At 50.3% G+C, this 48,282-nt stretch carries 45 protein-coding genes and 1 pseudogene; 35 read left to right on the top strand and 11 right to left on the bottom strand.

Going from position 1 to position 48,282, the window contains the following annotated elements; genetic code table 11:
* The first annotated feature begins 66 nt into the window (after positions 1 to 66).
* Together NLX71_RS21200 and NLX71_RS21195 are read left to right on the top strand one after the other, a co-directional pair.
* On the top strand, positions 67 to 744 hold the full coding sequence (locus NLX71_RS21200; protein ID WP_254365759.1) for a TatD family hydrolase: 678 nt from the start codon (positions 67 to 69) through the stop codon (positions 742 to 744).
* Positions 741 to 2,273 (top strand): 4-hydroxyphenylacetate 3-hydroxylase N-terminal domain-containing protein, encoded by a 1,533-nt coding sequence (locus NLX71_RS21195; protein ID WP_254365758.1) that lies wholly within the window; start codon positions 741 to 743, stop codon positions 2,271 to 2,273. Before NLX71_RS21200 ends, NLX71_RS21195 begins: the two co-directional genes overlap by 4 nt.
* An 89-nt stretch (positions 2,274 to 2,362) precedes the next feature.
* Here the strand turns inward: NLX71_RS21195 and NLX71_RS21190 are convergent, their stop codons facing one another.
* The 5 genes from NLX71_RS21190 to NLX71_RS21170 form a co-directional block, all read right to left on the bottom strand.
* Positions 2,363 to 2,881 (bottom strand): DUF3231 family protein, encoded by a 519-nt coding sequence (locus NLX71_RS21190; protein ID WP_254365757.1) that lies wholly within the window; start codon positions 2,879 to 2,881, stop codon positions 2,363 to 2,365.
* Between the two features lie 73 nt (positions 2,882 to 2,954).
* Entirely contained in the window at positions 2,955 to 3,299 is a 345-nt protein-coding gene (locus NLX71_RS21185; protein ID WP_254365756.1) for a DUF2512 family protein, read from the bottom strand.
* A gap of 38 nt (positions 3,300 to 3,337) precedes the next feature.
* Positions 3,338 to 3,910, bottom strand: coding sequence for a spore coat protein (locus NLX71_RS21180; protein ID WP_254365755.1), 573 nt, complete (start codon positions 3,908 to 3,910; stop codon positions 3,338 to 3,340).
* A gap of 80 nt (positions 3,911 to 3,990) precedes the next feature.
* Positions 3,991 to 4,170, bottom strand: coding sequence for a hypothetical protein (locus NLX71_RS21175; protein WP_254365754.1), 180 nt, complete (start codon positions 4,168 to 4,170; stop codon positions 3,991 to 3,993).
* A gap of 7 nt (positions 4,171 to 4,177) precedes the next feature.
* Positions 4,178 to 5,257, bottom strand: a complete 1,080-nt coding sequence (locus tag NLX71_RS21170; RefSeq protein WP_254365753.1) for a tyrosine-type recombinase/integrase — start codon at positions 5,255 to 5,257, stop codon at positions 4,178 to 4,180.
* A gap of 212 nt (positions 5,258 to 5,469) precedes the next feature.
* On the opposite strand from NLX71_RS21170, the gene NLX71_RS26890 reads away from it, so the two are divergent.
* Complete coding sequence (locus NLX71_RS26890; RefSeq protein ID WP_309248973.1) at positions 5,470 to 5,694, top strand: ATP-binding protein; 225 nt, start codon at positions 5,470 to 5,472, stop codon at positions 5,692 to 5,694.
* 155 nt (positions 5,695 to 5,849) lie between these two features.
* Here the strand turns inward: NLX71_RS26890 and NLX71_RS21160 are convergent, their stop codons facing one another.
* Complete coding sequence (locus NLX71_RS21160; RefSeq protein WP_254365752.1) at positions 5,850 to 6,413, bottom strand: GNAT family N-acetyltransferase; 564 nt, start codon at positions 6,411 to 6,413, stop codon at positions 5,850 to 5,852.
* A gap of 55 nt (positions 6,414 to 6,468) precedes the next feature.
* Positions 6,469 to 7,017, bottom strand: coding sequence for a TetR/AcrR family transcriptional regulator (locus NLX71_RS21155; protein ID WP_302058382.1), 549 nt, complete (start codon positions 7,015 to 7,017; stop codon positions 6,469 to 6,471).
* A gap of 739 nt (positions 7,018 to 7,756) precedes the next feature.
* On the opposite strand from NLX71_RS21155, the gene NLX71_RS21150 reads away from it, so the two are divergent.
* From NLX71_RS21150 to NLX71_RS21125, 6 genes are all read left to right on the top strand, one after another.
* Complete coding sequence (locus NLX71_RS21150) at positions 7,757 to 8,905, top strand: ABC transporter substrate-binding protein (protein ID WP_375377946.1); 1,149 nt, start codon at positions 7,757 to 7,759, stop codon at positions 8,903 to 8,905.
* Between the two features lie 99 nt (positions 8,906 to 9,004).
* The gene (locus NLX71_RS21145; RefSeq protein WP_254365750.1) at positions 9,005 to 9,880 is read left to right on the top strand and encodes a branched-chain amino acid ABC transporter permease; all 876 of its coding nucleotides are present in this window, start codon (positions 9,005 to 9,007) and stop codon (positions 9,878 to 9,880) included.
* A gap of 13 nt (positions 9,881 to 9,893) precedes the next feature.
* A complete protein-coding gene (locus tag NLX71_RS21140) occupies positions 9,894 to 10,844 on the top strand; it encodes a branched-chain amino acid ABC transporter permease (RefSeq protein ID WP_254365749.1) in 951 nt (316 codons plus the stop codon).
* Entirely contained in the window at positions 10,834 to 11,637 is an 804-nt protein-coding gene (locus NLX71_RS21135) for an ABC transporter ATP-binding protein (RefSeq protein ID WP_254365748.1), read from the top strand. The genes NLX71_RS21140 and NLX71_RS21135 overlap by 11 nt, the downstream gene beginning before the upstream one ends.
* Positions 11,615 to 12,319 (top strand): ABC transporter ATP-binding protein, encoded by a 705-nt coding sequence (locus tag NLX71_RS21130; RefSeq protein ID WP_254365747.1) that lies wholly within the window; start codon positions 11,615 to 11,617, stop codon positions 12,317 to 12,319. The genes NLX71_RS21135 and NLX71_RS21130 overlap by 23 nt, the downstream gene beginning before the upstream one ends.
* A gap of 26 nt (positions 12,320 to 12,345) precedes the next feature.
* Positions 12,346 to 12,900: a hypothetical protein gene (locus tag NLX71_RS21125; protein ID WP_254365746.1), complete on the top strand. Its 555-nt coding sequence runs from the start codon at positions 12,346 to 12,348 to the stop codon at positions 12,898 to 12,900.
* A gap of 196 nt (positions 12,901 to 13,096) precedes the next feature.
* Here NLX71_RS21125 and tnpC read toward each other — a convergent pair whose 3' ends face one another.
* Complete coding sequence (gene tnpC / locus NLX71_RS21120) at positions 13,097 to 14,581, bottom strand: IS66 family transposase (protein WP_254365745.1); 1,485 nt, start codon at positions 14,579 to 14,581, stop codon at positions 13,097 to 13,099.
* 156 nt (positions 14,582 to 14,737) lie between these two features.
* Here tnpC and NLX71_RS21115 point away from each other — a divergent pair, with 156 nt between their 5' ends.
* The 7 genes and pseudogenes from NLX71_RS21115 (at position 14,738) to yqeK (ending at position 20,791) form a co-directional block, all read left to right on the top strand.
* On the top strand, positions 14,738 to 15,235 hold the full coding sequence (locus tag NLX71_RS21115) for a suppressor of fused domain protein (protein ID WP_254365744.1): 498 nt from the start codon (positions 14,738 to 14,740) through the stop codon (positions 15,233 to 15,235).
* A gap of 396 nt (positions 15,236 to 15,631) precedes the next feature.
* Positions 15,632 to 16,498 carry a DUF4085 family protein gene (locus tag NLX71_RS21110; RefSeq protein WP_254365743.1) on the top strand — a complete coding sequence of 289 codons (867 nt, stop codon included), beginning with the start codon at positions 15,632 to 15,634 and terminating at the stop codon, positions 16,496 to 16,498.
* A gap of 251 nt (positions 16,499 to 16,749) precedes the next feature.
* Entirely contained in the window at positions 16,750 to 17,193 is a 444-nt protein-coding gene (locus NLX71_RS21105; RefSeq protein ID WP_254365742.1) for a cell wall hydrolase, read from the top strand.
* A 251-nt stretch (positions 17,194 to 17,444) separates the two neighbouring features.
* Positions 17,445 to 18,143, top strand: coding sequence for a DUF4386 domain-containing protein (locus tag NLX71_RS21100; protein ID WP_254365741.1), 699 nt, complete (start codon positions 17,445 to 17,447; stop codon positions 18,141 to 18,143).
* Positions 18,144 to 18,547: 404 nt separating this feature from the next.
* Positions 18,548 to 19,078, top strand: a pseudogene (locus NLX71_RS21095) (aminoglycoside phosphotransferase family protein); the annotation flags it as partial.
* A 9-nt stretch (positions 19,079 to 19,087) separates the two neighbouring features.
* Positions 19,088 to 19,990 carry a thermonuclease family protein gene (locus tag NLX71_RS26885; protein ID WP_309248975.1) on the top strand — a complete coding sequence of 301 codons (903 nt, stop codon included), beginning with the start codon at positions 19,088 to 19,090 and terminating at the stop codon, positions 19,988 to 19,990.
* Positions 19,991 to 20,134: 144 nt separating this feature from the next.
* Complete coding sequence (yqeK, locus tag NLX71_RS21085) at positions 20,135 to 20,791, top strand: bis(5'-nucleosyl)-tetraphosphatase (symmetrical) YqeK (protein WP_254365740.1); 657 nt, start codon at positions 20,135 to 20,137, stop codon at positions 20,789 to 20,791.
* 240 nt (positions 20,792 to 21,031) lie between these two features.
* Here the strand turns inward: yqeK and NLX71_RS21080 are convergent, their stop codons facing one another.
* On the bottom strand, positions 21,032 to 21,493 hold the full coding sequence (locus NLX71_RS21080) for a hypothetical protein (RefSeq protein ID WP_254365739.1): 462 nt from the start codon (positions 21,491 to 21,493) through the stop codon (positions 21,032 to 21,034).
* Between the two features lie 423 nt (positions 21,494 to 21,916).
* Here NLX71_RS21080 and NLX71_RS21075 point away from each other — a divergent pair, with 423 nt between their 5' ends.
* Positions 21,917 to 22,114 carry a hypothetical protein gene (locus NLX71_RS21075; RefSeq protein WP_254365738.1) on the top strand — a complete coding sequence of 66 codons (198 nt, stop codon included), beginning with the start codon at positions 21,917 to 21,919 and terminating at the stop codon, positions 22,112 to 22,114.
* 169 nt (positions 22,115 to 22,283) lie between these two features.
* Here NLX71_RS21075 and NLX71_RS21070 read toward each other — a convergent pair whose 3' ends face one another.
* Positions 22,284 to 23,396, bottom strand: coding sequence for a GntR family transcriptional regulator (locus NLX71_RS21070; RefSeq protein ID WP_254365737.1), 1,113 nt, complete (start codon positions 23,394 to 23,396; stop codon positions 22,284 to 22,286).
* Between the two features lie 316 nt (positions 23,397 to 23,712).
* Here NLX71_RS21070 and NLX71_RS21065 point away from each other — a divergent pair, with 316 nt between their 5' ends.
* The 18 genes from NLX71_RS21065 (at position 23,713) to NLX71_RS20980 (ending at position 47,284) form a co-directional block, all read left to right on the top strand.
* Positions 23,713 to 24,375: a cyclase family protein gene (locus tag NLX71_RS21065; RefSeq protein ID WP_254365736.1), complete on the top strand. Its 663-nt coding sequence runs from the start codon at positions 23,713 to 23,715 to the stop codon at positions 24,373 to 24,375.
* Positions 24,375 to 25,343 carry a C-terminal binding protein gene (locus NLX71_RS21060; RefSeq protein ID WP_254365735.1) on the top strand — a complete coding sequence of 323 codons (969 nt, stop codon included), beginning with the start codon at positions 24,375 to 24,377 and terminating at the stop codon, positions 25,341 to 25,343. Before NLX71_RS21065 ends, NLX71_RS21060 begins: the two co-directional genes overlap by 1 nt.
* Positions 25,344 to 25,387: 44 nt before the next feature.
* Complete coding sequence (locus NLX71_RS21055) at positions 25,388 to 26,416, top strand: zinc-dependent alcohol dehydrogenase (RefSeq protein WP_254365734.1); 1,029 nt, start codon at positions 25,388 to 25,390, stop codon at positions 26,414 to 26,416.
* Entirely contained in the window at positions 26,409 to 27,164 is a 756-nt protein-coding gene (locus tag NLX71_RS21050; protein WP_254365733.1) for an SDR family NAD(P)-dependent oxidoreductase, read from the top strand. The genes NLX71_RS21055 and NLX71_RS21050 overlap by 8 nt, the downstream gene beginning before the upstream one ends.
* A 97-nt stretch (positions 27,165 to 27,261) precedes the next feature.
* A complete protein-coding gene (locus NLX71_RS21045; protein ID WP_254365732.1) occupies positions 27,262 to 28,605 on the top strand; it encodes an ABC transporter substrate-binding protein in 1,344 nt (447 codons plus the stop codon).
* 64 nt (positions 28,606 to 28,669) lie between these two features.
* Positions 28,670 to 29,542: a carbohydrate ABC transporter permease gene (locus NLX71_RS21040; RefSeq protein ID WP_254365731.1), complete on the top strand. Its 873-nt coding sequence runs from the start codon at positions 28,670 to 28,672 to the stop codon at positions 29,540 to 29,542.
* Positions 29,542 to 30,369 (top strand): carbohydrate ABC transporter permease, encoded by an 828-nt coding sequence (locus NLX71_RS21035; RefSeq protein WP_254365730.1) that lies wholly within the window; start codon positions 29,542 to 29,544, stop codon positions 30,367 to 30,369. The genes NLX71_RS21040 and NLX71_RS21035 overlap by 1 nt, the downstream gene beginning before the upstream one ends.
* A gap of 28 nt (positions 30,370 to 30,397) precedes the next feature.
* Positions 30,398 to 33,109, top strand: coding sequence for an alpha-L-rhamnosidase (locus NLX71_RS21030; RefSeq protein WP_254365729.1), 2,712 nt, complete (start codon positions 30,398 to 30,400; stop codon positions 33,107 to 33,109).
* A gap of 249 nt (positions 33,110 to 33,358) precedes the next feature.
* Positions 33,359 to 34,126 carry an enoyl-CoA hydratase/isomerase family protein gene (locus tag NLX71_RS21025; protein WP_254365728.1) on the top strand — a complete coding sequence of 256 codons (768 nt, stop codon included), beginning with the start codon at positions 33,359 to 33,361 and terminating at the stop codon, positions 34,124 to 34,126.
* An 18-nt stretch (positions 34,127 to 34,144) separates the two neighbouring features.
* Positions 34,145 to 35,323, top strand: coding sequence for a thiolase family protein (locus NLX71_RS21020; protein WP_254365727.1), 1,179 nt, complete (start codon positions 34,145 to 34,147; stop codon positions 35,321 to 35,323).
* A gap of 17 nt (positions 35,324 to 35,340) precedes the next feature.
* A complete protein-coding gene (locus NLX71_RS21015; RefSeq protein WP_254365726.1) occupies positions 35,341 to 36,186 on the top strand; it encodes a 3-hydroxyacyl-CoA dehydrogenase family protein in 846 nt (281 codons plus the stop codon).
* A 35-nt stretch (positions 36,187 to 36,221) separates the two neighbouring features.
* Positions 36,222 to 39,428 carry a winged helix-turn-helix domain-containing protein gene (locus NLX71_RS21010; protein WP_254365725.1) on the top strand — a complete coding sequence of 1,069 codons (3,207 nt, stop codon included), beginning with the start codon at positions 36,222 to 36,224 and terminating at the stop codon, positions 39,426 to 39,428.
* Positions 39,429 to 39,629: 201 nt separating this feature from the next.
* Positions 39,630 to 40,526: a methylisocitrate lyase gene (gene prpB, locus NLX71_RS21005; protein WP_254365724.1), complete on the top strand. Its 897-nt coding sequence runs from the start codon at positions 39,630 to 39,632 to the stop codon at positions 40,524 to 40,526.
* Positions 40,523 to 41,647, top strand: a complete 1,125-nt coding sequence (gene prpC / locus NLX71_RS21000) for a bifunctional 2-methylcitrate synthase/citrate synthase (protein ID WP_254365723.1) — start codon at positions 40,523 to 40,525, stop codon at positions 41,645 to 41,647. The genes prpB and prpC overlap by 4 nt, the downstream gene beginning before the upstream one ends.
* A gap of 27 nt (positions 41,648 to 41,674) precedes the next feature.
* Complete coding sequence (locus NLX71_RS20995) at positions 41,675 to 43,117, top strand: bifunctional 2-methylcitrate dehydratase/aconitate hydratase (RefSeq protein WP_254365722.1); 1,443 nt, start codon at positions 41,675 to 41,677, stop codon at positions 43,115 to 43,117.
* Positions 43,118 to 43,164: 47 nt separating this feature from the next.
* Positions 43,165 to 44,787, top strand: coding sequence for a class I adenylate-forming enzyme family protein (locus NLX71_RS20990; protein WP_254365721.1), 1,623 nt, complete (start codon positions 43,165 to 43,167; stop codon positions 44,785 to 44,787).
* 15 nt (positions 44,788 to 44,802) lie between these two features.
* Positions 44,803 to 46,236 carry a 4-hydroxyphenylacetate 3-hydroxylase family protein gene (locus NLX71_RS20985; RefSeq protein WP_254365720.1) on the top strand — a complete coding sequence of 478 codons (1,434 nt, stop codon included), beginning with the start codon at positions 44,803 to 44,805 and terminating at the stop codon, positions 46,234 to 46,236.
* A 793-nt stretch (positions 46,237 to 47,029) separates the two neighbouring features.
* The gene (locus NLX71_RS20980; RefSeq protein WP_254365719.1) at positions 47,030 to 47,284 is read left to right on the top strand and encodes a hypothetical protein; all 255 of its coding nucleotides are present in this window, start codon (positions 47,030 to 47,032) and stop codon (positions 47,282 to 47,284) included.
* A gap of 275 nt (positions 47,285 to 47,559) precedes the next feature.
* On the opposite strand, the gene NLX71_RS20975 is transcribed toward NLX71_RS20980, so the two are convergent.
* Positions 47,560 to 48,096 (bottom strand): TetR/AcrR family transcriptional regulator, encoded by a 537-nt coding sequence (locus NLX71_RS20975; protein WP_309248974.1) that lies wholly within the window; start codon positions 48,094 to 48,096, stop codon positions 47,560 to 47,562.
* Between the last annotated feature and the right edge of the window lie 186 nt (positions 48,097 to 48,282).

The following is a 48,282-nucleotide window of genomic DNA, read 5'->3' as shown; positions in this document are numbered from 1 at the left end:
GCAACCTCCCGTTCAAGATGCCTTCATTTTCTCATGAGCTTGAGGTTCTTGAAAGGTGGGGAGTATTTGACGCTCACGCATATCCTCGAATTTGAACCGAAACGGGCGAAGGAGTACGGGATTGATCATTTCAGCTGCGTGTCGATGAATCCGAAAGAGGCGAACAACCTGGAACTCGCCCATCGGGTGATTGACGGCCTGCCGGAGTATTGTCGGCATGAACGCTGTCTGGCCATAGGCGAGGTCGGGTTCGATTTGATCACAGATGCGGAAGAAGAAATTATGCGGCGCCAGCTCCTCATAGCAAAAGAAATGAATATGCTTGTCATGGTGCATACCCCCCATCGCAATAAAAGAGAAGGCACCGAGCGTACAATCCAAGTGCTAAAGGAAGTCAAACTCGATCCCGATCAAGTTTTGATCGACCATAATAACCTCGAGACGATCGACCTCTCGATGGCTTACGGAGGATGGAGCGGGATGACGATTTATCCGACCAAGGTTTCCCCCGAAACCGCGATCGAAATATTCGATCGGTACGGGACGGAGCGTATGCTGATTAATTCCGCGGCCGATTGGGGTCCGGCCAACCCGCTTAGTATCGTGAAAACAGCCCTTGAAATGAGAAAGAAAGCGTATGGGGAAGACGTGATCCAACAATTGGTATGGGATAATCCGATCCGCTTTTACAGCCAGTCGGGTAAGCTGCGATTGGGACAATGGATCAAGGAGAAGCAGGGATGAGCGACGTTAGGAAACCGATGACCGGCAAAGAGTATTTGGACAGTCTGCGCGATGACAGGGAAATTTGGCTAAACGGGCAGCGTGTACAGAATATTGTGAACCATCCGGCTTTCCGAAATTCCGCGCGTTCCGTTGCACGGCTTTACGATGCTTTGCATGACCCCAAGGATCACGATGTATTAACCACGCCTGTCGATATCCCGGGAGGCAGCTACACCCATCGCTTTTTTAAAGTTAGCCGAAACGCGGAGGAATTGTTAGCGTCACGCGAGGCCATAGCCGCTTGGGCGCGCCTTACCTACGGCTGGATGGGGCGGACCCCGGATTACAAGGGCGCTTTTCTTGGAACTCTCGGCGGCAACCCGGAGTTTTATGCCCCTTTTGAGAATAACGCCCGCCGGTGGTACGGGGAAGCGCAGAGGAGGGTATTGTTTATCAACCACGCCCTCATCAATCCGCCGGTGGATCGAAACAAACCGGTGCATGCCGTGTCCGATGTTTTTATCAACGTCGAAAAGGAAACCGATGCCGGGATCATTGTCAGCGGTGCTAAAATGGTAGCAACAGGCTCCGCGCTGACCAATTGCCATTTTGTCGCTCATAACGGGACGCTGCCCATTCAAAAAGAGGAATTTGCGCTCGCTTTCTTCGCCACCCACGATACGCCCGGAGTGAAGATGATTTGCCGCCCTTCCTATGAACTCCATTCCGCCGTATTAGGCAGCCCGTTCGATAACCCGCTTTCAAGCCGTCTGGATGAGAATGATGCTGTTCTTATTTTGGATAAAGCCTTGATTCCGTGGGAAAATATTCTGGTTTATCGAGATATTGAAAAGGCAAATGCTTTCTTCCCGCGTTCCGGGTTCATCAATCTGTTTATATTTCACGGATGCACCCGTCTGGCAGTCAAGCTTGACTTTATCGCCGGCCTGCTGTTAAAAGTCGTTGAATCTTCGGGAACCGGCGATTTCCGCGGGGTCAAAGCAAAAGTCGGAGAAATGATTGCCTGGCGAAATATGTTCTGGGCACTAAGTACCGCAATGGCTAAAGATCCGAATCCGGGTCCGAATGGAACGGTTTTGCCGAATGTCGAGCACGGAACGGCTTACAGGGTGTTTTCTCCCATGGCTTGGACGCGTATCAAAGAAATTATCGAAGACGTGGTGGGAGGAGGGCTCATCGTACAGCCTTCCAGTTCGGCGGATTTTAAAAATCCGGAGCTTCGTCCTTATTTGGAGAGATTTTACCGCGGCTCGGGCGGGTATGACAGTATGGAGAAGATTAAGCTAAATAAATTGCTCTGGGACGCCATCGGGAGCGAATTTGGCGGCCGGCATGGGCTATACGAACGAAATTATACCGGCAATTTTGAAGAAATCCGCATTCACGCACTGATGGAAGCTGTAAACAGCGGGTCTGCCGAGGCGTTCAAAAGCATGGTGGAGCAGTGCATGAGCGATTATGACCTCGATGGTTGGACGGACTCGACCTGGATCGATCCGCACGATGTCAATCTGGTGCAAAGATAAGAAGGGTCCCAAACCAAAAGAACGCTAACCGTCATCGGATCAGCGTTCTTTTTTCCATTTCGTTGCTCAAAAAATGAGGTGCCTTACATTCAGACTTCTACAAGTTCAGGTTTTTGTACTTGAAGCGGTGGCGGGATGAGCCAGCCTTTTTCTTTACTCATTCTTAGAATATTAAGACCAAGAGCGGCTTTAGTAACGTGGTACTTTGCAAACAAGATACCAATATCCTCACGAATGCACTTGCCCATAATCTGACTGCAAGCGACCAGACCGGCGGAGGAGTCGACAGCTATTAAAGATGCAATCTCCGGATCGGATAGTCTAGCTCCGATTGGAATATCTTCGAGCTTGGCCTCCGGCCTTTGCGGTAATGCCGGGGAAGGGGCTATTCCGTTATTTGTAAGGATAGTATCACATTCGCTAATTTCCAATTCCGCTTGATCGATGAAGTCGCCCAATAGGTTTTTGAGATCACGATCTCCTGCGTGAAACTGATAAGCGCGGTAAAGCGAAACGCAGCCTTTGGCTTTCATGGAGAATTGCCACACATCATAGATTTCCCCGTAATGCATCGGCTCATTTTTGGGGTTTCCGCTTAAAATTCCCATTTCAACAACTCCTCCAAAAAATTAATGTTCCATTACACACAGATATTGTAACCAATGTACCGCAGAGTATTCGTCACTGTTTAGCTGCAGTTCTGTCGTCAACCGTTCCGAGAAACCGGTGAAAGAATACTTCAACGACGCCCAAGACCAAACTAATGATGATCATTTCCATAAAGCTTAAGTCCCAATTCATCCATCTGGCGGCCATCCACAGAACGGCAAAAGAGAGGACTGCGTCAGCTGCCGTTGCCACCGTATTATTACTGACTTTTAGTATCCATTGATCCCCCACTAAATAAGCTATGATGCTTAGAACCAGAGCCGTGATGACGGCTTGCAACAGCGTCGCTTCAGAAAACCACATCAACAGCGGAACGACAACAATTCCATTTAGCAGTAATTTGACAATGAACTTCATTCGTTACCAGCCCCTTGAATTGTCATGTCATGAACGAATCACTGATACACTGCAGCCGGCTGTTGGTAAGGAACCGGTTGAAATGTTTGACCCATAGCTTGCATAACGTTCCGTTGAGCGATCGCAACAGGGTACCAGCCTTTACGCGCCATGTAATTCCATACTTCGAATGCTTGATGAGAACACATTTTAAAAGCATCTTCTAGAAACAATCTTAACTGTGGAGTGGAACATTCAAATGCGGCCCATGCGTATTCACGGCCTGCCCGTTTCAAAGTTAACAAATAAGAGGTGGCTATAGATCTGTCATCCAATTGGGAAAGCTTTACTTGTGGCTGAACTGCCGGGTATTGCTGTTGGAAATTCGGTACATTTCCTTGGATTTGTTGCAGTTCTGGGACGTTAAGCTTGTCCGCAGACCCCGTCGCTTGTTTTGCGAATTCAACTTTCATGTTGTAATCTTGAATATGGGCGGGGTATTGACGCGCTATCATATCGCGAAGCTCGGGGTCCGTGGCTTGATTGAGGAATAGCGCCATACATTGTATTGAATTTGTACAGCTAAGAAGCAGCTCGTTTAACTCATGTGCCTCATGCGAAGCAAGTCTCATTGAATATCAGCTCCTTCATGTTGTGGGATCTGAAGGTATTATTCCATCCAAAGGCTTGTTTATTCAGATCATGCATCTATTCAATGTGCTAAGCCCCCCCCAACTAAAATTTTATAGTTCATTGCGGTAACGATCGGCGCCGTTTCGTTTGAGCAGAGCATGGCCGCATTCATTGTTAACATAAAATTTATTATGTAAACAAATTCTTCCGAAAATTCGGAAGCAAGGCGACCGACTTTTTTACCAGCTGTATCCAGCATGCTCCTGCTATACAAAAATATCTTTCATATATTCTCCCGGCCCGGTATCATTTTCCCTTTCGATATCGTGAAGATATATTTGGGTCGTTCTGATATCGGCATGGCCTAACCAATCTTTCACCTTGATGATGTTTGCGCCCCCCAATAAGGAGTAGCTTGCCGCGCTATGTCTAAACCAGTGTGGGCTAATTTGCTTGCTTACACCTGCTCGAACGGAGGCTCGCTCAATCATTTTTCGGACCACGCGATCGTTTAATTGATTGCGCTTAGAATTGGTAACAAGCCACTGGTCCGGTTCTTTCCCAATGATAATGCAATCCCCACGTTCGCTTCGGTAGCGAAGGAGTAATTGAAACACCGTTAGATCTATTCTCAGATGACGTTCTTTGTTCCCCTTCCCGATCACTTTCATAAAGATTTGCCCATTGTTCCCCTCGTAGAGATCCCCCCATTTGGCAAAGCAAAGTTCAGATATCCGTAGGCCCATCATAAGTAGAAAAGCACCTATCAATCGATTCATTGGTTTTTTACGAAGCTCTTCGAGGATCAAAGCCATTTCTTTCTTAATTAGTTTTCGTTCTTGGCGAATCATACGAACCTTTGGCGGACGCAAATATACACTCAGATCCCTATCAAAGAATTGAAATTCAAGCCCGTATCTTAATAAAGCGCGAATAATCGTTATTTTCCTACGGGCTGTAGCAGGGGCATATTCACTGGCATCCATTTTTCCCTTTATAAATTTTTGGTAACCTTCGAGTTGAATAAACCCAACTTCTGCCAAAGAGCAAGGGGGGAGACCAGCCGCAGAATGCGACCGGCCATAAATAAAATCTAAAAACTCAAAAATAGCTTGTTTGTAGATGTTCAAAGAACCACCAGTCAAAACTTCTGACTTACGTACAGTATTCTTGAACAGAAAAAAATAGATAAAGGATAGGTCTGTGAGAGTCGGGTCCTGATCTTGGCTTTTTAACTTGGCGAAACTGAGATATTTTCCATCCTCCAAAAACATATCCCAATTCGGCTCAAAATTACTGAATTCCGAAAATGATGGAGCAGAAGAGGTTGCTATTCTTTCTAACAAACCGTATCACTTCTTTCGTTTAGACTTTCAAGTAGGGGAGAGGCTTTCAAGAATTTACAATATTATCGGCCATACTTTTGCGGGCTGTTCACGCCATACATTTATCCAATTACTGAAATTTTCGTTCCCTTTTTTGTTCGTATCCGAAAATAACTAGTTTTCGGATACTTTAATTTGAGCACTATATTACACCATAATTTTCTATTTCGTCAATGTTTTTTCTTGCTTTTTTAAACTTGAAAGGAATGAATGATCAATCATTAAGAAAATTATCCTTTGAATCCCCCTCAAGCCTGGAGTTCTCCAAATGGGGCTCAATCTTTACCGATGACCAGATGGCTGCCGCGATGATTGACCGACTCGCCCACCATGGACAATTGATTGTCTTTGAAGGAGAGTGCTACCGCCTCAAGCATACCCTGATGCGCCAAAAGTGACTGTAGCAACTGGAAATTCACCAAGGATTTTTGATGATCCGACCAGGAAATTCCACTTGACAAAACACAGGCCACCCCATAAGCCATGAAATAGCTGCCTGGGACGGCCCTGTTTGAGTTTAACTAGAGTTTTTACTTGAAGGGGATGATACCTGCTATATTTCGTATCCGTGTTCTTTTAAATACAACTCACCAGCTTCGCATAGCTCCTCAAGCTCTCGAATGCCCATATATCTATTGTTCCAGGGCGTTACCTTTTCTTCCGTTAGTGAATAGGAGTAGACCAAAGCAGTCCGTTCAAATGTCTCATCATCAGGATTTTCATACCGCTCGCATAGGTTCATAACAGAATCGTACAACTCCAATGCACTCGCATTGTACTTTTCGGATGTATATAGTCTTAAATATTTGAATTGTTTCAGTGATGTAGCTCTTTCGATGGATTCAAGTAGAATTTTTCTTCCAAAGCCTTTGCTCCGCCATTTAGGCAAAACACCGTACCAACTGAGCCAAACGGAATCTCTGTCAGCTTCTACAGTATAAATGCCCGAAATCCCTATGGCAGTTTCATTCTCGTACACAATCCAATAAGCATAACCCGGATCATTGTTATCAATAGAATTTTTGATGTGCAGAATATCAGGCGAATCCGAAAAAATTTCCTTTTGAATGGTATAGGCCAGTTTTAAATTCTGTTGAGTAACTTCTATAAAATTCATGATTGTAGCACCTCGATTAATTTCATTATAGTTGTTGAAAATATTTGCTCTCTTCTTACTTGGAAATTCCTCGCCAAAAGACTGTCCAAGTCGACTCCAGCTTCTCGTTAATTCGCTCTGGACTTGAATCATAGAGTAACTCCAGCATCAAGGTATCAACAATCCCAGTAAATGCACTTGCCGGAATAGAGGGTTGTTCCTTATAGATCTCTTCTTCCTTCATCCACTCAGCGAACTTCGCTTCAAGCATCTCCATGACCTGGTCTTCAATGGCAAAGACTTCATTTACTATCACATGATAAAGATGTTCGGGCGGAAAGAAGGAGATACGCAGCCAGAATTTCATGCGCTCGTCTAACTGAAATAGTTCTTTAACCATCACTAGATATGCATGTAATGATTTCTCCGGCGAATCATTTTTATGATTATTAAAGAACGTAAGCTTTGTGTTCAACTCAACCTCACCGGCATCACGTATAGCCTGAAGAAATAAATCATCTTTGCCTTTGAAATGGGAGTATAAGGATTGCTTCTTCAATCCAACTTCTTCGGCTATTTTCGAAAGAGAAGCCCCTTCATATCCGTGAATGGCAAAGTATTTCAGTGCTGCCCGTTTAATCTCATCACTTTTAATTGAATACCACTCCTTATTTACTTACGAACGTTCGTAAGTAACCATAGCAGATCAAATAACAGAAATCAATATAATTAACAGAAAAATAACATGTATAAAGCCCTATAGCCCTCACCTGTATCCAGTCGAAGGATTGGTCCGTCGCCTCCTTCTGCCGCACCTTCATATATTATTAATCTGAATAAAATTATTTGACCACTATAACATTTAAGAACGTTTTATTTGAGAAGGAAATAAGTTATGGAATCAGTAAAACGAGTAAACATTGTATCAGTAAGTCCGAGACTTGATTCGGATGCGACAAGGGTCGGCAGCGCTGACAGGACGGCGAGGATTCTATTGGTCAGAAGATAGAGACAAAGCATTATGAACGTTATTGGAAGGACACTCTAGAGGAGGTTAAACAAGCTCATCTGCACATAGAGGAAAATTGTAATATAGGAAAGATTATACTCAAAGTAAAAGAGTAACAGCAGTAAAAGGAATCATGCTTAATTATTTGACATCGCCGAGCTTCCAAGGCGATGTTTTTTTATACCTCGTGAAATAAACATTGGATGTAATACTGGTTGTTCGCGCTGAATAATAGTATTAAGAACAACTGCATGCGCTTGCACCAATAGGGAATGGAACGCCAAGAGGAGGGTATTTTTTTATGAAACAGCAACGTAGGGGAAAAGGAACCAGGAAAAAAGCGCTGCATCTGCTAATGGGGTTCGCGCTAGCGGGACTCGTAGCGGGATGCGGAGGGGCGGGAAAGTCGGGCGATGCGGCAGCAGGGGACGTTATTAAAATCGGAGCCAACTTAGAGCTTTCCGGTCAGGTAGCTTCATACGGTCAGTCGATTGCCGAGGGTATCGATCTGGCTGTCGAAAACTTGAACAAAAGCGGCGGCATTAACGGTAAGAAATTGGCAGTCATCAAAGTGGACAATAAGTCGGATGCGGCTGAAGCAACCAATGCGGCGATCAAATTGACCAGCCAAGATAAGGTGGCAGCGATTATCGGCGCAGCCACGACCGGCAATACGATTGCGCAGGCGCAAGTCGCAACCAATAACAAAACCGTGCTTCTGACGCCTACAGGCACCAGTCTGAATATCACGCGGAAAGCGGACGGGAGCGTCAACGATTATATGTTCCGGACCTGCTTTATCGATCCGTTTCAAGGTCGCGTTGCCGCCAACTTTGTGTCCGACGAACTGAAGGTGAAGTCGGCGGCTATCTTTGCAGACAGCGCCAGTGAGTATGCGAAAGGGCTGGCGGATTCTTTCAAAGAAACGTTCACGAAGGCCGGAGGGACGATCGTTGCCCAAGAAGCGTATGTCGCGAAGGACACCGATTTCCGCGCGACATTGACTCGCATTAAATCGCTGAACCCGGATTCGATCTTTATCCCCGGCTATTATGAAGAAGTGGGCTTGATCGTGAAGCAAGCACGCGAATTGGGAATGACCATACCGCTTATCGGAGCTGACGGATGGGATTCTCCCAAATTAGTGGATTTGGCTGGCGCCGCTGCTTTGAATAATACATATATAGCCAATCATTATTCGTCCGAAGACCCGGATAAGATGATTCAGGATTTTGTCCAAGCGTACAAAGGCAAGTACAGCGGCAAAGCTCCGGATGGGTTTAGCGCCTTGGGCTACGATTCGGTCTATTTGTTGGCGGACGGCATCAAGCGCGCGGGCTCGACCGACGGAAGCAAAATTAAGGACGCTTTAGCGCAAACGAAAGATTTGCTGTTGGTTTCCGGCAAAATTACGGTCGATAAGCAGCACAATCCGATCAAGACGGCAACTATACTGGAATATAAAGAGGGGAAGCAAACGTTTAGAACGAAAGTGAATCCATAAAGCATTCGACAGGGCCGTGGGGGGGGGGGGGGCCTCCTCCCATTGCGCTTTTTGAAGATCAATCCAATTCGAGTCTGAGCGGTTCGGAGGTTGAATGTGATGGACTGGGCACAGCAAATTGTCAACGGCATTTCGCTCGGGAGCATTTATGCGTTAATTGCGCTGGGATACACGATGGTTTATGGCATTATCAAACTGATTAATTTCGCGCATGGCGATGTCTTCATGATTGGCGCGTTTGTTGGCTTCTATGCCATTAAGGGATGGGGCTTGGGCATCATCCCCGCTTTGCTGCTCTCGATGGTGGTGTGCGCAATTCTTGGCGTGCTGATTGAAACGGTCGCCTACAAGCGGCTGCGGAACGCGACGAGAATCGCTGCTCTGATTACGGCAATCGGCGTATCGCTTCTTATTGAATACGGCACGATTTATGTTCGTGGCGCTCAACCTGAAGCTTACCCGAGCACATTCCCGAATCAGTTTTTTACTATTTTTGGCGCCTCGATCAGCAGCCAATCGCTGTATATTTTGCTGATTTCTATCGTCTTAATGATCATTTTGCAATGGGTGGTGTATCGGACCCGAATTGGCAAGGCGATGCGCGCCGTATCTCATGATGCGGAAGCAGCGCGCTTGATGGGCGTCCATGTAGACCGGACGATATCGGCTACTTTCGCCATCGGTTCTGCACTGGCAGGGGCAGCAGGCGTTATCTTCGGGATGTATTATACGAAAATAGAACCGTTGATGGGCGTCATCCCCGGACTCAAAGCTTTCGTTGCCGCTGTTCTGGGCGGCATCGGCATTATTCCCGGTGCTGTCATCGGCGGCCTCGTGCTGGGAACGGTAGAAACTTTTGTAAGCGCTTTGGGTTATTCTCCGTGGAGGGATGCCGCAGCTTTTATTATTCTTATTTTGATCCTGATTTTCAGACCGTCCGGCGTGCTGGGGAAAAATATGCGAGAGAAAGTTTAGGTGACGCATAGTGATGAAAAATAAGGCAGCATTTTGGTTATTTCTCATACTATCTGCAGTCATTTATGGCAGCGTTCAATTGCTGATCAGCGTGGAATGGTTAACCCCTTTTTATACGAATGCCTTGATTTTTATCGCGATCAATATGATCTTAGCCGTCAGCCTGCATCTGGTCATTGGGATAACGGGGCAGTTTTCTATCGGACATGCCGGTTTTTTAGCTGTTGGCGCTTATGTCGCTGCTATGGTGACCATGAAATTTCAGCTTCCGTTTCCTGTCGCATTGCTGGCCGGAGGAGCCGTGGCTGCCTGCTCAGGCTTGCTGGTCGGCATACCGAGCTTGCGCCTGAAGGGCGATTATTTGGCGATTGCCACGCTGGGCTTCGGCGAGATTATTCGGGTCGTATTCATTAACATGGAATATGTCGGGGGCGCGGCCGGTATGCAGGTGGCGCATTTAACAACTTGGACAACGGCGTTTATATGTCTCTTTATGACCATGCTGGTCATTATGAACTTTACGAATTCAACACATGGACGGGCATGCCTATCGATCCGTGAAAATGAAATTGCCGCCGATGCGATGGGGATCAACACCACGTACTACAAAGTGGTCGCCTTCACGATCGGTTCTTTTTTCGCAGGAATTGCCGGCGGGCTGTATGCCCATAACTTTTATATGATTCAACCGACAAATTTCGGGTTTTTGAAGTCGTTTGACATCTTAACCTTTGTCGTTCTGGGAGGGCTGGGCAGTATGTCGGGCGCCGTCTTGGCGGCGATATTGCTGACCATTGTGTCTACCTTCCTGCAAGGCTACCCGGAAACGCGAATGATTATTTACAGCGTCATCCTGATCGTTGTCATGCTGTATCGGCCGCAGGGATTGATGGGGACCACGGAAATGACCTCATACTTGCGCAAGTGGACGGCGATGAAACGGAGGGATGCGTATGGAAAATAACCCCTTGCTCCACGTTCGCGGTGTCGGTATGCAATTTGGCGGATTGAAAGCCGTTTCCGGTCTTCATATGGAAATCCGCAAAGGCGAGCTGGTAGGGCTTATAGGACCGAATGGGGCCGGAAAAACGACCAGTTTTAATTTGTTGACCGGTGTGTACGTACCGACAGAAGGAGAAATCTTACTTGAAGGAAAGCGGCTGAACGGTCTTGCTCCTTATCAAATTACCCGCATGGGCATTAGCCGGACTTTCCAAAATATTCGCCTTTTTAATGAGATTTCCGTATTGGACAATGTGAAAATCGCCTATCATTCCTTGGCCAAGCATTCGATGGTGAGCTCTATTTTGCGGCTTCCATCCCATTTTGCCGGGGAGAAAGAAATGGAAGAGAAGGCGATTGAGTTTCTGCGGATATTCCAATTGGAAACTTCCATGCAGGAAACGGCTAAGAACTTGCCTTACGGACAACAGCGCCGTCTGGAAATCGTCAGGGCGTTGGCCGCCGGGCCCAAGCTGCTCTTGCTGGACGAACCCGCGGCAGGCATGAATCAACAAGAGACGCGCCAGCTCATGGAATTGATCGCATTTATCCGCCATGAACTGGATTTGACGATTTTGCTGATTGAGCACGATATGAAGCTGGTCATGGGCATCTGCGAGCGGATTTACGTACTGGATCACGGACAGCTTATTGCGCAAGGAACGCCGGAGGACATCCGCAACCATGTCAAGGTAATCGAGGCCTACTTGGGAGAGGAGGTCGCAAGCAACCATGTTGAACGTGGAGCAAATTGATGTGTACTACGGGCATATTCAAGCTCTGAAAGGGGTCACGCTGGAAGTTCGTCATGGAGAAATTGTTACCTTGATTGGAGCCAACGGGGCAGGCAAAAGTACGCTTTTGAAAACGATTTCCGGTCTGTTAAAGCCTAACCGAGGTTCCATCCATTATACCGGCGTTTCGATGAACGGGAAAACAGCGCAAGATATTGTCAAAGCGGGAATTTCCCATGTACCGGAAGGCCGCCGTGTGTTTGCGAATATGTCCGTGCTGGAAAATTTGGAATTGGGTGCCTACGTCAGAAGAGATACAATGGGTATTCGTCATGATTTGCAAAAAGTATTCGAACTCTTCCCGCGTCTGCATGAGCGTCGCAAGCAGCTATCCGGGACGCTGTCCGGCGGTGAACAGCAAATGTTAGCTATGGGACGGGCGCTGATGGCGCGCCCCAAGCTCTTGCTGCTTGACGAGCCTTCTATGGGGCTTGCGCCGCTGCTTGTGAAAACGATTTTTGCCATTATCGAAGAAATCAATCGCAACGGCACGACTGTTCTGCTGGTGGAACAAAACGCCAATCTGGCGTTATCCATCGCCACCCGCGTTTATGTCATGGAAACAGGCAGCGTCGTCCTTTCCGGCACGCCGGAGGAGTTAGCCTCCAGTGAGCAGGTCAAGATGGCTTATCTTGGCAGTTAGCTGTTGCTGTCACCGAGGCTATTTGCATGTGGATGGTTTTCCCGGTTATCATAGGAATGACACGCAGCGTATTTACTCCTGCGGAGGTAGCCGAGTTTACGAACGTCTCTATAAATTATGCCAACAGAATGACTGATGGAACAAGCGAGGTGTATGCGGCCCCCATCTGGTGGGATGCACCGGCTATGCGCGCGGCAGGATTCCTCAAGTCAACAATCCGGGATATGCTACGCTACACGGAGATATTCCGAACCGGGGGTATGACTCTTTGCACCTACGATGATTATGATGTCCCTGCCGATCGTCTGCCTGATTATGCAGGGACATATATGGCGTTCGCTGGTTTGGGTGTGTCGGTTGCACAGGAAAACGGCAACCTGGTTGTACGGTTCATGGATGGCGAGCCTCTTCCGATGAGGGCCATTGCTAGAGATCATTTTTTGACAATATCTCAAGGCTCGGAACCGGAGGAGGTGCGATTTTTCCGAGATTCGGCAGGACAAATGAATGCAGTTAGCGTAGGTGGGTTACTTACGGTGAGGAAGTGGAAGGGGGACCGTGCTGAACAGGGACAACTTTAGCAGGTTCACTATGACATATTGGTAGGTGATGGATGTGCAAATCAATAGAGAGTCAAGCCAAGAAAAAATTCTGGACTTCGACATCAGAAGAACAATTATTCTTAATTTGTAACTACTCAGAGGTAGCCTGAGAGCAGAACCAAATAGGGGTACCGAGTATTACGGAGTACCCCTAAATGAGATGGTTAAACGCATCTTAGACGGTTCGAAACGAGGGCATGAAAGGCTGGCCTTCCAGAGCGCGCCGAATATATTCGAGAATCGGCAACTTCTGTCTTTGAAGGGTGGCGACATAACTTCGAATTCGGCAAAACACGCCCGCCCCTTTCTCGCTGCGAAAGGTGCCAGATATTTTCTGCTGCAGCTTCACCATCCGGACGATCCGTTCGGCTTCGTTATTCGTGAACGGGATTCGGAAGTCGTACATGAACGCTAGTACAGCATTCCGGTTCTCTATGCGATCCAGCAGATTTTTCGCTTTACTCTGCTTGACCCGCCCTTTTTTCTTCGGCGCATCTGGCGGAGGTGGAGGCGGCGGCGGATTTTCCGAGTGGCCCAACCGGATGACCTGTTCATACCGGTTTTCGAAGTACGCGATGTGCTCCGGCATCAAAGAGTTCCACCCATCGGCCTTGGCTTGCTCCACGGCTCCCTTGATCTCATACAGGAGCCCGATCATCTTTTCAGGCCATTGTTGCTGGTCGTTCTCGATGATGCCGTTCAATTCCCGGTGATGATGGGTGTTGCAAAGTGCATGTCCACATTCCGCATACGAGAAGTAGGACATCCAGCCGTCATGGACGAGATTTCCGCGATATCCCGGCAAAATACCCGCAGCATCCATGCCTTCCTTACCGCGCTTCACATGCACGGCATAATGGACTGTTTGACCGTCGGTACATCCGTGAACCCAGTGGTTTTTTCCGTTCACGCGCATGCTGGTTTCGTCGCTATGAAGAACCGGGACTGACCTGAGCACGGCCTTGGCTTGTGTCTCGAAAGCTTCCAGTTTCTCGTACAGAGCCTGATTCATGTTCACTATGGTGCCTTCGCTGATTCGATGCCCGGTCAGGGCTTCTACGAAATCCCCCAATCGTTCCAAGGGGAGAAGTTGTTGAACGTTCAAGTAACTGACGACGGCTTTCAGGTTATTCCCATACTGGATACGGTAAGACGGGGCCTCATCCGGAAAATCTGCTTGGTTGATATGGCTACAATCCGGGCAGCAAACCGTTTCCGCCCGGAATTCGGTTGTCTCCATTCGGACAATCAGGTCAATCATTTGTCTGCGCTGGGCACCGATAGCTGGAATGTCCGCAAGCGGACGATGGCAACAGGCACAAGAGGAAACGGAGGAAATGAACGTATGGTCCGGATGATCGGTCAATTCAAAATAATGGCCTGTATGACCGGGTTGTCCACCGCTAGATTTGCCGCTTTTGCCCCGCAAACTTTTAGGAGCCGGTTTGTCGAACCCGCCGCTGGAGGGCGGCTTACTGCTATTGTTGCTGTTCTGTCCGAGTTTACGTTCTAATTCCTTGACACGGATTTCCAACCGTGCGATTTGTTCGGCTTGTTGACGATTTTGCACGAGCAAAGCGGTGATGAAAGCCGCAATCTCTGGATCGCCCTTGCTGATTTTCAAGATTTGTTCTGGCGTCGGGTTCAGATTCATCACCATCACGCAAGCCCTCCCCAAAAGTCGTTATGGGGATATATTCGACTAAAGTTCTTGAAATCCTATCCAGTATAAAAAAAGGACCCTAAACTTGGGGTACTGAGTAGTTACCTTAATTTATATATTAAAGAATGGTCTATGCCAGAATATAGAGTCATAATGACAAAACCGGAGATTGGCGTATATATTGAGATATATTATTTCCCATCAATTAACGATAAAATTCCTGCAAGATTCGCAACAGTCGGCCTATCTAATTCCATTCGAAAAACTGGAAAACCTACTGAGACTGAATGGATGCTAGCTTTAAAACCCGATTTGGGACAAGAAAGCATTGATCGCATATTCTCATATTTCTGCGACCTCATTGCCCATAATATTGAAAATATAAAATCTTCGGAAATACCACGAGTAATGACTGAGAGCGCACTCGCACCAGAGAACTGGACTACAAAAGCCCTCTTGATTGATGAACTAAGAGGAGAAAGTGAGGATTTAGAAGAAATAAAAATAGGTGAAGAAATAATTAGTGTCTTGTGGGTTATACCAATTACTCATAAAGAAGCACGTATAATTTTACAAGAAGGCATAGATGCTTTTGATGCTTACATAGAAAAGCTTCAGCATTCAATAATAGATCCCACTCGTCCTTATTAATAAGCAGTTCAATATCATTCGAACTCGCTATTAACCACCAAAAATAACATTGCAACTATGTTAAAGATGATGAACAGTTGTTAACGAAAGGGTTGGAGTTAATCAAACGGGAGTAGCAGATGAATTACCTACAAACAGGCCGCGAGTACTTCCACGGCTTTTTCGTATGTTATAAGCCACAGAGGGAAATGGTTATTTATCAGTGCAGGCGCAGAAGGGATCTTGGCGTATGGGGGCTCGTAAAATGCTTTTGGAGGCAACATCCTGCTACCTAAGCATGAAATTAGGAATGGATCGAGCAGGCAATGCAGAATAATCGCTATGAGAAGGCAGAGTAACAGGAAGCAGTCTCGCTAAAGGGATCGGGCCGATGGAGGCCAATGAAGGAGTGTTTCTGTGAAATATTTGACAAAAGAATGGTATGAATTATGCCAGCGGACAGGACTTCATTTTGGCATGAGGGCGCACAAGAGTGCCTACGAACATTACGAAGCACTTTATTTGCGGCTCTATAAAAAGAAGGAAAAGGAATTTATTAGTCAGAGGCGGAAAGTTTACGACGTCGATCCCCGGTTTATGCTGGAGCAGGATGGCGCGCAATTTGTGGCTCTCGATAAATTTTTGAATGGGGATCAGATCAGTGAAGAGGATACAATGGTCTATCACATGACTTCTGAAGAAATGGATCGGATACAGCAATTAATTGCCGCTTACGATGTCCGGCCTCCTTTTGATAAAATGAAATGTAAGGAAGAATTCAGCGAGATTCAGGAGTGGGCATATAAGGAAGCGTTTCATAAACTTCCGGGAGAGCTGTCCTCACGCATTGCGGATATGCGGGTGTTTGTACTGGGTTACTGTACGAGAGAGGTATTGCACGAACTGAAGCAACTGAGCAAAGAAAATAAAAAGCACATGATGCTGGTCTTGGATGAATATAGGCAGGCACAACAAGCGGAGAACATTCCCGAACATATCCGCAGCCAATTCGGTTTTCACGATTGCACAGTGACGGAGCTTACGTCCGGCAAGCAGATGGTTATGAGACTGGACACGCGAGGCGGATTTACCAACAACAACAAGGTTACATTTGATGCAGTCGACAAAATCATCAGACAAGACGAGCACATTGTGGGCAGCTATTGGATTTATAATGAGCTGTATCGTACGGATTGCGGCTATGAAGTCCATATCCTGTTTTCGGGCGAAGGAATGTCTGAACTCATTATTCACTGCGCAGACATTGTTGTAGAACAAGAATGACTTGAATATAGTAACTAAACGCCCATGACCCGGTGGGTCACAAATTGGGATGAAAATTTTACCGTCCAGTAACATCCAGCGGTCACGGCCAAAAGCATCAAGCATAAAGGATGTAGGGGCAGGGGGATGGTAAGTCGAATTCTTTATGGAGTGTGGTGGAACGGCTATTTATTATCGTTCTCTATTTTGCCAGAGTAACACATTCGCTTCACCTACATATGATGAGTCTAGAAATCTAAAGAGGTGAGCCAATGGCAGTCGTAAAAGCCAGGAAGCAGGATATTGATATGTTGGCAAGGTTGCTTCGGGCCGAAGCTGAGACCGAAGGCGAAATGGGCATGCTCCTTGTTGGAAATGTTGGCATTAACCGAATAAGAGCGAATTGCTCCGATTTTAAAGGAATCCGGACAATTCCCCAAATGATCAACCAGCCGCATGCGTTCGAAGCGTTGCAACATGGTTTGTACTATCAAAACGCAAGAGAGAGAGAACGCCGTCTGGCGCAACGGACTGTGAATGGGGTGCGGAATTGGCCAGCCAAATTCTCCCTATGGTATTTCCGTCCAGGAACGTTTGAAGATCCCGGACCATGTCCGCCAACTTGGTATAATCAGCCGCTCGCAGGACGATGGAAGAAGCACTGTTTTTATGAACCGACCGCGAAAGAATGTGAAAATGTATATAGTACGTTTTAATATTATAAACGAAAAGAGGCTCTTCGCCGTTAGCGATGCTACTCCCCGAAAAGCACCCTATGAATTTCCAGTGACTCTTTGAAAACCGGACAAGGGAATTGGTCAGAGATGTGAGCGAAGCGTGGCTCCGTGCTGTTGACCAGTTCTTTTCTCATTTCAGCGAAAAATTGAGCTTGCCTGCCAATACGTACACAATGGCGATGCAAAAATTCCTGTAATATTATTATAAAAGGTAGGTAGGGAGGTTAAATATGTTGAGGAAGAGTGCAAATTCAGGTAGAAGGTCTGCAGTAATTACTGGGGTGTTGTTAATAACCGGGTTGGTTACAGGTATATTTAGTGTTGTTCCTGTTATAGATGGAGCAGACTACCTTGTCAAGGCTTCTACAAATGAAAATCAGGTACTTGTAGGAGCGTTTTTCCAGTTGTTAATGGTTGTTGCATATGTTGGTATTCCTATTTTGATGTATCCGATTTTAAGTAAGCATAATAATGGTTTAGCTCTTGGATCTGTTGCTTTCGGCATCATTTCGGGTGTGTTCATTATTTTTGGTGTAATCATTCTTCTGTTGCTATTGACATTAAGCCACGAATTTGCAAAAGTTGGAACTCTGAATGTATCGTATTTTCAGACCCTGGGTGGATTGTTACGGGAAGGACGTGATTTGGTGAACCATGTGGCAACGACACTGGCATTTGTTTTGGCTATGCTCTTGTTTAACTGCATATTTTACCAAATAAAATTAGTTCCACGTTGGTTGTCAGCTTCGGGTCTTATTGGGTCTACACTGTCCATATTGGCAAGCTTATTATTTATGATTCGCTTCATCGGTCTGGATGCAACCTACATGATGTTGAACAGTTTGATAGCCTTTCAACAATTGGTTTTGGCTATATGGCTAATCATTAAAGGATTCAACCGGGCGGAACAGGATTCTGTATCCAATTGATTACTCACGCAGGTTCGTGTATTCGCAGGATAACTACCCTTTAGGGATCAGCGCGACATAAGTGTGCTTAATTATTGATGGCGCGACACAATTAAACTTGAATAATTCTCAGGTCTAATCTCTCACTCTCTAATGGGTGGAGGGGGAACTATTGCGGGAACTTTAATGCAGGAGCTGCTTATGCCGCAGCTTCTTTTTGGTTTGTTCAAATCGGGCAGGAAAGTTTAACAATAATTGTCTTTTACCAGCCTTCACCTAAATTATTTGTTATCATGTTTGGTAGTGGACTTTATTTTGGTGGAGTTTGGGGGACTGACATGATACTAGCTCATCGACAAGAGGGCTCGAAACAAAACGATCGCCATGTGGAGCAATCAAACGAAGAGAAACGGAGGATGGAAGAAATAAATATTAAATTCGAAACGCTGATCTATGCCTTAAGCCGAAGGTTCAAGAAGGATATCATCTCGGCCGACTGCCAAACCATGCCGTTACAGGGCGGAACTGTAGGAAATGTGTACCTGGTAACGGGGATCGCCGAAACCGCGGATGGAGAAAAATTGCCATACCGAATCGTTCTGAAAATCCAGAAGAAATGGGAGCGTTACGGCGATCCGGGTTCATGGCGCCGGGAATATGATCTCTATGCGTCTGACTTGGGAGCGACGTTCTCGGATGCCTTCCGCTGGCCGACATGTTATCACGCCGAGATCAATGCCGAAGAAAATAAATTCCAGCTGTGGCTGGAATTTATCGATGGCGTAACCGGTTTAGACTTGACCGGTGACATGTATGAACAGGCTGCGCTGGAGTTAGGACGCTATCAAGGCAAGCTGTATGCGGAGCAGCCCGCTGTGCTACAGAGCCTGCCCAACCTGAGCCATGCGGATTTCATGAAGAATACGTATCTGCATTACCGGTCATGGCCAGCGCTTTCCGGTCAAATGGTTACGATTCAAGGCGTCGTAACGGCGGACAACTCGGCAATCGGCGGCGGCAAGCTGTCTACGTTCGTACAGGATGCAACGAGCGGAATCAACGTGTTTGCGGTTGACGCTTCTGCTTTTCCAGCGTTAACGGAAGGCAAGCTCGTTGAAATTAAAGGAATGATCACTGCTTATAAGGGATTGACCGAAATTACGCCGGATACCATTACGGTGAAGGCGGAGGGCCAAACGGTTCCTGCACCGCTTACGCTTTCTCTTCAGCAAGCAAGCGACGCAACGACGGCAGAACCGAACAAAGGCCGTATCGTATCGGTTCGCGGCTTCGTGACCGACGTACCGACGACCGTTTCGGGCGGAGGATACAATGTTCCAACCATTGATGAGCAATTCAACGGCATGACCCTTCGCGTCATGGCGGAAACGAACGCGATCGGGCAGCTGAAAGCAAAGACATGGTACGACTTTACGGGTATTCTAGGCCAATATGACAGTTATCAGCTGATGCCTAGGAAAGCGGCAGACGTGACGGAATTGAATCCTCAATTACCGGCTCCGACTCCTGCTGCAAACTATACTTCTACGGTTGCTTCCGTCGTGGACGGCGATACGATTCATTTGACGACTCCGGTGCTGGGCGTGACCAAATTGCGCTTCCTTTCGATCGATACGCCAGAGAAAAATTACGAGGGTCAATCCCAAGGCTATTACGCGGAAGCAGCGTCGGCTAAGCTTGCGGGATTGCTTCCTGTCGGGACGGAAGTCGTGATCGAGACGGGTCAAGATCCGATCGACGGATACGGCCGTTTGCTTGCGCATGTTTATGTGAAAAGTACAGGACTTGACGTTAACAAGGAAATGGTTCGTACCGGAAACGCGGTCAATTACTTTATTTGGCCATGACGAAGAAATATGTAAGTCAAATATCGCCCACAGCCTCGTTTAGCTATCAGGCAGGATTCCATTTTTGCACGAACCAATCTGAAACCTTTTTCCATCTTACCCGTTTTTTATTATGTGCTTTGATATAGAATGGGAGGGGACTATGTGAGTACAGTATACCGAGAATACATAAATGGTACTGTTTTTACAGGGGAAATAAAACAAGACATTGAGATATTCTTGATAAACCACAACGAGGAAAGTACATATCATCATACCCTTTCAGTACTTAATGAATCGGTTCGAGTTGCAAACATATTTGGTGTCGACATCGAATTAGCAACACAAGCTGCTTTACTGCATGATGTAAGCAAAGTAATTCCTAAAACAGATATGATGAGGATAGCTCAGGAATCAAATATTAAAATATTGGAGGACGAATGCCACTATCATCGTATTATTCATCAGAAGCTTTCAAAAGATATGGCAAGCAAAATATTTGGGTGCACGAACACTGACGTATTAGAGGCAATTGAATGCCACACCACTTTAAAAGCGGGGGCAAACATATTAGCTAAGGTACTATTTGTATCTGATAAAATCTCATGGGATCTACCTGGAGACCACCCCTATCAAGAAGCAATGAGATCTAAACTTGAAAATTTAGACTTGGATGGAGCCGCTTTGGTCTATTTAGATCATGTTTGGGGACAGAGGGACAAATTAAAATTAGTACACCCGTGGCTGATTGAAGCAAGGGACGAGCTGATGTTATCTTTAAACGACGGGTACGAGAGCTCAATAAAGACTAGCATTGCATAGCAGAATCGTACATTCGAAATAAACAATATTTATTGAAATGTGAGGAACAATGAAATAGGAAGTGTGAAGTCCACAGGCGGGTACATTCAACTCGGCGAACTTAATCCTCAATGCAAAATAAAAAAGGATCAACCAGAAAGAACTGGTTAACCCTTAATACTAACGTCCAGCTTAGATGTGGGAACTTGATCAAAAGATAAACAATCACTTTTGAGGGCTCAATAAATGATGGTGAACATTCTAGTTGGCCTTCTCCTGATTAACCACAACTGTCCCCCGCACTTTAACATTTAGCCACCGGTCTCCTGGTTTCCGTATGTACTTTGCAAAGAAGTAGGACCAAGGCATAGCAATTGGAATAACGATCCCAAAGGAGCATGCAAAAACATTCGCCGTGGTTGAATCGTCCATATGGCCGGATAACCACAGTGGGAGCGCGACGATCAGCAACCAAATCGATTTCCAAATCATTTCCCATAGAAGCATAGGCAACATCTGCAATGGATAGCGGATTCCCAAAATCAAAAGCAGCCCAAAAGTCACCTGCATGCAAGCAACTACGCCTTGCATAAACTCCCAATTCTGATCCTGATAAATGGCTTGATGGATGACTGCTGGAAATTGGAAAATAATGAGCCCAGTGGCGAGGAAGAGGTACACGGCTCTTAGTAAATATAGGCGAAACAACGATACTTCGTTCATTTAACATCTCCTTTTGGTTGGTTGTTTTTTGATTCGCTTTTGTTCGTACAAGCCGACTATCCGTTATTCGACTTCCTTTAAAACCTTCTCGATCACTGTCAAGCGATTATTGACGTCCACAAGTGTGGCGTCGAGGGAAGAGAGCGCGTTCGCTGCCTGGGTTTGGGCGGCAACTGCTTTTTCCGCGATCTGTCGGTAGGCCTCATCGCACGGGGAAGTGGAATTTGTGGAGATTAGCGAGCTCGAGTCGTCGGCAAAGGTGTACTTGCAATTGATTGCTAACTTCATGTCTGGCGAGGCAAGGATAGGAGATTCCTGAAATACGACCGTTATCATTTACGAAATAATCTGGCATTCTGGCTGGCATTAGGGGCAGTGACGTTCGATGCACTGTTGTGTATTAGGAACTAACGGGGAGCGGCTGTGAAACGGATAGAGGCTGTACCGGAAGGGAGTCTCTCTCTTGATTGGGTAAGCCGCGAAGCGGGAAGCGGATTCGATCAACTGCAATTCGATTTTGCCCACTACTTATCGTGTCATGAAGGAGATAGCGACCGTAAGTCGACTTTGCCCATTTCCAACGCCCATTTTGCACAACCGTTCGATTATACCCTTCTGTAAGTTGGCTAAATCGGATTCCAGCTGTTTGGAGAGGCGTTTTGACTTTGTAATTCGATGTTTTCGGACTATAATAGCGGCTCGGCGATTGCCTGGAAAACAAAGAGCCGCCCCAAAGTCCTTTTCAGACCTTGTGGGACAGCCCTCCCTTTCAAAAAGACGGCGCAGCCGTTTATCCTTGCGATATTTCAATCAAGCGGGGATTGATCATATGTTTTCTGGCTTCGGTCTGATTTTCGATGGAGTCAACGATCATCCGGGCCGCAATGGTACCCATCTCAAACGGGGATTGGTCAATATAAGCGACAGGGAATAGGCAATCGGAATGAAACAGCGGTTGGTCGCAGCAAATGATTTTGATGTGCTTCAGATTCAGTTTAGCGCAAGCCATGCCTACATATTGCGCAAGCAAGGCGTCGACGGCCGCAATGGCATCGAGCTCCTTATTATCCTGTAAAAAAGTCATAATCTCCGGCGGAACTACATCCCGGTTCAATTCCTCGAGAATGGAAGGGGAAATCGAGAGGATGCTCTGCTCGGATAAGGGTTCTCTCCCCATTCGGACGAGCGCCGACTGGAACCCATTAATACGATCGCTCACCCCGATTGTATACAGGGAAGGATAAGTGATCAGTCCGATATGCTTCGCCTCCTGCTTGCACAAGTATTCGACCATCAGCGTGCCGATTTCCTTCGTATTGCAGTAGACTCCGTTCGTACGGATATCGCGCATCGTCCTTTCCACCAGCACGACATGATGCTTGTTTAGAATCAATTTTACAATGTCGTCGTTGAAGTGCTGCTCTCCTTGACAGGCCACAATAATAATCCCATCGACAGGAATGTCCAAAAACGCTTGAATCGCTTTCGATTCCTCCTCGCGGCCTTTGATGCGCTTAAATAATAAATGATAGGAAAGCTGACTGAGCGCAGCCTCCACACCGGAAATCAAGAGAGAGGAGTATTGGAATTCCATCCACGGCATAATGAAGCCGATCATTTTTTTGGACGGCTGCATGGCCGTAAACAGCGGCGCTGTCGTTTCTTTGGCTTGCTTGTTATGGTTTCTTGCCGCGACAAACGTTCCCTTGCCCCGGTGCCTATATAAAAATCCGTCGTTAACCAGCCCCATCATGGCATTCTTCGCCGTAATGCGGCTCACCTGGAATTGTTCGGCGATTTCTCGTTCAGGAGGAATTTGATGGTGAGCCGGCCAATGTCCCTTTTCAATCTGCTGCAAAATATAATCTTGTATTTGCGAGTATAGAGGTATCTTTGTGTTCATCGTTAGCGGCCACCCCGATTTGAGTTTTCACGTTTTCATAATAATGATTAAAGTATATATTATTATCTCCAACATATCAATATCTGCCTTGTTGCCATGAAAAATCGGAATCGTAAAGCGTCGCGCTGCGAATGCCAAGGAAGATCAAACACTGGCAGTTCCAATTTAAATGTAAAGTATAAAATGATGTATTGACATATCAACTTCAAGGTGCTACTCTTTTTATGAAAACGCTTCCCGCTTTATCTTGTTTGCTGTTTAATCGCATGTTGGGTTTGTAAATTGGATATATCTTTTATTTGGAGGTATCATGCCAATGACGAGAAAACTGATCGATTTATCGATGGACATTTATCATGCCGCCCCGACCTTTGCGTTCGACCCGAAATGCGCCGTAATCGTCCATAACACCATTGATAGCATTGGATATAACATTACCCAGCTATCGATGAGCACGCACCAAGGGACGCATCTGGACGCTCCATTTCATTTTCTGGACGATGGCAAAACCGTAGAACAGCTTGATTTGACCAAATGCGTCGGAGACGCTTTGCTCGTCGATTTATCCCACAAGAAGCCCAAGGAACCGATTACGCCCGAAGATTTCGCACGATACGCGGATCGTATCGGCGAAGGAACGCGGTTGATTTATCGGACCGAATGGCACAACCAATTTCCGCAGAAGCATTATTTTTCCGATTTTCCGTACATGACGATCGAATTGGCAGAATGGCTGGCTACACGCAAAATCGCTTTGATCGGCATGGACGTGCCGACGCCGAATCCTACCGATTACGACCCGGTTCACAAAATATTGTTGGGCGCGGAAATCGTCATTGTGGAAGGTTTGGCTAATTTGGGGGACGTCGGAACGGATACGTTTTTCTTTATGGCCGCTCCTTTGCGTATTCGAGGCCGGGACGGGTCGCCTGTGCGGGCGCTGGCGATGTTAAATAACGATACAGCGGGAGGATACTGATGAACGCCTATCAGGTTGCCGTTACCGATTACGGATTTCCCGATTTAAAACAAGAAAAGGCGATTTTGGAGCCGCTCGGCTTTCATTTTGTGACCGGGCAGTGTAAAACCGCTGCGGAAGTCGCGGCGCTCTGCCAAGACGCCGATGCCGTGTTGACCCAGTGGGCCCCGGTAACCGCCGAGGCGATCGAAGCGTTCCGCAAATGCCAAATCATTGTCCGGTACGGCATCGGCGTCGACAACGTCGACCTTGAGGCGGCAAAGCGCAAGAACATTCCCGTCGTCAACGTTCCCGACTACGCCGTTCACGAGGTTGCCGATCACACGCTGTCGCTGATGCTTGGCATCGTGCGCAAAATACCGCAGATCGTACAGCGCGTTCGCAGCGGCGTATGGGAAATCGCTCCGTGCCGGCCAATCATCGGGCTGCAGGATAAAATAATCGGCGTTGCCGGTTTCGGCAATATTGCCAAAGCGGTTGTTCGAAGGGCGCAAGCTTTCGGTTTAACCGCGATCGGCTACGACCCGTTTGTAAGCGAATCGGTGTTTGCCGGGCTCGGCGTAGAGAAGGTCGATTGGCAGACGCTGCTCACGCGAAGCGACATCATCTCCGTACACATGCCGCTCACGAAAGAAACGAGGCACATCTTCAATGAGGAAGCTTTTCGCGGGATGAAGCAAACGAGCTTTCTCGTGAACACCTCCAGAGGCGGAACGATTGATACCGCAGCATTGATCTCCGCACTGCAGAGCGACGAAATCGCCGGCGCGGCGCTAGACGTTCTGGAGCACGAGCCGATCCCGCCGGACAGCCCATTGCTTCAAATGGAGCAATGCATCGTGACGAGCCACTGCGCTTGGTATTCCGAAAACGCTCTTTTACGTCTGCAAGAGTATGCCGCGCTCGAAATAAAACGGCTTTTCAGCGGTGAGACTCCACAGCACATCATGAACGGCGTTGGTAAATAAGACGCCATTCGAATGGCGAATCGAAGGAACGGGGGAGCGCAGCAATGAAAGCTCTGGTTTATAACGGACCGAAACGATTGAGTCTGGAAGAATGTGAAATTCCCGAACTGAAGCGGGGCGAGGCGATTATTCGCGTCGAGGCTGTGGGCATATGCGGCAGCGAGTTGGAAGGCTACTTGGGACATAGCAGTGTGAGAACGCCCCCGCTCGTCATGGGACATGAGTTTTGCGGGGTGATCGAGCGGCTTGACCCGGATGTAAGCGCTTTTCGGGCGGGCGACAAAGTGATCGTCAATCCGCTCGTTTCCTGCGGAGCATGCGATCGTTGCGCGGCGGGCAGATCAAACATTTGCCGCAACCGGCAAATTATCGGCATCCATCGGCCGGGTGCGTTCGCCGAATTCGTAGCCGTTCCGGCTGCAAATATGTACCGGGTGCCGGATGAGCTGGATTCGAATCTGGCTTCTTTGGCAGAGCCGCTCGCGGTTTGCATTCATGCGGTCAAGCTCGGTTTGCGGCCGTTTGAGGATGTGGTCGTTTACGGGGCGGGTCCGATCGGTCTGTTGACGCTTCAGGCCGCTCTTCATATGGGTGCGCGGCGCGTACTGGTCGTTGACCGGCAGCAAGAGAGGCTTGAATTCGCCAGTCAGTTGGGAGCGGAGACGGCCGTTCCGGAGCAGGTGAAGGAAACGTTCGCTCATCTTTTCTCCGCGCGCGGCGTCGATACGATTATCGACTGCGTAGGCGTGCAGGCGACGCGCGAACAGGCGATCGAGCTCGTGAACCCCGGCGGAAGCGTTATCATCGTGGGATTGGGACAGGATCAAACGACATTGTCGATGAATCACGTCGTTCGTCAAGAAATCTCTCTTATCGGCTCTTATACTTACTCGAATGCCGATTTTGAACAAGCGGTTTATTTGCTCACGAACGGCAATATCACAAACGAGCACTGGTCGACAACGTGCAGCTTGGCGGAAGCTCCAGCCGCTTTCGCCGCTTTAACCGATGGCAGCGCCAAATTCAGCAAAGTTATCATCAATCCGTATGGAAGGGGTCAGGCAAATGTCTAGCTTAGCGGGGAAAACGGCCATTGTGACAGGAAGCACGCGGGGGATCGGCAAAGGAATTGCCGTCCGCTACGGAAGGGAAGGCGCCAATGTCGTAGTCTCCGGGACGAATGCCGAACTGTGTGAAGAAGTGGCCGCATCGATCCGGCAGGAAGGCGGCTCGGCGATCGGGATTCCGTGCGACATTTCCAAGCTGGAGGATATCAATCGTTTGTATGATAAAACGCTCGATACATTCGGCGAAATCAACATCGTCGTGAACAACGCAGGGATCGCCGTGTTCAAGCCGTTTGTCGAGGTCGATCCAGAGACGGTCAGAAGCATATGGAACGTCAACTTGTTCGGCACCTTCTTCAGCGGCCAACGCGCGGCGAAAGAAATGATCCGGCAAGGAAAAGGCGGCAAAATCATCAACATGTCCTCGATCTCCGAGGAAGTCGGCACCGAGGACTTGACGCAGTACGCCATGACCAAGGGCGCGATCAAAATTATGACAAAATGCATGGCGCTGGAGCTGGCCAAACATCGGATCAACGTGAATGCCATCGGCGCCGGCGTGATCGATACCGATATCAGCGCGGACGAATTCGCCAAACCGGGGATGCGGGAAGCGACGATCCAACGCATTCCGTGGGGGAGAATGGGATCGCCGGAAGATATCGCCGGCACGGCCGTCTTTTTGGCCGGCAGCGATTCCGAATATTTGACGGGGACGACCGTCTTCGTGGACGGCGGACTGATCGCCATGTAGCGGCAGCAATGCCACCGAAAGGAGGTGGGACCGGACAAGCATGACCGGCTAATCGCATTCGATTCAAGCAAGCTGAAAACAGGGAGGTTGCGAAAAGATGAAAAAAGGATTACGAACGGCATTATCATTGCTTTTCGTTTCAAGTTTGACCGTTGTCGCCGCTTGCGGGGGGACGAAGACGCCTTCCGGGTCGTCGTCACCGGCCCCATCGGGCAATTCCTCGTCAAGTCCGTCGGATAAGCCGGCGGGCAAAACGGTAACGTTGACGCACGTCGTGACCGGCGACAGCCCGAGCCGGGACAAATGGCTCAAGGCGCTCGCCGAAAAAGCTGGCGCCAACATCGATATTCAATTGCTGCCGCTCGACAAATTCGAGGAAATCTACAAAGTAAAGGCCGCAACCAAAGACCTCCCGGATATTATCAGCTATCATCCCGGCGCCAGAATGAGGGACGACTTGCAGGCGTCGAAAGCGCTTGCCGACTTGTCCGACCTGCCCGGTGTGAAAAACATCAACGAAGGTTTGCTTCCTTTTTACAAAGATAACGGAAAAGTTTACGGCATTCCGGCCCAAGGTGTCAAATTCGGCGGCATCCTATACAACAAGAAAGTGTTCAAAGAAGTGGGCGTCGACATTCCCCAATCGCTGGACGAGCTGATCAAAGCAAGCGAAAAAATTAAAAAAGCCGGGAAAATTCCGTTCTACCTGTCGGCTAAAGATTCGTGGACGCTGCAAATTCCGGGGCTGACCGCCTTCTCCTACGATCAATTGCAGAACAAGGGCCTGCTCGATAAGATCAACGCGAATCAGGCGTCGTTCAAGGATGCGAAAAACTTTATCGACGCTTACAAGACGCTGAAAACGCTCATTTCTTCCGGTTACGTAAACAGCGATTTCCTGTCGGCGAGCTATGCCAACGCGCAGCAGGCGATGACCGAAGGCAAAGCGGCGATGTACCCGGTACTCAGTAGCATTGTCGGGACGCTGGCCGATACGGCTCCGGATAAAGTGGACGATTTGGGCTTCTTCTTGTGGCCGGTTGCCGGCGAGAAGGTGGCCACCTCTTGGCCGCCGATGATTTTCGGGATCCCGGCGGACAGCAAGAACAAGGAAAAAGCCAAAGAGTTTATCAATTATTTCATGACCAACGACGGACAGAAGCAGTATTTTGAATACCAGCCTTCCGCCGGCGTCCCTGCGCTCAAAGGGGTCCAGCTGGACGAGTCCAAGCTGAAGGAACCGGTGCGGGACATGATCAAAATTTCGAATACGACCAAGCAGTTCGCAACGTTCGACTTCAGCGTCATTACGAACATCGGCGCTTTCGGCGACCAGGTGCAAGCGATGCTGATGGATCAAAAAACGCCGGAGCAGCTGGCTGAAACGTTGACGGACACGCTGAAGAAAAATGCCAAAGCAAAAGGCATACCCGGATTCTAGACAGATTGGCGCAAAACGATTGGAGTCCCGCAAGGGACTCCAATAACGGATTGGAGAGATTCGATTGGATAACCTGCAGCGCAAAACTTACTCATTCAGTTTCGCCATTCCCTGGTTGCTGATTTATGCGGTATTTTTCATTTTACCGACTTTGTTCAGTTTTTATTATGCTTTTACCGATTGGGACATCCATACGGTGAAATATGCCGGCGTCCGGAACTTTGTGGAATTGTTCGAGAATCCGGCCTTTTCCATGGCACTCAAAAACACGGCGTTATTCACGATTACTACAATTATTTTGAAAACGGGATGCTCGCTTCTGCTTGCCGTAGCGCTCTATCACGCTGCCGTTACGCGCAATTTTTTCCGCACCGTCTTTTTCTCGCCTTATGTCATGAGCTACATTGCCATCGGTGTGCTGTTCACCGCGATTCTGCATCCGGAAATCGGCATCCTGAATCGCACGCTGCGTGCGGCAGGACTCGATTTTATGGCGATGAATTGGCTCGTGGACAAAAGTCTCGTCATTTTCTCCTTATCGTTTATTGACGTATGGCGTTCGATCGGTTTTCATTTGGCCATCTTTATCGCGGCGATGCAGACGATTCCTTCCGATCTGATGGAATCCGCCTCCGTGGACGGTGCCGGTCCGTGGAAAAAATTTTGGCATATTACGTTCCCGATGCTTGCCCCCGCCTTTAACGCGAACATTATTTTTGCGCTGATCGTGGGATTGACCAAATTCGATTTGATTTATGCGACCACAGGCGGAGGCCCCGGCTACTATTCGGAAGTATTAAGAACGATGGTGTACAAACAGTTTTCCATGGGGCGCTACGGATTGGCGACTGCGGGCGAGCTCGTCATCTTCGTCGTCGTGATCATCCTTACCGTCTTCTTACGGAAATCGCTGGAGAAAAGGGAGGTCGAAATGTAATGAGACTGAACTCGATCCGGCTGCCGCAAATTTTGCTGCAAATCGCCCTGCTTATTGCGGGAGTCGTTTTCCTTGTTCCTTTTTACTTGCTGATCGTCAACTCGCTCAAGCCTCCGGCGGAAGCCGCCGTTTTAGGGCTAGGTCTTCCTACCAAACTGGAATGGGCCAATTACGCCAAAGTGTTCAAGATGGGCAACTTGCTGCTGGCGTTCAAAAATAGCATGTTTATCACATCTGCAAGCGTTATCATTATCGTGATTACCGCTGCGGCGACTGCCTTTTTTTTGCAAAGAAGGAAGGACGCGCTCAGCAAATACACGAATCATCTCGTGATGCTCGGACTCGTCGTTCCTCCGGCCATCGTCCCCTTATATAAAATATTGAACTTTTTCCATTTGAATGGCACGCTGACGGGAGTCATACTGGTAAATGTCGCCATACGGTCGCCTCTAAGCGTCTATTTATGCTATCAGTTTCTTAAAAGCATTAGCAAAGAGATTGACGAAGCGGCGATCATCGACGGGAGCGGAAAATATCGGCTGTTTTTCAGGATCATTTTTCCGCTTCTCGGTCCGATTCTTGTGACGATCGTTATATTTAATGCGATTTATGTGTGGAACGACTTTGTGTACGTGCTGTTTTTCTTGTCCAGCGGCACGAAAATTACGCTTCCGCTTACGCTCTATTTGTTTACCGGGCAGTACAGCACGCAATGGAACTACGTGTTTGCCGACATTATCATTATTTCCTTGCCACTGCTTGCGATTTACTTTGCCGCACAACGTTTCATTATCGCGGGTTTGACGGCGGGGGCAACCAAAGGTTGAACATATCAAGTGGAAATGGGGATGACAGATGGGCGCCAGTGCGACTTCGCTGCGAATCGAATATTTGGAAAATCCGCTCGGCATCGACGAATTGAAGCCCCGTTTCAGCTGGGCGATACACGCGGCGGGCAGGGGCGCCAGGCAGACGGCGTATCGGATTATCGTGTCGTCGGATGCGGCGAACCTGGACGAAGATATGGGGGACATGTGGGATACGGGAAAAGTCGTCTCGGGTCAATCCGCGAATGTGGCCTACATGGGGAGCGAGCTTCAGTCGGGAACACCGTATTATTGGAAGGTGCAGATATGGGATCATAACGACGAGGCGTCAGCTTGGTCGTCCGGCCATTGGTCCATGGGCCTGCTGCGCCGCGACGAGTGGAAAGGGAAGTGGATCGGCCTCAATTCGGATGTCGTCCCGACGATGGACCGGCAGAAGCCGTCGGTTTATTTGCGCAAGACATTCGCCGCGGACAAACCCGTCAAACGGGCAACGCTGTATGTGACGGCGCTAGGTTTGTATGTCTGCCACCTCAATGGCGTCAAGGCGGGCGACTACGTGCTTGCGCCGGAATGGACGGATTACAAGACAAGGGTGTATTACCAGACATTCGACGTTACCGGACAAATCATGCAAGGGGACAATGCGATCGGTCTGACGCTCGGTCAAGGCTGGTACGCCGGCTTCGTCGGGCTGTTCGATTTCCAGAAGTACGGCAAAGACCCTTATGCGCTGCTGCAATTGAATATCGAATACGAGGACGGGAGCAGCGGGTTTATCGCTACGGACACGAGCTGGAAAGCGTCCTTCGGACCGATCGTATCTTCCGATCTGATCATGGGCGAAATATACGACTCCCGGCTGGAGATGCCCGGCTGGAACGAGGCCGGTTTCGATGCGTCCGGCTGGTCGGCGCCGGACGTCTTTTTCGAATACAAAGGTTATCTGAACGGCCAGTGCAGCCCTGCGATCAAGACGATCATGGAGATGGCACCCAAGAAGATTATGAAGCTGGCGGCTGGCAGATTTCTGATCGACATGGGCCAGAATATGGTCGGCCGAATCCGGTTGACGATGCCGGCAGGAGCCGAAGCGGGCCACCAAACGACGATTCGCTTCGGCGAAGTGTTAACGCCGGCAGGCGAGCTTTATACCGAAAATTTGCGCAACGCCAGACAAACGGACGTGTATATCGCCAAAGGCCCGGAAGTGCAGACGTATACGTCAAGCTTTACGTTCCACGGCTTCCGGTTTATCGAAATCGACGGGTATCCCGGCGAGCTTGCCGCAACTGCGCTGGTCGCCGAAGTGATTCAATCGGCCATGGACGACTCCGGAAGCGTGGAAACGTCGGACGAGATGGTCAATCGCCTGTTCAGCAATATTAGGTGGACGCAGCGCGGAAACTTTATCAGCGTGCCGACGGACTGCCCGCAGCGGGACGAACGTTGCGGGTGGACGGGAGACGCGCAAATTTATTCGTTCACGGCCAGCTACAATATGGATGTGGCGGCGTTTTTCAAAAAATGGATGATCGACGTCGAAGATGCGCAGTGGAAAAACGGGGCGTTTACGGATATTGCGCCGCATTTGCCGTATTCCACCATATCCAAATATTTCCTGGTAGGCTCGTCGGGCTGGGCTGACGCCGGCGTAATCATTCCATGGAACATGTACCGGATTTATGGCGATATTCGCATCCTGGAACGCCATTATGACGCGATGTCCCGCTGGATCGCCTACAACGAAATGCTGCACCCGCAGCATGTGCGCGATATTACGCCGCAATACGGCGACTGGCTGTCGATTCCGACGGAAGAGCTGGAGGGCGCGCAATTCGGGACGCGTTATTCCGCGTATTCGACGACGCCTTATGATGTGTTCGGCACCGCGTACTACGCCCATGTCACACAAATCATGCGCGATGTGGCCGGCGTGCTTGACAAGGCGGAGGACGAACGCAAATTCGGGGCGCTGTACGAGCGGATCAAAGCGGCATTTAATAAGGAATTTGTGCGGGAGGACGGCCAGATCAAAGGCCGCACGCAGACGTCTTATGCGATGGCGCTTTATTTCGGCCTGCTGCCTGAGGACAAGCGCGAGTTTGCCGCCAGGCATCTCGTCGCCGGCATCGAAAGCCAAAACTGGCATATCACGACGGGTATTCACGGGATCCGCTATTTGCTGCCGGTGCTTTCCGAGTACGGTTATGACGATGTTGCCTACCGATTGCTGATGCAGGATACATTCCCTTCGTGGATGTACACGATCAAGCAAGGGGCGACGACGATTTGGGAACGATGGGACGGCTGGACAGAAGAAACGGGCTTCCAGAACACGCTGATGAATTCGTTTAACCATTACGCGCTGGGGGCCGTCGGCGAATGGATGTACAGGTATATGGGCGGAATTGATCCGGAAGAGCCGGGTTACACCAAAATGGTTATCCGGCCGCGAATCGAAGACCGGCTTCGTAAAGCCGATGTGCAGTACCGCTGCATCCATGGATTGATCCGATCGAATTGGTCGCTTACCGACAGCGGCGGGCTGGAGCTGACGGTGACCGTTCCGGCGAATACAACGGCAAAAGTATACGTTCCGCTGAAGTACGGGACGACGATTTTGGAAGGCGGCAAGCCGGCGGGGCAGGCGGAAGGAGCCGTTTGCTTGAGCGGGGACGCGGACAACGCCGTATTCGAGTGCCAGCCGGGCACGTATCGGTTTACAACGGAACGATGATGCCGCAGCCCGGGAGTGATCCGTGACGGATTTCTTCATTGTGAACGATCATACGGAAGCTCGAATAAATGAATATAGGTGCCGATTGAAGCGTTTGGCCGATCGGGCGATGTTCGGGACTTCCGAACTGAAACGACGGCGGCGAGAGATGAAATTTTATCAATCCGGCGTGCCGGGTATGGGTCGGCTTGGTCATGAAATGGCTGTGAAGCCGATTCTACGATGGCATGCAATGAAGGAGGAAGCGCCATGTCTAATCAGCTTCTCATTGTGGAAAAAGCGGAGGGCTGCGCACTTGTCACGATCAACCGGCCGGAGGCGCTGAACGCTTTGAACCATCAGCTGGTCGCAGAGCTTCGCGCGGCACTTGCCGCGTTGGAACAAGACGGCAATGTGCGTGCGATCGTGCTGACCGGGAGCGATCGCGCGTTCGTTGCGGGAGCGGATATCAAGGAGATGACGGGAATATCCGTCAGCGCGGCTTACGAAACGGCGATCAGCTTGAAAGCGCTGAACGACCGAATCGTTTCCTGTTCGAAGCCGGTCATAGCGGCCATTAACGGCTATTGCCTTGGCGGCGGGTTCGAGCTGGCGCTTGCATGCGACATCCGCATCGCAGGTCCGGCTGCCGTATTCGGGCTGCCGGAAATCAAGCTGGGTCTCATCCCGGGAGGCGGCGGGACACAGCGTTTGCTGACGATTGTTGGGCCTGCCGTCGCATCGCATCTTATTTTCACCGGAGATACGTTTACGGCCGAACGCGCATACGAATTGAAGCTGGTAAGCCAGCTTGCAGAAAATCCCCGGGAAATCGCGATGGAGCTGGCCGGTCGTCTGGCTGCCGGAAGCCAAGCCGCCATTACGTCTATCAAACGGCTGCTAGGCGGGCAAGTTCAGCAATTGCTCGAAAATCGGCTGCATTTGGAGATCGACCGGTTTGCAATGCTGTTCGATCATCCGGATTCACTTGAGGGAATGCGCGCGTTTACCGAAAAACGCAAGCCATCGTTTCAATAAGCGGAAGGGGAAGTTCGTTTGAGAGACGTTTATATCGTATCGGCAGCGAGAACACCGATCGGGCGCTTCGGCGGAAGCCTTCAATCGTTATCGTCAGCGAATATGGGGGCGATCGTCGTGAGCGAAGCGGTGAACCGGGCCAATATTGACGGATCCGTCGTAGATGAAGTCATACTGGGAAATGTCTTTCAAGCCGGCGGCAAAGGAAACGTTGCCCGTCAAGCGGCTCTAGCGGGTGGGCTCCCCATCGAAGTTCCCGCGATGACCATCAACAAGCAGTGCGCTTCCGGCTTGCGTTCGATCGCCCTGGCCTACCAGCAGATTGGTGCAGGCGAGGCCGATGTGATCGTCGCAGGCGGAACGGAGAGCATGAGTAACGTTCCGCATTTAGTGCTGGATGCGCGCTGGGGCCGGAAGCTGGGGGCGTTAACAACGGTGGACGGGATGCTGTACGACGGGCTTCACTGTGCGATCGAAAATTACCATATGGGGATTACGGCTGAGAATCTGGCTGACAAGTATCATATCTCTCGGGAAGAACAGGACAAGTTCGCTTTGCAAAGCTATCAAAAAGCGCTTCGGGCCATCGGGGAAGGACGCTTTGAGCGCGAAATTGTGCCTGTACGAATTCAATCGAAAAAAGGCGAGCAGCTAATTGGCGTGGATGAACACCCGATGGAAACGAGTCTGGAAAAGCTGCAAAAGCTGACTCCCGCCTTTAAGGAGAATAACGGGACGGTTACTGCGGGAAATGCCTCGGGCCTCAATGACGGGGCGGCAGCCGTGGTGCTTGTATCGGCGGAAAAGGCAAACGAGCTGGGCCTTGCTCCGCTGGCGAGAATCCGCTCTGTTGCCCAAGCGGCAGTACCTCCTTCCGTGATGGGGATTGGTCCTGTGCCGGCGACGCGAAAAGCGCTGCAAAGGGCCGGAATGTCCGTAAGCGACATCGATATCGTCGAGCTGAACGAAGCGTTTGCAGCTCAATCGCTCGCCGTTATTAGGGACCTTGAGCTGGACGAAGCCGCAGTGAACGTCAATGGCGGCGCGATTGCTCTCGGTCATCCTGTCGGTTGCTCGGGCGCCCGCATCGTGGTCACGTTGGTGCATGAGCTCATTCGCCGGCAGAAGACGACGGGATTGGCTACGCTTTGCATTGGCGGCGGACAGGGCTCGGCTATCGTGATTGAACGTGTATAAAGAAAGGGACGAATCATATGATCAACCGCATCATGGTAGTAGGCGCCGGTCTAATGGGAGCGGGAATCGCCCTGGTTACGGCCAAAGCTGGCTTTCGCGTGACGATCGTCGATCGTACGGTCGAGGATCTGGAAAGGGCGAAGCAGCATATGCACAAGAGCATCGCTTCGCTTGTCAAGAGGGGCGTTTATTTAGCGGAAGAAACTCGGTACTTATTGGAAGACATTCAGTTTTCGACGAAGCTGGAAGACGGCAAAGACGCCGACCTCGTGATCGAGGCCATCCCCGAGAAATTGGGGCTCAAGCAAGCGATGTTCCGCGAGCTGGATGAGGCGGTGCAGACGGAGGCGATTCTCGCCAGCAACACGTCTTCTCTTTCCATCGCTGCGATCGGCTCGGCAACGCGAAGACCTGACAAAGTGGTCGGGACCCATTTTTTCAGCCCGGTTCCGATGATGGAATTGCTCGAAATTGTCCGTGCGCTCGAGACATCCGACGAAACGATGAGACAGTTACTCGAATTTGGCGAGAGGCTGGGCAAAAAGACGATTACGGCAAAGGACTTTCCGGGATTCACGGTCAATCGTGTGCTGGTGCCGATGTTGAACGAAGCGGCTTTTCTGGTCATGGAAGGCAACGATCCGCACGATATCGACAAAGGAATGACACTCGGTGCCAATCATCCGCTGGGTCCGCTCCGCCTATCCGATTATGTCGGTATCGATGTGATTTTGTTTACGCTTGAAAGCTTGTATGAAGGGTTTAACGACTCCAAATACCGTCCATGTCCCTTGCTGAGGCGCATGGTCGAAGCGGGGCGTCTCGGCAAGAAATCCGGCCAAGGCTTCTACAAGTACGACTGAAATGCCGGGATCGCGGAGCTATGGGGGGATGACGATTGGACAGTGATTCGATGATCGTATACACCAACATCATGCCACCCGGCCTCAAACCGCAGACGTTAAGGCGATCAAGCTTGAACAGGAAAATGAAGCCGATCGTTCATCTTCCGTTGATGATTATGCACGCAGGAGCGGGATACGGCAAAAGCACGGCACTCGCCTCCTTCGTGCAAAGCGAAAAGACGCCTTCGTTCTGGTACCGTTTGGAAGCCGGGGATGATGACTTGTCGTCTTTTTTGGTGCATCTTCTTGTGTCCATACGCAACCGGTTTCCCGGTTTCGGCGAAGCCATACTGCGTGCGCTGCATGCCGGCGAGCAGGATGTGCAGCGCTTATGCAGGCTGTTCATTCGCGAGATCGTGCGGCAGCCGGAGCACATGATGATGGTGTTGGACGATTATCATCACGCCCGGCACGCCGAACGGATCAATGAATGGCTCCAATACTTGCTGGAGCACCGTCCCGACCAGCTTCATCTTATCGTGTCGGGGAGGTGCCGCCCGGCCTGGAAGCTTCTCGCCAAATTAAAGGCGATGGGCGAATTGATCGAAGTTGGCGAGAACGACCTTGCGTTCTCGGAAGAAGAGATCGACGTTTTGTTTGCCGATATTTACGATCGACCGCTTCATTCGCAGCAGGTGAGTGCCGTCCGTCAAATGACGGAAGGCTGGATTATGATTATTCAATGGATGCGGCATGAGATGGACGTCGCCAGCGGGCATTCCGTCATGTTGCCGAAGCATGGCTGGGATGCTTTTTTTCCGTATTTGACGATGGAGGTTTTGGATAAGCAGCCGGAAGCGGTTCGACATTTTATGATCCAAACGAGCATTTTTACCGATTTTTCCCCGCCGCTTTGCGCGGCCGTACTGGAGATGGAAGACGCGCAGCACCTGATCGGGCATATTTGCAGCGAGCGCCTTTTCATTTGCCCGTTCGGAACGGACCGTTACCGGTACCATACGCTGTTCCGGGATTTTCTGCTGAGTGAGTTGCGGCAATCGGTCGCGCTGTTTCAAGGGTTGCATATGCGGGCGGCTCAATATTATCTGCGAACGGGAGATTACCCAAGCGCGATGCACCATCTGTCCGTAATCGAGGATTATGGGGGCTTGGCGGAGGTTGTCCGGGCGCACGGGGAGCAACTGATCGAAGAGGGACAGCTTGACGCTTTGCAGCAGGCGCTCGACCGAATTCCCGATTCGTTCAAAAATCGCAATTACCGGCTTTGGATATACGAAGGCGATCTTTACCGCTACCGCTGTTCGTACGAGAAAGCCGCAGCGTGTTATGACAAGGGAGGCTCGCTGGCCAAGGCGGCGGACGATCCACTCGATTGGATGCGGGCTTTGGAAGGACAAGCGGGTATTTACCATGACACGCTGCAGCCGGGGAAGGCGGAGGCGCTTCTTGGTCAGGCACTAACGCTTCACAAGCATTGCAGCGGCATTGCCAGTTCCAGCCATTACCAGCTATATTATCTGATGGCCGAAACGTCGCTCAATTCGGCGCGCGTTGCGGAGGCGGCCGACTGGTACGAGCAATTGCACGCATGGCATGCGGACGACAGCCTGAAAGTCAGGTTTCATCTTCGAACGGGGCAGCTGCAGCAGGCGCGGGACCTGTTGCTCCGGCGAAAAAGCGGCTTGGCGAAAAAAGGAGGACTGGAGTCCGAAGCCCACCGGTTTACGGATCATTACCTTTCGCTGGTCGAAGCATTCACCGGTCGGCAGGACCAAGCGAGCACGTATGCGGAAATGGGCATTGCGCAGGGCGTAGCATCCGAAGCCGTCTTCGAGGAAGCGCTAGGTTGGATGCGAAAGGGGCATGCGGAGCAATTGCTGCCCCGGCATGATTTTAACGCCGTCCATCTCTGCTACATGTCCGCCCTCGCCATTATGGACGCGATCCGGCTGCCCCGGGGGAGGGCGGAGCCCATGATGGGGCTGTGCTTGCTGTACGGCCGCAGTCAATTATGGGAGCAGGCGATCGAATGCGGCGAAGCGGGGCTGGCCGAAACGGAGAAGGTGAATGACAAGTGGGTATCGACTCTCCTGTTGTTGTCGATGGGAGCGGCATCGGTTAGCTGCGGGCGTTATGCGGAAGCGAACGGTTATTTGCTACGGAGCGCCGCGGATTTTGAAGGATGCGGGGATCGTTACGGCTCGACAGTAGCCTTGATGTGGCTCACACTGCTCGCCTATCGGATGGGCGATGAAGAACGGCTGGGAGGCTTTCTGGCTGACTTCCTTGAGCGCATGAAGAACGGCAACTATGATTTTCTGCTGGAGCGGCGAACGATGTTCGGCCCAAGCGATGTGCGGCAACTCCATCCCCTGCTGCTTGCGGCACTGCATCGGAACATCGAAATGTCATTCGTCAAGGAATGGATGAGGAAGCTTGGCATGGAGCATGCCGACGATCATCCCGGCTACACGCTCACGATTCAAACCTTGGGGAGCTTCAATGTTTGGCTGGGAGACAAGGAAGTGGAGGAGCGGGATTGGGTGCGGGGCAAGGTGAAGGAGCTGTTCCAGCTCCTCATCGTACATAGGAATCGTTTGATCACCCGGGAATATATCGGCGAAACGCTGTGGAAATCGGCAAGCGAAAACGTGTTTCAGCGGGACTTCAAAGTGGCCTTATGCTTGTTGAATTCGCTTCTCGAGCCGGGACGCAAGGGAAGATCGATGCCGTTCTATTTGCTTCGTAACGGGAATTCGTTCGGGTTGAACGTTTCCCCCGGTCTGGTGTTGGATGTGCTTGAATACGAGCGGCTGGTCAAAGAAGGCCTAGAGGAGAAGGAGACGCCCGAAGCCAAGCGGAAGCTGCTGCAAGGCTTGCGGGTTTATAGGGGCGACTTCCTGCCGGAACGGATCGGCGACGATTGGTGTACGGGAGAGAGGGAACGGCTGAAGGCGCTGTTTTTGCGCGGGGCGCAGCGGCTGGCCGAATGGCACTGGCAGAACAGGGAATACGAGGCCGCGATCGGCTGGTGCGAGCAAATGCTGGAGAAGGACGTATGCTGGGAGGAAGCGTACCGAATGCTCATGCGCTGCCATTTGGCCGGAAACCATCGCAGCCAGGCGCTTGTTTGGTATCGGAAATGCGTACATGCCCTCGATTCCGGACTCGGATTAAAGCCGTCGAGCGACACAGATGACATTTACAGGATGATCACTGAACTCGATGACACGCAATAGCAATCGGAGGGGGAATTGTCAATATCGGGGTATATCAAGGACTTCGCGGACTTCCGCCAAGTCTTTTTTTGTGCTGCATTCGCACAGGATTTGGAGGAGACCTCGAAGCTGAAGCTGCGCAATTTGGTTGGAATACGGCCGTGCAACCGAAATGCAACCGCCTCCTGATAGGATGGGGGAAACGGTACAGGAGGTGCTGGAATGAGCAAATCATACTCGCCCGGTTCGCGTCTTCGGGATGCGATACTGGCGGAAAATCCGCTGCAGGTGGTCGGCGCGGTCAACGCCTACGCGGCCATGATGGCGGAGAGAGTTGGGTTCAAAGCGCTTTACTTGTCCGGAGGAGGCGTCGCTAACGCTTCGTACGGATTGCCGGATCTGGGCATGACGACCTTGAACGATGTATTGGAGGACGTCAGAAGAATCACGTCGGTCACGGGACTTCCGCTGCTGGTCGATGCCGATACCGGATTCGGAAGCGCGTTCAACATTGGCCGCACGATCAGCGAAATGATTAGAGCCGGCGCAGCGGGCGTCCATCTGGAGGATCAGGTGACGAACAAGCGCTGCGGGCATCGACCGAATAAAGAGATCGTCCCGCTTGCCGAGATGGTCGACCGGATCAAAGCGGCAGTTGACGCCAAAGCAGACCACGATTTCGTCATTATGGCCCGTACGGACGCGTTGGCCGCGGAAGGGCTCAATGCCGCGATCGAGCGGGCATGCGCTTGCGTCGAAGCCGGGGCCGACATGATTTTTCCGGAAGCCGTTCGAGATCTCGGGCAGTACAGGAAATTCGCCGATGCGGTCAAGGTGCCGGTTCTGGCGAACATTACCGAGTTCGGGCAGACGCCGCTCTTCACAACGGAGGAGCTGGGGCAAGCCGGCGTACGACTCGTTCTGTATCCGCTATCGGCATTCCGGGCGATGAATGCGGCGGCGCTGCAAGTTTACAACACGATTCGCACAGAAGGGACGCAGCAGAACGCCGTTTCCATGATGCAGACCCGCACGGAGCTTTACGACTTTCTGAATTATCACGAATACGAGCGCAAATTGGATGCGCTATTTGCGAGGGAGAAGGAGGAAGGTCAATGACGGCGATCAAAAAAACGGGAGGGCTTGCAGGCGTCGTGGCTGGAAAAACGGCCATTGCCACGGTCGGCAAAGAAGGAAAAGGGCTGAATTACCGCGGCTATTCCATCTACGATCTGGCGGAGTACGCCACGTTCGAAGAAACTGCTTTTTTGCTGCTGTACGGGAAATTGCCGAATCGCGATGAATTAAGCGGTTACAAGCGTAAGCTCGCCGGGCTCCGCGGACTGCCTCCCGCGCTCCGAAACGCGCTTGAACTGCTGCCGGCCAATGCGAACATGATGGATGTGCTGCGTTCGGGCTGCTCCATGCTGGGGGCTTTGGAGCCGGAATCGCAGCAACATGCGCAGTACGATATTGCTGACCGGCTGATCGCCAGCTTCGGATCGATGCTGCTGTACTGGCATCATTATCATAGCAGCGGCAGGCGCATCGAGACGGAAACGGACGATGACAGCGTCGCCGGCCATTTTCTCCACTTGCTCCATGGCGCAAAGCCAAGCGAGCTGCATGAGCGCTGCATGGACGTGTCGCTTATATTGTACGCAGAGCATGAGTTCAACGCCTCCACGTTTGCGGCCAGAATTACGGCCTCCACGTTGTCCGACTTTTATTCGGCGATCACATCGGGCATCGGCACGCTGCGGGGACCGCTGCACGGAGGAGCGAACGAAGCCGCGATGGATCTCATTGCGCAGTTCCGTTCGCCGGAGGAGGCCGAAGCGGGAGTTGCATCCATGCTGGCCGAGAAAAAACTGATCATGGGCTTCGGCCACCGGGTATATTCCGTATCCGATCCGCGTTCGGACGTCATCAAGGGCTGGTCGCGCAAGCTCAGCGAAGACAAGGGCGATCTGACTTTGTACCGTGTCTCGGAACGAATCGAACAGTTGATGCGGCAAGAGAAGGGCTTGTTCCCGAACCTTGATTTTTACAGCGCCTCGGCTTTCCATTTGATGGGCGTACCGACGATGATGTTCACGCCGATTTTCGTCATTTCCCGCACGAGCGGCTGGTCGGCGCACATCATCGAACAGCGTGCCAACAATAAACTGATTCGCCCGGGAGCGGACTATACGGGGCCGGAGCCGATGGCTTGGGTTCCGATCGGGCAGAGGACTTAATTCAACTATTCGGATGGAGGAAAAGGCATGTCGTCCTATATAAGCAATGATCGTCCCGAAACGGATCGGGTGATCGCGGAAATTGCAAATTACGTATTCGATTACCGGGTTGAAAGCGAGGAAGCGCTGCAGACGGCGCGTTTATGCCTGATGGATACGCTCGGCTGCGGACTGCTCGCGCTGCGGTATCCGGAATGCACGAAGCATCTCGGTCCCGTCGTGCCGGGCACGGTCGTGCCGAACGGCTCCCGGGTGCCCGGCACGCAGTTCCAGCTGGATCCGGTAGCGGCCGCATTCAATTTCGGCTGCATGATTCGCTGGCTCGATTACAACGATACGTGGCTGGCTGCGGAATGGGGACATCCTTCCGACAACCTCGGCGGCATTTTGGCCGTTGCCGATTACATCAGCCGCAATCGGGCTGCCGAGGGACGCGAGCCGCTTACGATGCGCACGGTACTGGAAAGCATGGTCAAAGCCCACGAAATCCAAGGCGTGCTCGCTCTGGAGAACAGCTTCAACCGAGTCGGTCTCGATCATGTCATCCTCGTGAAAGTGGCGACCACGGCCGTCGTTGCCGGCATGCTGGGGGCGACGCGGGAGGAAATCGCAAATGCGGTTTCGAACGCCTGGGTGGACGGGCACGCCTTGCGAACCTACCGGCATGCGCCGAATACGGGATCGCGCAAATCGTGGGCGGCTGGCGATGCGACAAGCCGCGGCGTGCGGCTCGCCATGATGGCGCTGAAGGGAGAAATGGGCTACGGCTCGGCATTGACGGCGCCGACGTGGGGCTTTTACGACGTGCTTTTCAAAGGCAATGCATTTAAGTTCCAGCGGCCTTACGGCTCCTATGTGATGGAACATGTGCTGTTCAAAATATCGTTCCCGGCGGAATTCCACGCCCAAACCGCGGTCGAGTGCGCCCTGCAACTGCATCCACAGGTGCAGCATCGGATCGATGAAATCAAGTCCGTCGTCATTACGACGCATGAGTCCGCCATTCGCATCATCGACAAAAAAGGACCGCTTCACAACCCCGCTGATCGCGACCATTGCATCCAGTACATGACGGCGATCGGGCTGCTGTTCGGGGAGCTGACGGCCGACCATTACGAGGATACGGCGGCTGTGGATCCGCGAATCGACCGGCTGCGGGACAAAATGACCGTCGTGGAAGACAAGCGGTACTCGCAGGAGTACCACGATGTCGGTAAACGTTCCATCGCCAACGCTGTTCAGGTATTTTTCGAGGACGGGAGCTCGACGGAGAAGGTGGAGGTGGAGTACCCGATTGGCCATCGCAGAAGACGGGCGGAAGGGATCCCGCTGCTGGAGCAAAAATTCGCCCGCAATCTGGCGACACGTTTTCCCCGGAAGCAAACGGCGGCGATCCATGAGCTATGCTTGCGCCAAGAACGGCTGGAAGCCGTCCCGGTGCACGAATTTGTCGATTTGTTTGTCATTTGATGCTGCAAAAATCGCCGCACAATATCAATAATCGGAGGTCGCTAGAGATGGACGACCGCTTTGAACAGATCCATACCGGCGGACGGGCATTGGCGGTGTATCGGAACCGCCCGCGGAATTTATACGAAGCGCTTGCCCGAACCGCCAGCCATTATCCCGATCGGGTCGCGATTATCGCAAACGACCAAAGGCTAACTTACCGGGAGCTGTTGCAGCGGGTCGATCGATTGTCCGAGCATCTCGTTCATACGTTCCGTCTGCGCAAGTGCGACCGAATCGGCCTGCTGTTCCCGAATGCCGTACCCTTCTGCGAGCTTTTGCTGGCATCGGCGAAGACGGGCGTGATTGCCGTATTGTTGAACACGAAGCTGACGCATCATGAGCTTTCGTACAATATCGGTCATTCGGGCTGCACCGCACTGTTTTATGATGCCGCTTACAAAGAGAAGTTGGAGCAGCTGAAGGCGTTGTTTCCACAAATGCTGTTTATCGTCTCGGGCGGAGATGGGGCCGGCCAAGTGGGAGAGGCAGCCTTCGAATCGGCAGTCAGCAGTGACATGCCGCTCACCGTGACCGGATCGGTCGACGAAAACCATCCCTGTTATTTGATGTATACGTCAGGTACGACCGGCACCCCCAAAGGCGCACTCGCTGTGCACAGGAATGTGATTCACAGTGCGATGAATTATATCCGCGTATGCGGAACAACATCGGAAGATACGACGTTGATTGCCATCCCGTTGTTCCATGTAACCGGGTTGATCGGACAATTCATCCATATGCTGATGACCGGCGGCACCTCCGTTTTGCTGCGCGAATATAGGACCGACGACTTCATCCGCACGGCGATCCGGCACCGGGTGACGTTCATGTTCAACGTCCCGTCGATCTACAATTTGCTCCTGCTGCGGCAGGAATCGGAGCGCATCGATTCCCTTCGCGTGGCTTTATACGGCGGGGAGCCGATGTCGCCCGCAACGATTGCGAAGCTTTGTGCACTTTTTCCCAGTCTGACACTTGCCAATGCATACGGCGCTACGGAAACGTCGTCCCCGGCGACGATTATGCCGTTCGGCTGGAGGAACGATAAAATTCGTTCGGTGGGTAAGCCCGTTCCCGGAGCGGACATTCGGATCATGAAGGAAAACGGTGAACCGTGCAGGACCGATGAGGTAGGGGAACTGTGGATTTCGGGGGCAATGGTCATCTCAGAGTATTGGAGCAATGATGAAGCGAACCGCAACGCTTTTGCGGACGGCTTCTGGAAATCCGGCGACATGGCGATGATGGACAACGACGGCTATGTATATATTATGGACCGCAAGAAAGACATCATTAACCGGGGCGGCGAGAAAATATACAGCGTCGAGATCGAAACGGTTTTGGCCGGCCATCCCGATCTTGCCGAAGCGGCGGTTGTCGGGGTGCAGGACGATATTTTTGGTGAGCAGGTAAAAGCGTATGTCGTTCCCAAAAGCGGACATACGCCGGATGGAGAGGCTATCAGAGCGTTTGTCAGGACCTATTTGGCAGAATACAAAGTGCCTAAATTTATCGAGTTTGTAAGCGCGATTCCGCGCAACCCCGGCGGGAAAACACTGAAGCAAATGCTTCGCGGCGGCAACTCGGGTGGAACCGGCTGCGGCGGCACGGCAACCAATGATGAGTGAAGGGAGCGATTCGGAATGATGAATGTCGAAGCGTACATCGAAAGCTTGCGGCGGCAGAAAAAGGTAGTCTATTTTATGGGGGAGCGGGTGGACAACGTTGTCGATCATCCGGCCATGCGTCCACATATCCATTCCGCTGCCGTCACGTATCAACTGGCCCATGATCCGCAACACGAGCATCTGGCTGTCGCAACCTCCCATTTGACCGGCAGGAAAATCAACCGTTGGACCCACATTCCGCAAAATCAGGACGACCTCGTCAAGAAGGCGATGATGCTGCGGGTAGCGGGACAAATGACCGGCACTTGTTTTCAACGTTGCGTGGGCATGGACGGATTGATTACACTTTATACGATTACCTGGGAAATGGATCGTAAATTGGGAACGACCTATCACGAACGCTTCAAAAAATTTCTGATCGAAACCCAGGATCGCGATTATATGACGGACGGCGCGATGACCGATCCGAAAGGGGACCGCTCCAAACGTCCGTCGGAGCAGCACGATCCCGATCTTTATTTGCGGGTCGTCGAGCGAAGAGAGGACGGCATAGTCGTACGGGGAGCGAAGATGCATCAGACGGGAGCAGTCAATTCCCATCAAATATTATGCATGCCGGGGATGGCGATGTCGCCGGCGGAAGCGGATTACGCGTTGTCTTTTGCGGTTCCGGGCGATGAGGAAGGGCTTGTCTATATTTTTGGCCGCCAAGTGAACGATTCCCGCAAATGGGAGGGGACTATCGATCAGGGCAACGCCAAATACGGCGTCGTGGGCGGAGAAGCGCTCATTATTTTCAACGACGTCTTCGTCCCTTGGGAACGGGTGTTTATGTGCGGCGAAACGGAGTTTACGGGGCCGCTCGTCGACCGGTTCGCCTCGTACCACCGGCAAAATTACGGCGCTTGCAAATCAGGCAATTTGGACGTGCTGATCGGCGCCTCAGCTTCGGTAGCCGAGATGCACGGTATCAGCAAAGCGAGCCATGTCCGAGATAAGCTTGCGGAAATGGCGCATATGGTCGAAACGATGTACAGCGGCGCGCTAGCCTGCTCCTATAATTGCTCCACGATGGCGTGCGGGGTCGCTTTCGTGGATCCGCTGCTGGCCAACGTATCGAAAGCCAATACGGCCCGTTATTATCCAGAGGTTACGCGGCTTGCGCAGGATCTAGCAGGCGGCTTCGTCGCGACCTTGCCGTCGGAGAACGAATGGGACAACCCGGAGGTGTCCGGCTACATCCGCAAGTATTACAGCACCGGGGAACATGCCGATCCGCTCGACCGGTTCAAGATGGGGAGGCTGATCGAGAACATGACGGGAGCGACGCCGATCATCGAATGCATGCACGGGGCAGGGTCTCCGCAGGCGCAAAAGGTTGTCGTTCAGCGCTCGATCCATTGGAAGGAAAAGATGGGTCTCGCGGAGAAAATCATCCATCCGGATTAATATCGGGAAGGCTTTGATGAAGATGGCTAAAAAAGGATTGCGTATCGGAATTGAATGTCTCCGAGATTTGAATGGGATCCGTCGATGGAAGCGATTAAACTCGGTACTGCGAGAGATCATTTGCATGTTTACTTTTCCATCTGGCGTCTTGACCGGGAAACTTCAAGCATGGATTCAGAAACCCGTTCATACCGGAAATCGAAGCTATCATTATCGGGCGGATCGCTATCTCCGAATTTGGGAATTGATTGTAAAAAAAATCATTGACTTATGCACACCGTTTATATACGACGGTGTAATGTCCATAAATGATCGCAATGAAGTCGAATCGTTAAACAAGCGGGATGGAAAGAAATGAAAGTCAAAGTAGTAGAGTACGATCCAAATTGGAAAACCAAGTTCTAAGTGAAGCAGGGGCAAACGTATCTGGAATAGCGGGCTGCATGCTAAGTAGTTCGAAGGGTAGCGCCGGCTGTATGCTGACGGCACGTATGCAGCGAGGTAAATCATCAAGAATTAACGCTTAGGCGTCTTTCGACGCCTTCTGACAAGTTCAAGAACGACTGATACCTTCGCCATAAGAGAGAAGCCCGGAGTATTATAACTCCGGGCTTTTGAATATTTTAATTAACTTTCAGCCTGCGGGAAAAGCGCCCGTAGTTACCAGCAGATGGTTTACTTTTTCTGCATTCACTAACGCGTTTTCTGAGCAATCCGCTCCTTCTCCGGTTGTGAAATAGAGGTTTAGAAAAAGGGAATAGTGGAAAATATTTTTACTAACAACGGGAGGAGGATGGATGCTTTGGAGCTCGCTTCAAAAAAGCTTTATTCCGCTTTGGAAGATAATGTACAAGAGATCGTATCCGCCTTTCATCACAGCGCGGTCTTATTGCTTTTCATGTCTATTGTTGTACTGGCGGCACGTCTCGGACCAGAAGCCACACACAGAACAATCGGAAATGATGTTTCCGTTTATCGTTGTGCTTTTCCTCTTTATGATACGATTGGGCAACCGCAGGAGGGTACCCGATTCAGGGACTTTTTATAGAAACTTATTATACAGTCGGATGGGTGATATCCAATGAGCAAGCGTTCGTGACGGAAGTGAGCGTAGCGATCGGTGACCAGTAGCATACGATGTTTCCTCCAGCGACGGGTTCGGTTGTTCTCCTCTTGTGGAAGTTCGATGATTTATAACGGTGAATTTAAAGGTAAGATAGTAAAATAATGGGATAGAAGAAGGCGGTCGATATTTTTTGTCATTATACAGACATATGTACAAAATACGGGTTTTGTGAAGTAGTCCGACTGGAACAGGTACACTCAACACTTCCTAAAGGTTATTATCAATCGTTCAATATACTGCTTCATCATTTTCGGTAAATCAAAATTCCCCTCATGAAGACACCAATTATATATGACTCCTCGCGCCGCAATAAACAAAAACTCTGTGATATATTCATACGAAAGTTCATTGTCTAATTCTCCAGCTAATTGTCTCTTTTCGATAATGGATTGAAGTGTTTTCTGCATGTACCGTCCTTTAGTAATAAAAAGTTTATTATTAGCCGTATATAATTGCTTTATGGTCTCAAGCTCAAGGTTCTGATTATATTGAGCATATACTTCAAAATAATGAACAATTTCATCCCGGGCATCACTAGATGCATTGCTTCCGTCTTTATACCTCTCATCGAAATAACTATCAGCCCGTTTATACATTTCAACAAGAATATCACTCTTTGTTTCAAAGTGATTATAGAAAGAACCGACAGAAACCCCTGCTTCTTTACATATCTCCCCTATCTTTATATCCTCTAAAGACTTCGTTTTCATTAATCTCAAGGCACTTTCATATATAAGACTACGTGAAAATAATCACTTACTATTCAACTGCCAATAGATATAATGAACTTATTCGGTGAATATATTCACTGAAATACCGGTTGAGGGGGATTACGCGTGAAAGAAGTAAGCGTCAAATCCTCCACACCTAGAAAAACGACGGGATTCATGAGATCATATACGTAACTGATTACGACGCAC

The sequence above is a fragment of the Paenibacillus sp. MZ04-78.2 genome (genome assembly GCF_024213375.1).
Classification (GTDB): Bacteria; Bacillota; Bacilli; order Paenibacillales; family NBRC-103111; genus Paenibacillus_G.
Note: the sequence above shows the minus strand (reverse complement) of the source record. Positions and strands in the feature narration are given on the sequence as shown.

Excerpts from the sequence above, each read along its gene's own strand:
- NLX71_RS21145 (WP_254365750.1), top strand. The coding sequence starts at position 9,005 with ATGGACTGGGCACAGCAAATTGTCAACGGCATTTCGCTCGGGAGCATT.
- NLX71_RS21180 (WP_254365755.1), bottom strand. The coding sequence starts at position 3,910 with ATGAGACTTGCTTCGCATGAGGCACATGAGTTAAACGAGCTGCTTCTT.
- NLX71_RS21105 (WP_254365742.1), top strand. The coding sequence starts at position 16,750 with ATGGCAGTCGTAAAAGCCAGGAAGCAGGATATTGATATGTTGGCAAGG.
- NLX71_RS21070 (WP_254365737.1), bottom strand. The coding sequence starts at position 23,396 with ATGAACACAAAGATACCTCTATACTCGCAAATACAAGATTATATTTTG.
- prpC (WP_254365723.1), top strand. The coding sequence starts at position 40,523 with ATGACGGCGATCAAAAAAACGGGAGGGCTTGCAGGCGTCGTGGCTGGA.
- NLX71_RS21130 (WP_254365747.1), top strand. The coding sequence starts at position 11,615 with ATGTTGAACGTGGAGCAAATTGATGTGTACTACGGGCATATTCAAGCT.
- NLX71_RS21150 (WP_375377946.1), top strand. The coding sequence starts at position 7,757 with ATGGGGTTCGCGCTAGCGGGACTCGTAGCGGGATGCGGAGGGGCGGGA.
- NLX71_RS20990 (WP_254365721.1), top strand. The coding sequence starts at position 43,165 with ATGGACGACCGCTTTGAACAGATCCATACCGGCGGACGGGCATTGGCG.
- NLX71_RS21100 (WP_254365741.1), top strand. The coding sequence starts at position 17,445 with ATGTTGAGGAAGAGTGCAAATTCAGGTAGAAGGTCTGCAGTAATTACT.
- NLX71_RS21135 (WP_254365748.1), top strand. The coding sequence starts at position 10,834 with ATGGAAAATAACCCCTTGCTCCACGTTCGCGGTGTCGGTATGCAATTT.
- NLX71_RS21125 (WP_254365746.1), top strand. The coding sequence starts at position 12,346 with ATGTGGATGGTTTTCCCGGTTATCATAGGAATGACACGCAGCGTATTT.
- NLX71_RS21035 (WP_254365730.1), top strand. The coding sequence starts at position 29,542 with ATGAGACTGAACTCGATCCGGCTGCCGCAAATTTTGCTGCAAATCGCC.
- NLX71_RS26885 (WP_309248975.1), top strand. The coding sequence starts at position 19,088 with ATGGTTACGATTCAAGGCGTCGTAACGGCGGACAACTCGGCAATCGGC.
- NLX71_RS21140 (WP_254365749.1), top strand. The coding sequence starts at position 9,894 with ATGAAAAATAAGGCAGCATTTTGGTTATTTCTCATACTATCTGCAGTC.
- NLX71_RS21185 (WP_254365756.1), bottom strand. The coding sequence starts at position 3,299 with ATGAAGTTCATTGTCAAATTACTGCTAAATGGAATTGTTGTCGTTCCG.
- NLX71_RS20980 (WP_254365719.1), top strand. The coding sequence starts at position 47,030 with ATGGATGCTTTGGAGCTCGCTTCAAAAAAGCTTTATTCCGCTTTGGAA.
- NLX71_RS21175 (WP_254365754.1), bottom strand. The coding sequence starts at position 4,170 with ATGCTGGATACAGCTGGTAAAAAAGTCGGTCGCCTTGCTTCCGAATTT.
- NLX71_RS21015 (WP_254365726.1), top strand. The coding sequence starts at position 35,341 with ATGATCAACCGCATCATGGTAGTAGGCGCCGGTCTAATGGGAGCGGGA.
- NLX71_RS21190 (WP_254365757.1), bottom strand. The coding sequence starts at position 2,881 with ATGGGAATTTTAAGCGGAAACCCCAAAAATGAGCCGATGCATTACGGG.
- tnpC (WP_254365745.1), bottom strand. The coding sequence starts at position 14,581 with ATGGTGATGAATCTGAACCCGACGCCAGAACAAATCTTGAAAATCAGC.
- NLX71_RS21025 (WP_254365728.1), top strand. The coding sequence starts at position 33,359 with ATGTCTAATCAGCTTCTCATTGTGGAAAAAGCGGAGGGCTGCGCACTT.
- NLX71_RS21115 (WP_254365744.1), top strand. The coding sequence starts at position 14,738 with ATGACAAAACCGGAGATTGGCGTATATATTGAGATATATTATTTCCCA.
- NLX71_RS21160 (WP_254365752.1), bottom strand. The coding sequence starts at position 6,413 with ATGAATTTTATAGAAGTTACTCAACAGAATTTAAAACTGGCCTATACC.
- prpB (WP_254365724.1), top strand. The coding sequence starts at position 39,630 with ATGAGCAAATCATACTCGCCCGGTTCGCGTCTTCGGGATGCGATACTG.
- NLX71_RS21065 (WP_254365736.1), top strand. The coding sequence starts at position 23,713 with ATGACGAGAAAACTGATCGATTTATCGATGGACATTTATCATGCCGCC.
- NLX71_RS21045 (WP_254365732.1), top strand. The coding sequence starts at position 27,262 with ATGAAAAAAGGATTACGAACGGCATTATCATTGCTTTTCGTTTCAAGT.
- NLX71_RS21060 (WP_254365735.1), top strand. The coding sequence starts at position 24,375 with ATGAACGCCTATCAGGTTGCCGTTACCGATTACGGATTTCCCGATTTA.
- NLX71_RS21195 (WP_254365758.1), top strand. The coding sequence starts at position 741 with ATGAGCGACGTTAGGAAACCGATGACCGGCAAAGAGTATTTGGACAGT.
- NLX71_RS21050 (WP_254365733.1), top strand. The coding sequence starts at position 26,409 with ATGTCTAGCTTAGCGGGGAAAACGGCCATTGTGACAGGAAGCACGCGG.
- NLX71_RS21055 (WP_254365734.1), top strand. The coding sequence starts at position 25,388 with ATGAAAGCTCTGGTTTATAACGGACCGAAACGATTGAGTCTGGAAGAA.
- NLX71_RS21080 (WP_254365739.1), bottom strand. The coding sequence starts at position 21,493 with ATGAACGAAGTATCGTTGTTTCGCCTATATTTACTAAGAGCCGTGTAC.
- NLX71_RS20995 (WP_254365722.1), top strand. The coding sequence starts at position 41,675 with ATGTCGTCCTATATAAGCAATGATCGTCCCGAAACGGATCGGGTGATC.
- NLX71_RS26890 (WP_309248973.1), top strand. The coding sequence starts at position 5,470 with ATGTTTTTTCTTGCTTTTTTAAACTTGAAAGGAATGAATGATCAATCA.
- NLX71_RS21030 (WP_254365729.1), top strand. The coding sequence starts at position 30,398 with ATGGGCGCCAGTGCGACTTCGCTGCGAATCGAATATTTGGAAAATCCG.
- NLX71_RS20985 (WP_254365720.1), top strand. The coding sequence starts at position 44,803 with ATGATGAATGTCGAAGCGTACATCGAAAGCTTGCGGCGGCAGAAAAAG.